The sequence below is a fragment of the Pseudomonas sp. RW3S2 genome, assembly GCF_014268955.1.
Classification (GTDB): Bacteria; Pseudomonadota; Gammaproteobacteria; order Pseudomonadales; family Pseudomonadaceae; genus Aquipseudomonas; species Aquipseudomonas wayambapalatensis.
Genome location: NZ_JABWRM010000014.1, coordinates 115,343 through 173,013, shown reverse-complemented (window position 1 = coordinate 173,013; position 57,671 = coordinate 115,343). Strand labels below are relative to the sequence as shown.

Sequence of the window (57,671 nt, the reverse complement as noted above, 5' to 3'; positions counted from 1 at the left end):
AGGGAATCAGGCAGATCAGGGCCACGGCGATGCAGGCCATCACCAGGTAAAGGTCGGCCGAGGTGAGTACCAGGGCCTGTTCGTGAAGGCGCCTGGCCAGGTTCGCCGCGCCGTCGTCCAGCAGTGGCGCATTGCCCAGGCTGTCGACCAGATGATTGGAATGAAAATGCCGGCGCAGGGTGCCCAGGGCATCGAGCAGGCCGGTAGCGACCACTGCCGCCAGGCCCTTCACGGTGTTGAACCAGGCGGACGCGAACGGGCCTTCCTGCGGGGTCATGCCGTTGGTCGAGAGCATCAGCAGTGGCAGCACCGCCATCGGCTGGCCGAACACCTGCAGCAGGTAGTACGGGTAGAAGTCACCGCGGATCCATTCGCTGGTCAGCAGGCTGCTGCCCACGCACGAGGCCGCCAGCATCGCCAGCCCGCTCGCCAGTACCCAGCGGCAGTCCACCGCGCGTATATTGCACAGCGCTGCGGTGAGCGGCAGCGCGATCAATTGCGGCATGGCCACCAGCATCATCAGCGGGCTGGTCTGCGCTGGGCGATAGCCCTGGATCTGCGCCAGGTACGCCGAGGGGATACTGCCCACCCCCGACAGCACCACCAGCACACCGGCCAGGGTCACCAAGGCGAAGCTCAGGTTGCGCCGCGACAGCATGCGCAACTGGAAGAACGGCAAGGGCTCGGACCATTCGTTGTACATGAACAGCACCAGCAGCAGCAGGCCACCGCCCAGCAGCCAGCAGATCAAGGCCGAATCGAACCAGCCCCAGCGATCGCCCAGCGACAGGCCCAGCACGATGCTGCTGAGGGCCGGCAACCCCAGCAGCACGCCGCGCCAGTCGAACTGCCTGAAGCGCTCCAGGCGCAGCGGATCCTGCGGCAGGCCCCAACCGACGCAGAAGATCGCCAGTGCCGAGGGCAGGATGATCTGCCAGAACGCCCACTGCCAGCCGACATATTCGGTCCACAGGCCCGCCAGGGGCGTGCCGAGGTTCGGCCCGAACGTGGCGGTCAGGGCATAGCAGGCCAGGCCATAGACCTTGATGTTCGGCGGCAGGAAGCGCAGCGCCACGCTCATCAGCATCGGCGGCAATGCTCCCGAGGCGAAACCCTGGAGCACGCGCAGCAGCATCAGGCTGTGCAGGTTGGGGGCGAAAGGCTGGACCAGGCCCAGCACGGCGAACAGGCCAATGGCGGTCATGGTGAAGCGGCGCAGCGAGAAGGTGGTGGCCAGCCAAGGTGCGAAGGCCATGGCCGACACCGACGCAGCCGCATACACCGCCACCAGCCAGGCGCCCTCGTCGGCACCGATGCCCATGGCGCCGCGGATATCGGCCAGCGAAATCTTCGTCACCGCCTCGTTGAGGCCTGCGCAGAGCACCGCCAGCAGCACACCGAACAACCCCACCACCACGCGCAGGCCGAACGGCGTCTGCGCGGGCGCGGCCGCCACGGGGGCGGCGGCGATCGCAGCGGCGGGCGCGGTCAGGGAACTCATTTTCGACATCTCCAGCAACATTTTTCAGCTGTGGGAAGTCTAGGGGTGGGGAATGCTTACGAAAACTGACTTGTCGGCAGGTTTATATTGCGCCAGACGCAATCCGCTTTCGGTGGTGGCCTCAAGGCTCGGTCCCGCAACACGCCTTCAGCGTGCGCCGCAGCCACCGATGCGCCGGGTCATTGTCAAACCGTGGATGCCAGGCCTGCATCACCCGCACCTTCTCCAACTCCACCGGAATCTCGAAGGAGCGCAGCGGCAGCCCGAACTTCAGCACATTGCCGAGGATATTCGCCGGCATCGGCAGGATCAGGTCCGAATTCGGCAGGGAGAACATCGCCGAGTGGAAGCTCGGGGTGATCAGCGAAACCCGCCGCTGCAGTTTGTAGTTGCCCAGCTCCACGTCGATCGGCCCGTTGGCCCGCCCGCGCCGCGACACGCTGATCTGTGGATAGCGGACAAAGCGCTCGGGGGTGATCGGTGCGTCGAAGATCGGATGGTCGTCCCGCGCCAGGCCCACGAAGTGCGTATCGAACAGATGCTGCACCTTGATCTCCGGCCCCAGTTCGATACTCGAGCTCACCACCAGATCGATCTGCCCGTGGCGCAGCACGAGGTCGTCATCGCCATGGGCTTCTGGCACGAAACGCAGCACCGTACGCGGTGCCTGGGCCAGCATCATGTGCAGCAAGCGCGCGCCATACAGGGCGACGAACAGGTCGTTGGTGCGGATGTTGAAAGCGCGCTCCAGGTTCGGCAGGTCGACGTCCTCGCCGCTGTTGAACACCAGCCCGGCCTGCTCCACCAGCGCCCGCACCTGGTCACGCAGGGCCAGCGCGCGGGGTGTCGGCACCAGGCCACGGCCGGCCCGCACCAGGATCGGATCGCCCAGCGCGTCGCGGATTCGCCCCAGTGTGCGGCTCATCGCCGCCGGGCTCAGGTTCATGCGCTGCGCAGCGCCCACCACACTGCCCTCGTCGAGCAGGGCATCGAGGGCGACAAGCAGGTTCATGTCCGGGAGTTGCATGGCCGTTTTCCGTGGCGAGTGTGGGAAACGCGATGGTAGCAGGTCGCACGATTGCGTCTGGTGCAATGACGCCGTGCGTGGGGTGCTATTTATCCGGGTTGGGGGAAGGTTCGAGAATGGTGTCGATCTTTTCGCGGGCAACCCCGCGAAAAGATCGACACCGCTCACCCGCCCTGACACAAGGCCCCGCCAATGCCCATCCTCATCGCCATCGACGCCTCCCCCGCCAGCGCCCCCCTGATCGACCTCGCCCGCCGCTACTGCCGCCCCGGCGAACATCCATTGCAGGTACTACTGGCCATCGACCCGACCTTCGCCGTGCACGAGCGCCCGGCGTCCTATACCGAGCAGGAACTGGAGGAATACCCCGCCGCCTGCGAGGAGCAGCAACTGGCCGAACGCGCCCTGCAGCAAGCGGTGGCCACGCTGCGTGAAGCGGGTTTCCAATGCCAGGGTTGCATGGTCGCCGCGCAACCGGTCGAGGCCATCGTCGACAAGACCCGGGAACTCGGCTGCGAGCTGATCATCATGGGCCACCGGCACCTGTCGCGCCTTGGCAGGCTGCTGGACCCGTCGATCAGCAGCAAGGTGATCGACCGGGTACAGGTGCCGGTGCTGGTCTGCCCGGCAGGCGAGTGACCCTCACGCCCCGCCTGGCTTGACCACCACCGTGCAGGTCGTGCCCGCCGCCAGCAGATACCCTTCGGGCACCTCATCGATATGAATCCGCACCGGCACCCGCTGCGCCAGGCGCACCCAGTTGAAGGTCGGGTTCACATCGGCGATCAGCTCGCGGCTCTGCGGGTTGTCGCGGTCGTAGATACCACGGGCGATGCTCTCGACATGCCCCTTGAGCAACTCGCCGCTCATCATCTGCAGCTCGGCCTGGTCCCCTACCTTCACATGCGGCAGCTTGGTCTCCTCGAAGAAGCCGTACACCCAGAACGAATGCTCGTCCACCACCGCCATCACCGCCTCGCCGGTGCGGGCGTAATCGCCCTTGTGGATATTCAGGTTGGTGACGTAGCCGTCGACCGTGGCGACGATCTCGGTGCGCTTGAGGTTCAGCTCGGCCGCCGCCAACTGTGCCTGGGCCTGCTGATAGTCGGCCAGGGCGGCGTTTGCGATATTGCTGGCGTCGTCACGGTTTTCCTTGGAGATGACCAGGTTGTCCAGGTCGGCACGGCGCCGCGCGTTGACCTTGCGCATCTCCCAGGTGGACTTGCGCGAAGCGACCAGCGCCCGGGCCTGCTCCACTGCCAGGCGATAGTGCTCGGGGTCGATGCGGATCAGCACATCGCCCTTCTTCACCTGCTGGTTGTCACGCACCGGCACGTCCACCACATAGCCCGGCACATCGGCGGCGACGTTGATGATGTCGGCGCGCACACGCCCGTCGCGGGTCCAGGGCGTGGTCATGTAGTGCAGCCACAACTGGCGGCCGATCACCACGGCAGCGGTCAGCACCAGCAGGGTGGCGAGGAGGCTGAAGAACTTTTTCATCGAAGGTTTCTCACCAGTAGACAGACAGCGCCAGTGCGCCGAACAGGCAGACGAACAGGGACAGGCGCAGCAGCGCCGGGTGCCAGAAGAAGCGATAGCCGTCGTGGCTGGCGATGAAGCGGTCCAGGCCCCAGGCCAGGCCCGCAGCGAACAGGAACATCAGGGTCATGGTGGGCATGTACACGCCATGGAAGGCGATCTCACGGGGCATGGTGCAATCCTTTGGCCGGGGCCAGGGGTGACTGGGGGTCGAGCAGCGAGGTGCGGATGAAGTGCAGGTAGCTCTGCGCACGGCGCAGCACCGACGTGTCGAAGTGCCGGGCGAAGGGTTCGTCGGTGGCCTGCACGCGGCTGATGGCGTGGTCGACCGCCACCAGCGCGCGCTCGTGGTTGCTGGCGTTGGGCTGCAGGAACAGCCGCGCCAGGGCTCGCCCCATCACCCGGATCGCCTGGCGCCAGGGCTGCGACTCGGCGTAGGCCGGGTGCACCGGGGCATTGGCCTGCTCCTTGCGCAGTTCGATGACAGCGTGGCCGACTTCCGATACCACGAACATCCAGCCCATCAGCTCGGCCTGCACCTGCGGCTTGCCGGCCGCCAGGCCATAGGCCTGGTGCAGCAGGTCGCGGGTGCGGCTCTCGAACGCCGAGCCCAGGCCACGCAGGCGCCCACCGATGGCGAACAGCACCTGTTCGCGCAGGTCCTGCTCCAGGCGGCTCCATAGCCAGCGGCTGTTCGGCGGCAGGATGATCGCCCCGGCCGCAGCGCAGACCAGCATGCCGATGATCATGCCGATGTAGTCGTTGATGAAGGCGTACGGGTCATAGACCGTAAGGTTGTTGGGCACCGAGCCGATGGCGAAGAACACCAGCAAGCCCACGCCATAACCGGCATAGGCCGGGCGCGACGAGAGAAAAGCACCGAGCAAGAACACCGGCGCCAGCACCATGCACAGCAAGGCGAAACCGTCGATCCAGGGGAACACGAAGAAGATTTCGAAGAAGCCGATGAACGCCCCGAGCAGGGTGCCGCACGCCATCTGGAACGACATGCGCCTGGGGTTGGGCGAAGCTGCCGAAAGGCCGGCGGTGACCGTGGCGATCAAGGTCATCATGGCGCCGCTGGGCCAGTCGCTGAGCAGCCAGTAGCTGCCCAGCAGCAACAGCACCGCTGCACCACGCACCCCGGCGGCCAACGACACCAGCCAACTGGTCTGAGCCACATAGGGCTCGTCCCACTGCTCGCGTTCGTGGTTGTGCACGGCCAGTGATGCGTGGGTCTGGGCGTAGCTGTAGAGGTCGTCGACCAGGCGGTAGAGCAGCTCGTAGGTGGTGTGGAAGTCCAGCAGGTCGGCGTCGCTGGGGTCGGTCTCCAGGTACGTCGCACGCAGCCCGCGCACCTGGGCCTGCAGGCCGTCCTTGTAGGCCGCCAGCTCCAGGGTCAGGCGTAGTGCATCGGCATCGGTCAGGGCTCGCCCGACGTAAGGCTCGAGCAGCTGCGCCAGGGTTTGCAGGCCCGGTTCGATGGCGCCGACGATCTGCGCCGGGCCGCGTGCGCGCAGGCGTTCGAGCAAACGGTGCAGGGCGTTGAAACGGGTGGTGATGGCCATGAACTCGCTGTTCATGCGCACCAGGCGGCCAGAGCGCCTGCGCATGTGCGGGTCTTCGAAGGCGGTGACGTTGCGCAAGCTCTCCAGCCCCACCGCCTCGGCGATGAAACGCACGTTGCTGGACTCGAACAGCGCACGCTGGCTGTTGCCGCGCAGGGCCTCGACCACCACCCCGGCAAACACGCCGAAGCGCTGGTACAAGGCATTGCGCATGGCGGCACTGGCCGATTGCGGCAGGATCGCGGCACTGACCAGGGTCGAGACGAGAATCCCCAGGGAAATCTCCAGCACCCGCCAGACGGCGGCCATGAACGCCTGGTCGGGGTGCTGGAGCACCGGCAGGCCGATCATCGCCGCAGTATAACCGGCCAGCACGAAGCCATAGGCACGGAAGGTGCGGTAGCGCATGGCCCCTGCCGAGCACAGGCCGACCCACAGCGCCAGGCTGGGCAGGAACAGCTCGGTGTTCTGCGGGAAGATCGCGATCAGCGCGACCATCATCGCCGAGCCGGCCAGGGTGCCGAGCATGCGGTAGAAACTCTTGGCGAACACATGCCCGCTCTGCGGCTGCATGACGATGAACACAGTGATCATCGCCGTGCGCGGCTGCGGCAGCTCCAGGCGCATGGCCAGCCAGAGGGTGAGGAACGCCGCAGCGAGCACCTTGAAGATGTAGACCCAGGTCACCCCGTCGGTGCGCGCCCAGGCAAAGAAGCCCCGGCGCCACTCCAGGCTGGACAGCCAGCGCATCATTGCCCGTGCCCCGAGGCAATCAGGGCCGGCGCTTTCGGCGCGGCCTGGTGCGCCTCATCCGGCAGGTCGCTACCCGCGTCGAGGCCACCGCCCAGCGCCGTGACCAGCTCGGCATGCACACTCAAGCGCGCAGCCTGGACCTGCTGCTGGATCCGCTGCTGGCGAAACAGCAGGGTCTGCGCATTGAGCACGTTCAGGTAGTCGGTCAGCCCGCGCTGGAAGGCAACCGTGGCGATGTCGTAGGTCTTCTGCGCAGCGGCGACGGATTCGGCGGCGAAGTGCGCCTGCTGCGCCATCGACTCGCGACGGATCAACTGGTCGGAGATGCCCTTCAACGCCCCGACCACTGTTTCGTTGTAATGCGCAACGGCCATGTCGTAGCCAGCCGAAGCCGCGCCCAACTGCGCGCGCAGCCGCCCGCCATCGAAGATCGGCAAGCTGATGGCAGGCCCGACGTTGTAGTTGAACTTGCGCCCGGTGAGAAACTCCAGCGGCCCGCCACCGGTGGCCATGAAACCAAGGCCGCCGACCAGGTCGACGTTGGGGAAGAAGCCTGCGTGGGCGACCTCGATGCCACGAGCCTGGGCTGCCACCTGCCAGCGGCTGGCGACCACGTCGGGGCGCTGGCCGACCAGCTCGGCAGGCAATGCCGAGGGCAAGGACAGCGGCGCCGCCAGGGTCAGCGTCGGGCGTTGCAGGCTGGCACCCTCGCCCGGTCCCCTGCCGGCCAATGCCGCCAATTGGTTGCGGGTCAGGGCGATTTCTTCGTCGAGGCTGTCGATCTGCCGATGGGTTTCCGGCAACGGCGCTTCGGCCTGGCTGACGTCCAGATGGGTGCCGATCCCGGCCTCGAGACGCCGCCTGGCCAGCGCGAGGATCTGCTCCTGCTGCTCCAGCTCGGCCTTGACGATGTCGCGCTGGGCGAAATGCAGGCTCAGCTGGATGTAGGTGCGCACCACGTTGTTGTGCAATTCGAGCTGGGCCTGGCGGGCTTCGGCGGCACGCATGTGCGCCTGGTCCAGCGCCTGCTCACTGGCGTTGCGTTCACGGCCCCACAGGTCGAGGGCGTAGCTCAGGCCGATGGCGGCGTTGTTATCCCAGGTGTTGGCGCCGGACAGGGCGCCGGGGCCGTAGAACTGATCCTCCGGCCAGTTGTGGCGCTTGAGGGTCGCCTCGCCGTTGGCCTGAAGGTGTTCCGCCGACTCGACCACACCGGCCATGGCCCTGGCCTGGCGCACCCGCGCCGCGGCCATGGCCAGGCTCGGGCTACCGGCAACTGCGAGGTCCATCCAGCGGTCCAGCTGGGGATCACCATAGGCGCGCCACCATTGCTGCGCGGGCCAATGGGCGTCGCGCTCGGCTTCGCGGATGGCAGGGTCGGTGGCGAGTTGGTTGGCTTGCAGCGTCTTGCTTTGCGGGGCAATGCCCCAGGTTCCGATACAGCCGCTCAAGGACAGGCTTAGGGCACAGGCACTGAGCGCTCGAAGCGCTCCGATGTTGCGACGCGGCACAGCTGCGATTTCCCGAGGAAGAGGTGAAGGGGCCGGGCAATTCTAGGGGCGGGTTTCATTGGCGATAAGCGCATATTCCTGCGAATCTTTGTTACCAAAACAGCGATAATCCGGCTTTGGTCGGACGTGCTTTTTCATTACTTCATGTCACAATTTTGTCCTCTAGATCGAGAGTGACCCATGGACACCCTGCAAAACATGCGTGCTTTCAGTTGTGTAGCCCAGCTCGGCAGCTTCACCGCCGCCGCTGCGCAGCTGGATACGACCACCGCCAACGTGTCGCGGGCGGTCTCCAACCTGGAAGCCCATCTGCAAACCCGCCTGCTCAATCGCACCACACGGCGCATCGCCCTGACCGAAGCGGGCAAGCGCTACCTGATGCGCTGCGAACAGATCCTGACCTTCGTCGAGGAAGCCGAAGCCGAGGCCAGCGATGCCCACGCCCGCCCCGCCGGGCAGCTCAAAGTGCATTCGATGACCGGTGTCGGCCAGCATTTCGTGGTCGATGCCATCGCTCGCTACCGCCAGACGCACCCAGACGTCACGTTCGACCTGACCATGGCCAACCGTGTGCCCGACCTGCTCGACGAGGGCTACGATGTGTCCATCGTGCTGGCCAGCGAGCTGCCTGACTCAGGGTTCGTCTCCCAGCGCCTGGGGATCACCTACAGCATCGTCTGCGCCTCCCCCGACTACATTGCTCGCCACGGCATCGCACACAAGCCCGCCGACCTGCTCAAGCACCAGTGCCTGCGCATGGTCAGCCCGGTGATTCCGCTGGAAAAATGGCTGTTCGACGGTCCGGAAGGCCAGGAGATGGTCAACATCACCAGCTCGCCGTTCCAGGTGAACTCCGCCGACGCGATGAAGACCGCGATCCGCAGTGGCATGGGGGTGGGCGTGCTGCCGATCTACTCCGCCATCGACGGCCTGCGCGACGGCAGCCTGGTGCGGGTGATGCCCGACTATCGCCTGCAGGAGCTGAACCTGTACGCGATCTACCCGTCGCGCCAGTACCTGGATGCCAAGATCAAGACCTGGGTCGAATACCTGCGCAACTCGCTGCCGGAGATCCTGGCGGCGCACGAAGCAGACCTGAAGACCCATGAATTGCTGATCGCCACCTGAAAAAGCTGCTGCATTGCAGGTGGCGACAATGGTAGGTTGCTAACCAATCGTTGATTCGCGGCGGCCTTTTCGCAGGCCGCCATCGTCCCACCGCCTTGCAGAGAAGTAGCCCGATGAAAAAGACCGTCCTGGCCTTCAGCCGTATCACCCCGGCCATGGCCGAGCGCCTGCAGCACGACTTCAACGTGATCCTGCCCAATCCCAAACTGGGCGACATCAATGCCCAGTTCAACGAAGCGCTGCCTGAGGCTCACGGCCTGATCGGCGTCGGCCGCAAGCTCGGCCGCGCGCAGCTCGAAGGTGCCGGCAAGCTGGAGGTGGTGTCGAGCGTGTCGGTCGGCTACGACAACTACGACCTGGACTACTTCAACGAGCGCGGCATCGCCCTGACCAACACCCCCGACGTACTCACCGAAAGCACCGCCGACCTGGGCTTTTCGCTGATCATGGGCTGTGCCCGCCGTACCGCCGAGCTGGACGCCTGGACCAAGGCCGGCAATTGGCAGGCGACCGTAGGCCCGGCGCATTTCGGCAGCGATGTACACGGCAAGACCCTGGGCATCGTCGGCATGGGCAACATCGGCGCCGCCGTGGCTCGCCGTGGCCGCCTGGGCTTCAACATGTCGATCCTGTATGCCGGCAACAGCCGCAAGAGCGCGCTGGAGCAGGAACTGGGCGCGCAGTTCCGCAGCCTGGAGCAGTTGCTGGCCGAGTCCGATTTCGTCTGCATCGTGGTGCCGTTGTCCGATGCCACCCGCAAGCTGATCGGCGCCCGTGAGCTGAAGCTGATGAAGCCGAGCGCCTTCCTGATCAACATCGCCCGCGGGCCGGTGGTGGACGAGGCGGCGCTGGTCGAGGCGCTGCAAGCCGGCACCATTCGCGGTGCCGGACTGGATGTGTACGAGAAGGAGCCGCTGGCCGATTCGCCGCTGTTCAAGCTGCCCAACGCCCTGACCCTGCCGCACATCGGCTCGGCGACTGCCGAGACCCGCGAAGCCATGGCCAACCGGGCGATGGAGAACCTGCGCGCAGCGCTGCTGGGCGAGCGACCACGGGACCTGGTGAATCCGCAGGTGTGGAAGGGCTGAACCTGGCCGCTGACTGTACCGGCCTCTTCGCGGGCAAGCCCGCTCCCACAACAGCCCACATAGATTCTGAATACGGTGGTGTTACCTGTGGGAGCGGGCTTGCCCGCGAAGAGGCCAGCACCAATCCAACAGGCTCACCGCGGCTGGCGCCGCCGTCCCAGCACCTTGCGCACCACATACCGCGGCCGGTGCTTGGTCTCCTGGTAGATACGCCCCACATACTCCCCCAGGATCCCGATACCGATCAGTTGCACGCCCCCCAGGAACAGGATCGCCGACAGCAGCGACGGATATCCCGGCAGGTCGATCCCCCACAGCACCTTCTGCACGATCAGGTACACCGCGAACACCAGCGCGAACAGCGACACCCCCGCGCCGATGTAGGTCCACAAGCGCAAAGGCACGGTGCTGAACGAGGTGATGCCATCCAGCGCCAGGTTCCACAACCGCCACAGCCCGAACTTGCTCTCCCCCGCCACCCGCGGCGGGCGGTCGTACTCGATGATCTCGGTGCGAAATCCCACCCACGACAACACGCCCTTCATGAACAACTGTTGCTCCGGCAACTGGCGGATCGCGGCGACCACCTTGCGGTCGAGCAGGCGAAAATCACCGACGTTCTCTTCGATATGGGTGGAGGCGATGCGGTTGTGCAGCCGGTAGTACAGGCGTGCGCTCCAGCGCTTGAGCGGGGTGTCGGCATCACGGCTGCGGCGCTTGGCCAGGACCACGTCGGCGCCTTGCTGCCAGCGCTCGACCATCTGTGCGATCAGCTCGATGGGGTCCTGCAGGTCGACATCGATCGGCACCATGGCATCGCCATCGGCATATTCGAGCCCGGCGAACAGCGCCGACTCCTTGCCGAAATTGCGCGAGAAGTTGATCACCGTGACCCATTCATCACGCAGCGCAAGTTCGGCGCAGATCGCCTCGGTCTCGTCGCTGCTGCCGTCATTGACGAACAGGATCTCCACCGTCATGCCCTGCAGCGACGGCTCGGCGCGCACGGTGCGGTAGAAGTGCTCGAGGGTGTCCTGCTCGTTGTACACCGGCACGATGAGGGTGATGTTCATGGCGTCCTCCGTCTGAAGACCACAGTGCGCGAGTAGCTGTAACCCACTACCAGGCTGACCGTGGAAAAGGTCACGAGGGTCAGCCAGGGTGACAGGCGTGCCCAGTCGGAAAGCGCTCCCAGTGCCACGCTCACTATCCCCATGCCCAGCAGGAACAGCAAGTAGCGCCGTTTGCTGGGCCTGGCCGCGAAGGTGTAGCGGGCATTGACGTAGTACGACAGGCTGGCCGCCACGGCGAACGCCAGCAGGTTGCTTGGCGCCTGGCGCAACCCCAGCAGCAGGTGCAGCAGAAAGAACACCGACCAGTGCGCCAGGGTATTGCCCAACCCGACCAGCACATAGCGCCGCATCTGGCCGAACAGGCCGCCCGCACCGCTGCTCACGGCAACGTCCACGGCCTGGGCTGCGGCTTGGTCACCACATAACCCTGGTCGCCGACGAGGTAGATGCTGTACAGGCGGTTGTCCACCACTGGTGTGTCGCCGCGGGCCAGCAGATCATCGGCGCGCCAGGCCGGCGCCGGGCTCTGGTTGGCGGAGCTGTTGATATAGAACTGGCCGATACCGACGCGCGCCATCATCTCCGGCAAGAGTACGAAGTCCGAACTGCGGATGAACTTGAGCAGCGGCGCCCGGGCCTGCGCGCCAGAGGCTGCAGGCAACCAGCCGTCGGCCTGGTTGCGTTCGAGCAGGTAGAAGGCGCGGGCCTTGTCCAGCGCCGGGTGGCTGAGGATGTCCTGACCGATGTACTGGCCGATCGCAGCGAACTGCGCCTTCTGCGCCTCCAGCAGGCGGCCATGGGCGTAGGCCAGCGACAGCATCGACAGCAGCGGCAGGCAGAGAATCAGCGCACGGTCGGGCGCACGGTTGCCCAGCCCGCGCCTGGCCAGGTAGAGCAGCAGCACCAGTACGCAGGCAAAGCCCATCAGGGTGCGCGCGCCATGAATGAAATAGTCGAATGCCAGCATCACGCCGCTGGTCATCACCAGCAGCACCAGCACCGCCAGCAGCAGGCCGCCGCCGCGCACGAGCAGGCCCGGCAGGCCGTGGTCCCGATGGATACCCCGGGCATCGCGCCACAGGCCAACGCCGGCCAGCAGCGCCAGCCCAACCGCCAGGACCCGATTGCCGGGCGTCAGCAGCAGGGCGACCTGTTCGAACGCAGTGCCCAGGCGCTGTATCACTTCGCCCGGCAGCGCAGCGTCCAACGCCAGCATGCTCAAACGCTGCTCGGACATCCAGGGCATCGCCACCAACAGGTACACCAGCCCGCCCAACAGCATCTGCACCACCCGCAGGGTCACCGCTTTGCCCACCCTGGCCAGCGGATCGCCCCGCAACAGGCCGCGCACCGCGTCGATGCAACACAAGCCGATGAATACATTCAGCGTCACCTGGTAGAAACCCAGGCCGCAGGCAATCAATACGGTGCCAGCGAACAACCGGCGTGAATCGAGGCTTACCGCCAGGATCATCGCCGCCAACCCCAGTGCCATGGCGGGCCCGTCGTACTGGTACGACAGGTTCTGCAGGAAGAACGGGCTGTACCACAGCGGCAACACCACCAGCAGGTCGGTCGGGCGCGGCTGTCCGAAGTAATGAATGGCCAGGCGCGCCAGGGCATAGGCCGCCACCGGCAGGCTCAACAGCAGCGGCAAGGGAAACAGGTTGATCGCCCCACCCGCGAAGCTCAGCCCGGCATGCAGCCACTGGGTGAACAGGCGCCCTTCGGCGATCCAGTTACCCGTGGCGGTCTGCGCGCGCCAGACATCGTCGAGGTACATCGAGTCAGCAAGAATCAGCGGCAGCACATGCAGGCCAAGCGCGAGCAGGCAGAGCATGTGCGCCTGGCGCGGTGTCAGGGGGCGGTTCCACGGCTGGGCTGTCGACATGGCCTACCTTGCAGGATCAAGGGGTTTGGCCAAGTGTAGACAGCGCAGCGCCGGCATCTTCTGCATCGGTGTCGGGTAAAGGCCTCACTTCATGGCCAGCGTTGCCTGCGCAGCCTTGGCAACCCGGGGCTTGCGAAACACCAGCACGTTACCGGCCATCACCGCGACCAGCCCCAGTAATGCCGGTGCGGTCCACTGATAGCCTTCGGCGAATGCCGACACGTTCAGCGCCACCAGCGGGAACAGCACCGTGCAATACGCCGCCCGCTCCGGCCCCATGCGCCCGACGAGGGTGAGGTAGGCGGTGAAGCCGATCACTGAACCTGGGATCACCAGGTACAGCAGCGAACCGATATAGCGTGTGTTCCACTCCATGGCGAAGGGCACGCCTGTGACCAGGCAATACAACCCCAGCAGGCTCGCCCCATACACCATCCCCCAGGCGTTGGTGGTCATCGGCTTGAGGCCCGCCTTCTGTTGCAGGCTGGAAAGCATGTTGCCGGCCGAGAAGCACAGGGTGCCCAGCAACGCCAGGCCCAGGCCGACCAGGGTTTCGCGGCTGGCGGCGTGCCCTGACAGCTCCGGCCAGAACAGCAGGCCCAACCCCAGCAAGCCCAAGGCGCCGCCACCCAGCACGTTGGCGGCGATCTTCTGGCCGAAGAAGATCCGCGCGTTGAGCGCGTTCCACAGGGTTGCGGTGGAGAACACCACGGCGATCAGGCCGCTGGCGATCCACTGGCTGGCGGTGAGGAAGCACATGAAATTGACGCAGAACAGGCACAGCCCCTGGGCCAGGCAGATCAGGTGCCCGCGCCGATTCATCGGTTGCAGGCGACGGGTCAGCAGCAGGACCGCGAACAGGATCAGCCCGGCCAGGGCGAAGCGGTAGACGATCGATACCGGGATCTCGACCACACCCAATTGCAGTTTCAAGGCGATCCAGGTGGTGCCCCAGATCAGGACGGTGAGCAGGTAGAGCGACAGGTTCATGGGCTGGATCCTTGGGGCTTGGCGGTGGTCTGCGGGAGCGGCGGTGGGCTCACGAAGTCTGTCCCCCTCGCCCCGCCTCGCGCTTGCACAAACTTGCGCTTTTCCGTCGGCAACCACTCCCATTGCGCTCGCCTCGCAGTACGATAGCCCTCCAGAGGAATCGCCCATGCCGCCACTTCATCAGCTGCAAGTCTTCAACGCCATGCACAGCTCGCCCAACGCCCGTCTGGAAGCCAGCGCGCAAATGGGTGAGGGCCTGGCAGCAGCCCTGTGGCGCAACCGTGACGATGCGCGTGACTACCTCGCCCCCAGCCACCACACCCTGTCGTGCTACATCGCCGACGGCACCGGCACCTTCCGCCGCCAGCGCCCGGGCGACAAGGGCGCGCCCAACAAACTGTGCATCATGCCGGCCGGCCACGAGTCCAATTGGGTGGTCAACGGTGCTATCCGCCTGGCGCACCTGTACATCAGCGAAGAACAGTTCGCCTTGGGCTGCATTCGCCTGCTCGACCGCGAGCCACGGGAAATGCAGCTACACGAAGCCACCTTCCTCGACGACCCACAGCAGGCCCTGCGCTTTCACCAACTGATCGGGCTTGACTGGAACGAACCTGCCGAGCGCCTGCTGGCCAGCAGCCTGGCGCACGCCATCATCGACCATGCCGTGCTGGGCCAGGCCGGGCTGCGACAGGGCCTGCGGCTCAAAGGCGGCCTGGCACCGCACCAGCGTAGGCACTTGGTGGACTACATCGAGGCCAATCTCGACCAGCCGCTTTCACTGAACGAACTGGCGCTGCGCTGCAATCTGTCCGAATACCACTTCGCCCGGATGTTCCGCGCAAGCTTCGGCCTGCCGCCGCACCAGTACCTGCTGGCGCGCCGACTGCACCAGGCATGCCGGTTGCTGCGCCAGGGCGACCTGCAGCTGGGGCAGGTGGCATTGCTGTGCGGGTTTGCCAGTGCCAGCCATTTCAGCAACCGCTTCAGGCAGGCGATGGGCGCAACGCCCGGGGAATATCGCGCTGCGTTGGGCAGAATAGAACTTGCGAGCCGATAAACCTTCGCCTGGGTGCCTGATAATTCTGCTAGTTGTGGGCTCCTGATCAATTGCTTAGCTTCAGCAGGCACCTATCGTCCTTCACTGAATCTATCGCTCAGGGGTGGAACATGGACAAGATCACAAAACTACCCGACGCCTCTTATGGTTCAACTGCGCCGGATAGATCGGCGGAACCTCACTTTAACCTGAAGTGGTTTGGCTTCGAGAGCGAACATACGTACGAGACCTCGAATGCCAAGATTGATTATGAGTTCAACGAAGGCTTCACTCAGATCATCGCGTATATGGATCCCCCGATTGATCGAGTCGTTCTGAATGTTCCTAATGGAACCAAAGACGGGAATTACCCTTTTGTCACCAGGGATGAACATCAAGGCGGGAAAGTCGGCATCATCCCCGGAATCATCCTGGGAGGAACCAATATCGGTTCAGTAAAAGGTGTTGTCGATCTGAACAACATCAACGAAAGGTGCATCGTCAGCTTCTCTGGAACGGCAGGCGGTTTCAACCTCAAAAAAGGGTATTTCAATTTCCCTTACCCGCGTAAACCACGTTGATGGCTGAATATATTGAAAGCACTCTACTTCGCCATTGAAGTAGAGTGCTGCTGACCTGCCTCAGAACTCCAACGTACTCGACACACTCACCTGCCGTGCATCGCCGATGGCCACGAAGTACCGGTTCACCGCCGAGCTGTAGTACACCTTGTCGAACAGGTTCTTCACGTTCAACTGCAAACGCACCTTGTGCGCATCCAGCTTGGTCTCGTAGCTGGCGAAGGCATCGGCGACGGTGTAGGCCGGCAGGTCGAAATCGTTGGCCGGGTTACCTGCCCGCTCACCGACATAGCGTGCACCCGCTCCCAGGCGCAGACGATCACCGCCGAACAGGCTGCCGTAGTCGTACACCGCTGACAGCGAGCCAGTATGGCGCGCCACGTTCTGCAGACGATTGCCCTTGAGGTCCGGGTCCTTGGTCACTTCGGCGTCGGTGAAGGCATAGCTGCCGATCAGGCTCCAGCGTTCGCTGAGCTGGCCGCTCAGGTCCAGTTCGACGCCACGCGAGCTGACTTCGCCGGCATTGCTGTACAGGGTTTCGCCGGTGCGGGTGTCGAAGTTGGCCACCAGCACATTGCGCTTGGTGATGTCGAACAGAGCCAGGGTGCCGGTGATCTGCCCGGGAATGTCGAGCTTGGCCCCCAGCTCCCAGGCCTTGCCCTCCTCAGGAGCGATGGAAGAGTCGAGCACCAGGCCACCGGTCAGTGGGGCGATGCTGGAGTTGGGCTTGAACGACTCGCTGTAGCTGCCATAGAACGACAACTGCTCATCGACCTTGTAGACCAGCCCGGCATGCGGGGTCCAGGCGCGGTCGCTGGTATCGGTGTTGGTGGTGAACGGCCGGCCGCGACCGGCGAGCTGGTCGTACTGTTGCAGGCGCACACCGGCCACGGCGATCCAGTGCTCGTCCAGGTGCACGGCGTCCTGGAAGAACAGCGAGTCGGTGCGCAGCTTGTCGGTCTGGTCGCTGTCGCTGGCACGCACGGTGCTGCCTTCAGGCTCCTGCCCGTAGACCGGGTTGAGGTAGCTGAAGGTCGAGCGGCTGGCCTGGCGGATCAGGTCTGCGCGGTAGACCTTGCGGTCTTCATGGTCGAAGCCCAGCAACAGGTCATGCTGCATCCCGCCCAGTTGCACATTGCCGTTCAGGCTCAGGGTGGCGAACTGGTCGCGGCTCATGGCGCCGTGGGTGCCGTCGATGCTGCGGGTCAGGGTGCCACGGGCATCGTTGACGCCGGTCACCCGTACTTGGCTGGCGTCGTAGGTTTCACGGTTGAAGCTGTAGCCGAAGTGCAGTTTCCAGTCGTCCGCCAACTGGTGATCGACTTCAAGGCGATACAGGTCCGAACGGCCCTCCATGTCGTTGAACGGCTCGTCGAGGCGGCGAGTGGCCGGGATGTCCAGCGGGTGATTGGTGCGGTTGCTGATCGCCGTACCTCGGTCGAACGGATACAGGAACTCACGGTGCTCGTAGGCCAGCATCACCTGGGTGTCCTCGCCAAACCAGGCCAGCGACGGTGCCACCAGCGACTCGCGGTGCACGCCGTAGTTGCGCCAGTAGTCTTCATCTTCATGATCGACGATCAAACGATAGGCCAGGTTGCTGTCGCCCAGTGCACCAGTGCTGTCAAAACTGCCACCGCTGCCATTCTTGCCGCTGCCGTAGGTCGAGCCGCGCAGGGTCAAGGCGTTGTATTGCTCGAGCTGCGGGCGCTTGCTGACCACGTTGATCACCCCGCCCGGATCCTGGATGCCGTACAGCAGCGACGCGGGCCCCTTGAGCACTTCGACGCGCTCGGTGGTGGCGTTGAGGCTGCGACCCTGCACGATGGGCATGCCGTCGCGCATGATCGAACCGTCGCGATTGTCGCCGAAGCCTCGCTTCATCACCGTGTCGGAGGTGCCGCCGAAGTTGTTGCCCTGGGTGATACCACTGACGTTGGCCAGGGCATCGTCGAGGTTGCGCGGTGCCTGGTCGCGCAGCACCTGGGCCGGAACCACGTTGATGGCGTGCGGCGTTTCCAGGTTCGTCCCCTGGCCGCGCATGATCGAGGGGCTGGCCGGTGGCTGGTAGCTGAAGCTGTCCATCTGCGAGGTCACGGTGGTGGCCTGCAGGTTCAAGGCGCCGGACGTGTCGAGAGGCTCCAGGGTCAGGGTGCGCGCATCGACGCGGCGCCAGGCCAGCCCGGAATGGCCAAGCAATTGCTGCAAGGCCTGCTCGGCGCTGAACGCGCCGTTGAGCGCCGGCGCCTGCTGGCTGGGCAGCTCGAAGGTGTACACCACGCTTTGCCCAGTGGTGCGGCTGAAGGCGTTGAGGGCCTGGGCCAGTGGTTGACCGGGCTGGGCGAAGGTATACACCTGAACCTGCTCGGCGGCGTGAGCCAGGGGTGTCAGCGCCACAGCGGACAGGGTGCAGAGACCGAACCAGAGAGGGACGCAACGCGGGGTAAACTTCATGGACGCTGACCTGTGAGAGAACGGATTGATTGCGAATGAATCGCACTTTCACTCACTACACGAATGCCGCGCCGGGTTACCTCACTGCTTGTGCAAAAAATATTTCCGGAAGCGGCTGCACGCCCCATAACGGCACAAGGCCGCTCCCGGGCAGAGCGCTCATCGGCGCATTACCCGGAAGCGGCCTTGCGCCGCATCCTGCTGGGATCAGTGGTGTTCGCGGGTCGCGCGGAACTGCACGTCAGGCCAGCGCTCTTCCATCAGCGACAGGTTGACCCGGGTCGGCGCCAGGTAGGTCAGGTGACCACCGCCATCGATGGCGAGGTTCTCCATGGCCTTGTTCTGGAATTCCTCGAGTTTCTTCTTGTCGTCGCAGGCGATCCAGCGTGCCGACCAGACGGTGATCGGCTCGTAGGCACACTCGACCTTGTACTCTTCCTTCAGGCGGCTGGCGACCACATCGAACTGCAGCACACCGACCGCACCGAGGATGATGTCGTTGCTGCGCTCGGGGAAGAACACCTGGGTCGCCCCTTCCTCGGCCAACTGCTGCAGGCCCTGGCGCAGTTGCTTGGATTTCAGCGGGTCTTTCAGGCGCACACGGCGGAACAGTTCCGGGGCGAAGTGCGGGATACCGGTGAAGCCCAGCGCTTCGCCTTCGCTGAAGGTGTCGCCGATCTGGATGGTGCCGTGGTTGTGCAGGCCAATGATGTCGCCGGCGTATGCCTCTTCGAGCTGTTCACGCTCGGACGAGAAGAAGGTCAGCGCATCGCCGATGCGCAGATCCTTGCCCAGGCGCACATGGCGCATCTTCATGCCCTTCTCGTACTTGCCCGAGCAGATGCGCATGAAGGCGATACGGTCGCGGTGCTTGGGGTCCATGTTCGCCTGGATCTTGAACACGAAACCGGTGAACTTCTCTTCCACCGGCTCCACGGTGCGCTCGTGCGCCACACGTGCCAGCGGGCGCGGCGCCCAGTCGACAACGGCATCGAGCACATGGTCGACACCGAAGTTGCCCAGGGCGGTCCCGAAGAACACAGGCGTGAGCTGGCCGTTGATGAACTCGTCCTGGTTGAACTCGTGGCAGGCGCCCTGCACCAGTTCCAGTTGCTCGACGAAGCTATCGTACTGGTCGCCCAGATGCGCGCGGGCCTCATCGGAGTCCAGCTTCTGGATGATCTTGGCTTCGGTGCGCTCGTGGCCGTGGCCCGGGGTGTAGACGATGATGTAGTCACCGGTGAGGTGGTACACGCCCTTGAAATCGCGGTAGCAACCGATCGGCCAGGTGATCGGCGCGGCCTTGATCTTCAGTACCGCTTCGATTTCGTCGAGCAGTTCGATCGGGTCGCGGATGTCACGGTCGAGTTTGTTGATGAAGCTGACGATGGGCGTGTCGCGCAGGCGGCACACGTCCATCAGGGCGATGGTACGCGGCTCTACACCCTTACCGCCGTCCAGCACCATCAGCGCCGAGTCCACCGCGGTGAGGGTGCGGTAGGTGTCTTCGGAGAAGTCTTCGTGGCCGGGGGTGTCGAGCAAGTTGATCATGTGCTCGCGATACGGGAACTGCATCACCGAGGTGGTGATGGAGATGCCGCGCTGCTTCTCCATTTCCATCCAGTCGGAGGTGGCATGGCGATCGGACTTGCGCGACTTCACGGTCCCCGCGACGGAGATCGCCTTGCCCATCAGCAGCAGCTTCTCGGTGATGGTGGTCTTACCGGCGTCGGGGTGGGAAATGATTGCGAAAGTGCGGCGCTTCGCGACTTCGGCGGCCTGGTTGGTCATGGGAAATCGCCTGAATGGGGATCGAAAAAGGGGCGATATCATACCTGAACTCGGGCCTGGACCAAAATCGGATGAATGAGTGGTGGAGGCCCGGCCTCTTCGCGGGCAAGCCCGCTCCCACAAGATACCCACCGCCCTCAAGCCCTGTGCAATACCTGTGGGAGCGGGCTTGCCCGCGAAGAGGCCGGCACAGACACATCAAATGCAGCAAACAATCGGCTAGTCACGACAAAAGGCCGCAGGGCAGTTATTTCAACGCCTGCAGCGTATCAATGCGATTTTTATTCTTGTCATATTTCCCTGAAGCCAGTGATTAACACTGGCCAAATGCCGCCTCAGATGGGAACCTTTACGCCCCCGGAGACGTCCACTCCCCTGCAACCCGTTTCGGTTCAGGGCTGGTTTCACCAGCATTCACGAGCCTGACGGGGCTCGACTCATGGCATGAACGCACTGCCTCGCAGGCGTCACGCTGCTACTCGCGAACACACCACCCGCCTCCCGCACGGGCCGGCTACGAAGAAGTGTGTCCGCCGACGACATAAGGAGTCCACCTGTGGCGAAACGCTACGGAAAAGGGCTGATGGGATGGGGCTGCGTGCTCGTCATCCTGGCCCTGCTGATCCACTGGATCGGCACTGACACGATCGCGCGTTACCGCGACGATCTTGGGTTCTACCTGCAAGCGCACCTGGTACTGGTGTTGGCTTCGATGGCGGCGGCGCTGGCCGTGGGCATCCCCGCCGGCATTGCGCTCAGTCGACCGCACCGGGTCGACAAAGCCGAGCGCTTCATGCAGTTCTTCAACGTTGGCAACACCATTCCCCCCCTGGCCGTTCTGGCCATTGCCCTGAGCATTCTGGGCATCGGCGCAGGCCCCGCGATCTTCGCGTTGTTCCTCGCCTCCCTGCTGCCCATCGTGCGCAACACCTACGAGGGCCTGAAAAACGTCCCCGCCTCGCTCAAGGAAGCCGCCACCGGCATCGGCATGACCCCGCGCCAGCAACTCTGGCAGGTGGAGCTGCCCAACGCCGTGCCGATCATCGTCGGCGGCGTGCGCGTGGCCCTGGCGTTGAATGTGGGCACCGCACCACTGGCGTTTCTGATCGGCGCCAACAGCCTTGGCAGCCTGATCTTCCCCGGCATCGCCCTGAACAACCAGCCGCAGCTGCTGCTGGGCGCCGCCTGCACGGCGCTCCTGGCCCTGGTACTGGATGCCCTGGTGAGCTTCTCCAGCAAGCGCTGGCTGGAACGCGGCCTGGCCGGATAACAAGAGGGAACTCATGAAAAAGACAATCGCCTTGCTGCTGGGCGCGGCACTGCTATGCGCAGGTTTTGCCCAAGCTGCAGAAAAACCCCTGGTGCGCATCGGCGCGCGGGTGTTCACCGAGCAGACCGTGCTCGCCGAAATCACTGCCCAGTACCTGCGCGCCAACGGCTTCCAGGTCCGAGTCACCGGCGGATTGGGCAGCAGCCTGGCGCGCCAGGCCCACGAAACCGGGCAGCTCGACCTGATGTGGGAGTACACCGGGGTATCGCTGGTCTCCTACAACCACATCGAGGAACGCATGCCCAGCGCCGAAGCGACCTACAACAAGGTCAAGGCCCTGGATGCGAAGAAAGACCTGATCTGGCTGACCCCTTCCAAGTTCAGCAACACCTATGCCCTGGCCCTGCCACGCAAGGTCGCCGAAGCCTACCCGCAGGTCACCAGCATCAGCCAGCTGAACCAGGTGCTGCAGGACGAACAGGCACGCAAGCACCTGGTGGCGCTGGACACCGAGTTCGCCAATCGCCCCGATGGTCTCGATGGCCTGCAGGCGATGTACGGCATGCAACTGGGGCGCGCCAACATCCGGCAGATGGATGCGGGCCTGGTCTACACCGCCCTGCGCAACAACCAAGTGTTCGCCGGCCTGGTCTACACCACCGACGGCCGCCTCAGCGCCTTCGACCTCAAGCTGCTGGACGACGACAAGCACTACTTCCCCGACTACACCGCCGCGCCAGTGGTGCGCAAGGCCGTGCTCGACGCCCATCCACAACTGGCCGACCTGCTCAAGCCGCTGGCCGAGACGCTCGACGACGAGACCATGCGCCAGCTCAACGCCAAGGTCGATGTCGAGCACCAGAGCCCGTCCAGCGTGGCCGCCGCTTTCCTGCGTGAACATGCCTTCAGCGAGGTCGCGCGATGAACCTGTTCGATACCTTCGCCCATCTCGACTGGGCCCTGGTCCTGCAACTGACCGGGCAACACATCATGCTGGTCGGCATCGCCGTCAGCCTGGCCATCGTCATCGGCGTGCCGCTGGGCATCCTGATGACCCGCTTCCCGGTACTGGCCGGCCCGCTGCAGGCCAGCGCCACGGTGCTGCTGACCATCCCGTCGATCGCCCTGTTCGGCCTGCTGCTGCCGTTCTACAGCAAGTTCGGCCAGGGCCTCGGCCCGCTGCCGGCGATCACCGCGGTGTTCCTTTATTCGCTGCTGCCGATCCTGCGCAACACCTACCTGGCCCTGACCAACGTCGAGCCCGGCATCCGCGAAGCGGCACGCGGCATCGGCATGACCTTCGGCCAGCGCCTGCGCATGGTCGAGCTGCCCATCGCGGTACCGGTGATCCTCGCTGGCGTACGCACCGCCGTGGTGATGAACATCGGCGTGATGACCATTGCCGCGACCATCGGTGCCGGTGGCCTGGGTGTGCTCATTCTCACTTCCATCAGCCGCAGCGACATGTCGATGCTGCTGGTCGGCGCCGTACTGGTCAGCCTGCTGGCGATCATCGCCGACCTGCTCCTGCAAACCCTGCAACGTGCCCTGACTCCAGAAGGACTGCGCTCATGATCGAACTCAAGAACCTCAGCAAGACCTTCAACGTCAACGGCAAGGACGTCAAAGCCGTCGACTCGGTCAGCCTCACCGTCAACGAAGGCGAAATCTGCGTGTTCCTCGGCCCTTCGGGCTGCGGCAAGAGCACCACGCTGAAGATGATCAACCGCCTGATCACCCCGACCTCCGGCCAGGTGTTCATCAACGGCGAAGACACCACCGGACTCGACGAGGTCACCCTGCGCCGCCACATCGGCTACGTGATCCAGCAGATCGGCCTGTTCCCCAACATGACCATCGAGGAGAACATCACCGTGGTGCCGCGCCTGCTCGGCTGGGACAAGCAGCGCTGCCACGATCGTGCCCGCGAGCTGATGAGCATGATCAAGCTCGAGCCCAAGCAGTACCTGCAGCGCTACCCGCGCGAGCTGTCGGGTGGCCAGCAGCAACGCATCGGCGTGATCCGCGCGCTGGCGGCCGAGGCCCCGGTGCTGCTGATGGACGAGCCGTTCGGCGCGGTCGACCCGATCAATCGCGAGATGATCCAGAACGAGTTCTTCGAGATGCAACGGGCGCTGAACAAGACCGTGATCATGGTCAGCCACGACATCGACGAGGCCATCAAGCTGGGCGACAAGATCGCCATCTTCCGCGCGGGCAAGTTGCTGCAACTGGATCACCCGGACACGCTGCTGGCGCACCCGGTGGATGACTTCGTCAGCAACTTCGTCGGCCAGGACAGCACCCTCAAGCGCCTGCTGCTGGTGCGCGCAGAAGATGCCGCGGACAACGCGCCGTCGGTCAGCCCCGAGACCCCGGTGAGCGAGGCGCTGGAGTTGCTCGACGAGCACGACCGTCGCTACGTGGTGGTCACCGATGCGGCGAACAAGGCGATGGGGTATGTGCGCCGGCGCGACATGCACCGCCAGCAAGGCACCTGTGGGGACTTCCTGCGACCGTTCAATGCCACCGCGGCCCATGACGAGCACCTGCGCATCCTGCTGTCGCGCATGTACGAGTTCAATCGGGCCTGGTTGCCGGTGCTGGATGCCGAGCAAGTGTTTCTGGGTGAGGTGACCCAGGAGTCTATTGCGGCTTACTTGAGTTCGGGTAGGTCGCGGGGAGCGAAGACCAGCATCGTGTCGCCTGCGGAGGCGGTGGCCCTTTAGATTGCCAGGGGCGCTTTGCGCCTCGCCAATGTCGAATCAAATCCTGGATATGTAGTGCTGTACGGGCCTATTCGCGGGCAAGCCCGCGAATGGGGCGACTCGGTATCAGAACCCTACACTGGCCTGTACATAGAAGGTGCGCGGCTCACCCACGTACAACCCGGCGTTGTTGTCGCTGGAGCGGGTGTAGTACTGCTTGTCGAAGATGTTCTTCACCCCCGCCGCCAGCTTCAGGTTCGACAGCTGCGGACCGAAGTCATAGCCACCACGAGCATGCCAGGTCACATAGCCCGGAATGTTGCCGTACTGCCCATCGGCGCTCGGCTGGGTGATGTAGTTGCCGGTGAAGCTGCCATCGGCATTGACCCCGGTGCCCGGTGCGCGCTGCTTGGATTGAGCGTAGGCGTCCAGGTTCCAGGTCCAGCGGTTGATCTGGTAACGCAGCCCGGCAGTGGCCACCTGACGCGAGTAGAACGGCAGGTCGCGGCCCTTGAAGCCAGGGATCTCGCCTTCATAGGTGGCACGGGTGTAGGTGAAACCGGCATTGGCCGACAGACCGTCCAGACGCGGATCCAGGCCCGCCAGGTCATAACGCACCGATGCCTCGATACCCTGGTGCTTGGTCGCCCCCAGGTTGGTCCAGCCCACGTCGTTGCTGATGTACTGCAGTTCGTCGTCGAAGTCGATGTAGAACGCCGTCAGCTCGCCCGCGAAGTGGCCGTCGTCATAACGGGTACCGATCTCGTAGGTCTTGGCCTTCTCCGGCTCCAGGCCGTTGGCGGTGTTGTCACCCGAACCACCCTGACCCAACTGGAAGTACTGCAGGCTGCCGAACGAGGTCTCGTAGTTGGCGAACAGCTTCCACGCTTCGGACATGTGGTACATCACGCTCAGGGCCGGCAGCGGCTCGTTGCTGGTGATGCTGCGGTTCTTCTCCGGCACCGGGCGGTTGTTGTTGTCCAGCACCGGACGGTCGCGCCAGTCGGTATTGATGTGCTCGAAGCGGATGCCCGGGGTGATGGTCCAGTTGCCGACGTCGATCTTGTCATCGATGTAGTAGGCACTGGCCTCGGTGCCGCCGGTACGGTCCTGGTAGACATGGCCATCGGCGGTCGGGGTGACGGTCGGCACGTTGTCGATCAGCGCCAGGCGGGAGGCCTGCTCGCGCATGGCTTCCTTGAGGTAGCGATAGCCGACGCTGACTTCCTGGGTCACAGGCCCGGTGAAGAAGACCCGCGACACACGCGGCTCGATACCGAAGGTGGTGTAGTTGCGCGGGAACGACGACAGGGTGCGCTGGTCGCGAGCGGCAATGGCGCTGCCGCGGAAGCTGTCGGTGTAGTAGGTCAGCACTTCGAACTGAGTGGCTTCGTCGAGCTGGCGCTGCCACTTGAACGAGACGTCCTTGCGCCGACCACTGAAGTAGTCGTAGTCACGCACCGACTGGTAAGGGTCGCGGTCGAACTGCGCCTGGGTCAGGCCACCGGGCATGTCGGCGCGGCCGTCATAGTAGTGGAAGTTGAGCCAGAACTCGTCGCTGTCGGTAGGAGCCCAGTGGGTCTTGAGCAACACGTCATCGATGTCGTTGTCGTTGTTGCTGCGGCGGTAGCCGTTACCGTTGACGCCGGAGTACAGCAGTGCGACGCCGATGCCGTTGTCGGCAGTACCGCCGACGAAGGCCGATTCGGTGTGTTTCCAGCCGCCGTACTTGGAGGTTTCCAGGGTAGTACCCAGCTCGGCGGTGGCTTTTTCCGGGATCGCCCGGGTGACGAAGTTGATGACGCCACCGACGTTCTGCGGGCCATAACGCACCGAGCCTGCACCGCGGACCACGTCGATGCTGTCAAGGTTGCCCGAGGAGATCGGCGCCATCGACAACTGCGGCTGGCCATAGGGGGCGAAGGCCGCCGGCACGCCGTCGATCAGCACGGTCGAGCGTGGCGACAGGCGCGAGGTCAGGCCACGCACCCCGACGTTGAGCGACAGGTCGCTGCCGCCGGTGCCGTTGGAGTCCTGTACCTGCACACCCGGGATACCACGCAGTGCGTCGCGCACGTTCATGGTGCCCTGCTCGACCATTTCCTGGCGGCGCACCACGGTACGCGCGCCGGGGTGGTTCTGCACCACGGTCTGGTCGGCATCGCCCAACCAGTCACCCACCACCTTCACATCGGTCGGCGCCAGCTCCAGGCTGCCGGTGGTCAGGGTGCCGGCGCTCTGGGCCGGTTTGACCACCACGGTGTCCTGAGACATTTCGTAGGTCAGCCCGCTGCCCTGCAGCAGCTGCTGCAAGGCCTGCTCGGGGGCCAGGCTGCCAGACACCGCTGGCGCCTGTTTGCCAGCGACCAGCTCGGGGCTGAAGAACAATTGCAGGCTGGTCTGCTGGCCCAGTTGAGTCAGGGCCGAAGCCAATGGCTGGGCCTGGATCTGGATGGCGGCCGGAGCTTGTTCGGCATAGCTGTTCGCAGCGGCGGCGCTGACCGCCAGGGCCAGCGCCAGGCGGCGCAGGCGAAGGAAGGGCTTGTTGTTGTTCACGTCTTCGATAGGTCCTGAAAGTCCGGATAAACGCCAACCATGCGCAAATGGAAATGCTTGGCAGTTGCAGCTGGCGAGGAAGACGAACGAACCGGAAAAAACCTGAATCTATTTCGCGATTATTTCGCTGGAGCCGTCGGAATGGGCTTTCACGGCCACGGGAAGGATGTTCGGCAGGGCCCGCAGCAACGCGTCGGTGTCGTCGGTGCTGAAGGTACTGGACAGACGCAGGTTGGCGACCTTGCCCGGAGCGACACGCAGCGGGTGGGCGCGATAGCGCGACACCTCGCTGACCACTTCGGCGAGGGTCGCGTTGTCGAACACCAGCTTGCCCTGGCGCCAGGCGGTGAGCGAGGCGGCGTTGACCGCATAGGGCGCGGCGACCTTGCCCTGCTGGTCGATATGCGCGCCCTGCCCTGCGCCCAACTGCGCCAGCGAGCCAGCCGCGCCTTCGACCTTCACCGAACCCTGCTCGACGGCAACCCGGGTCAGGCCGCTGTCCTGGCGCACGTCGAAACGGGTACCGGTGACGGTGACGCTGCCCTGGGCCGTATCAACCACGAAGGGCCGACTGCTATCGTGGGCGACACTGAACATCGCCTCGCCCGTCTCCAGGCGCAGTTGCCGGCGCCCGGCGCTGAAGGCGACCTCGACGCGCGTCGCGCTGTTCAGCTCCAGGCGCGAGCCGTCCGGCAGCTCGAACAGGCGGCGCTCGCCCAATTGCGTGGCGAGCACGTCATGGTGGTTCAACTGCTGATACTGCCACCCCGCCCAGCCCAGCCCCAGCGCGGCGACCGCAACGCCTGCGGCCAGGGCCTGACGCAGCAGACGCCGACGCGGCAACTGACGCACCGGCTCTGTTTCACACAGTGCCTCAAGGCGTTCGGAGGGGATGAAATCGGCTGCACACCACAACCTGCCAAGCAGTTCGTATTCCTGCCGGTGCTCGGGGCGCTCGTCCAGCCAACGCTGCAGGCGCTCGCGCAGGCCGCTGTCATCCGGCGCATCCTGAACGCGGACAAACCAGTCGGCGGCCTGTTCGCGCGGGTTGTCGGCGCCTTGCTGATTCATCGAAAGGGTCTCCTGACTCATCTGGTGGTCACGTCCAGGTGCTCACGCAGATGTCGGAGCGTGCGAATCATATACTTTTCGACCATATTCTTGGTCAAACCCATGCGCTCGGCGATCTCGGCCTGGGTCAGGCCTTCGAGTTTCTGCCAGATGAACACCCGCCGGCAATTGACCGGCAGTTGCGCCAGCGCCCGCTCGACGGTGTCTGCCAGCTCCAGTGCGTGCATGTAGGCTTCCGGGTCACCGCCCTGGGCACCGCCCTCATCGAACAGCTCCAGTTCCAGTGCCTGGCGCCGGTCTGCGCGACGGAAACCATCCACCGCGATGTTGCGTGCGGTCTGGTGCAGATAGGCACGCGGCTGCTCGACCTGCTCGCGCGGATTTTCCAGCACGCGTACGAAAGCATCGTGGGCGAGGTCCTCGGCCTGCTGACGACTGCGCAACTTGCGCGTCCAGGTGCCGATCAGCTCGTGATAGTGGTCGAGAAAGCCTTTGTGTCCGGACACGGTCTGGCTCGTCAGGGAGGCGGGGACAAGAGGTCGCAAATAATAATACTTCTTATTAAAAGCGGCAAATCGGCGTGCAACTGTCCTCACGGGAGCATTTTTTTGCCTCGGTAACAAAAAATTTATCGAGGGATTCCGGCACGGAGGTGCCAGCCAGGCGTGGCCATAAATATGAACACCCAGGCGCTTTTCGCGAGCGAGCACGGCACGGCGCAAACACCCTGATGCCTATGGAAACGGGTTCACCCAGCAACGGGCCGACATGCTCCATTCCACAATTCTTTACGCTGGAATTGACCAGGGGAACATCTGCCGGTCACACGAGTCGGTTATTCAAATGGCTACTCGTCGATTGCACGGGAACACGCTGGGATTGCGGGTTGATTCTGCATTCCTCACGTCCTAAAGTGCGCGCCGAACGTCCATGCTGGAAACGATCCATCCGGCTCAAGTACTGACGACGAGACAGCAAGGCCGCCGCTTTTACAGCGACCTTTTTGCTTTCGGCGACATGCCTTGGGAAGTAGGCGAACCAAAGTGGGGATACGGAGGACGTTCAGTTTGCAGCCACTTATCTTTTCAGTTTGCCCATGGAGTCCCTAAGCATGTCGATCCAGGTCGAAGACTATTTCGCGCGCGACACCTTCCAGAAAATGAAGGCGTTCGCCGACAAGCAGGAAACCCCGTTCGTACTCATCGACACCCAGATGATCAGCCAGGCCTACGACGACCTGCGCGCGGGCTTCGAATTCGCCAAGGTCTACTACGCAGTCAAGGCCAACCCGGCGGTCGAGATCATCGACCTGCTCAAGGAAAAAGGCTCGAGCTTCGACATCGCCTCGATCTACGAGCTGGACAAAGTGCTGGGCCGTGGTGTCAGCGCCGACCGCATCAGCTATGGCAACACCATCAAGAAGTCCAAGGACATTCGCTACTTCTACGAGAAGGGCGTGCGTCTCTACGCCACCGACTCCGAAGCCGACCTGCGCAACATCGCCAAGGCCGCACCGGGCTCGAAAGTGTACGTGCGCATCCTCACCGAAGGCTCCACCACCGCCGACTGGCCGCTGTCGCGTAAATTCGGTTGCCAGACCGACATGGCCATGGACCTGCTGATCCTGGCCCGTGACCTGGGCCTGGTGCCTTATGGCATCTCGTTCCACGTCGGTTCCCAGCAGCGCGACATCAGCGTCTGGGACGCGGCCATCGCCAAGGTCAAGGTGATCTTCGAGCGCCTGAAAGAAGAAGACGGCATCGAGCTGAAGCTGATCAACATGGGCGGCGGCTTCCCGGCCAACTACATCACACGTACCAACAGCCTGGAAACCTACGCTGAAGAGATCATCCGCTTCCTCAAGGAAGACTTCGGTGACGACCTCCCGGAAATCATCCTGGAGCCGGGCCGTTCGCTGATCGCCAACGCCGGTATCCTGGTCAGCGAAGTGGTGTTGGTGGCGCGCAAGTCGCGCACCGCGGTCGAGCGCTGGATCTACACCGACGTGGGCAAGTTCTCCGGCCTGATCGAAACCATGGACGAAGCCATCAAGTTCCCGATCTGGACCGAGAAGAAAGGTGAAGCCGAAGAAGTGGTGATCGCCGGCCCGACCTGCGACAGCGCCGATATCATGTATGAGAACTACAAGTACGGCCTGCCGCTGAACCTGGCCATCGGCGACCGCCTGTACTGGCTGTCGACCGGCGCCTACACCACCAGCTACAGCGCGGTGGAGTTCAACGGCTTCCCGCCGCTGAAGGCGTTCTACCTGTAACACCTGAAAAGGCGCTTCGCCACGAAGCGCCTTTTCAGCCAGACGATGGGTGTCAGGGCTGTGCTACCCAAGTCTCTTGAATCTGAATCCAGAGCCCAGCCTGCTCGCCACTGCCTGTGCGCATCTTGTTATGCCATCCCGTCCGAACGCTGGTCGGCGCTTCATGGCGCAAGCCTCCAGCAGTGACATGCGACATTGCAAAGCCATAGGCTGGCCCGCCCATTTCGTTGACATGACCAAGCCGCAATGGCTTGCCATCCCAGCTTAGAAGCCAGTCGCAGGAAATACCGACAGCGGGAACCATCCTCAGACTGCCATCACTGGCTACAGCCAAGCGCTGCCCATGATGAGGCTTGCCTGGAGCCCAACTACGAACGTCATAGCGCTCCGGCTCACCGCGGTTGAAACAACCAAACCAGAAACGCTCTTGATTTTGTAAGTTGACGCTGCTGCAGAGGTAAACATCACCACGGCGGTCTACATCAACGTTGCCATAGTAGCCACCCCCGCTCTTTGCTCCCTTGAGTTTACCGGCGGTCAGCGTGCCCGAGCCCTTGCTGGTTTCACAGGATAAAACGGCGATAAACGAAGCAGCTTGGTTATAAGTACTCATGTTTGACCTCAGATCGCTGAAATGAGCCCTATCGTCACAAGTACGACCTAGCTGGATAATCGTGAAATCTTTCTCGGGTCTGACGCCATGCTTCACGAGCGGCTGCGACGCTCCAGTTCCTCCTGGTAGTCCGCTGCAACGCAAGCCAACAAAGGCCCACCGGCACGCAAAGTCAACACGCTGCTGCGCAGGAAGCTTTCGTTGCCCTCCTGCCTGGCTCGTCGTAGCCAGGGAAACGCCGCTTCGATTTGCCCTCGTTCGACAAGCACCAGCGCCAGGCTGAACATTCCGCGAAAATCCCCCGCCTCGGCCGAACGCCGATACCAGCGTACCGCCCGCGCAGGGCTCGCGGTGGTGGCAATACCCTGCTCCAGGTAACGCCCGTACAGGTTCATCGACTTGGCATGCCCCATGTGCGCCGCCTTCTCGTAACAGATCAGCGCCTGCGCCTGATTTACTGGCACCCCGCGACCGGTAGCCAACAGGTTGCCTAGGTTGTAGAGGCCCCAATCGGAGTCGGCATCGGCGGCCTTTGCGTAATGGATGGCCGCCTGGGTCAGATCGATTTCACCACCCCAACCGTGCTCCAGGCATCGCCCCAGCATGTTGTACGCCATGGCGTTGCCGGCCTGGGCGGCAATGGCGAACCAATGCCGTGCCAGGCGCTCATCCTGTTCGATCCCATGCCCGTCGAGCAGAATCTGCCCAAGCAATGCCTGCGCCTCGACCACCCCCTGCCCCGCGGCTGCAAGAATCGCCTGGGCGGCCTTGCCGGGGCTGTGCTCGAGCATCGACTTGAGCTCGGCAACATCGATCACATCCTCGCGTCGCAACTGATACGACATGCTCAAACCTCCGCCCAGCGACGCAACAGGTTGTGGTAGGTGCCGGTCAGTTGCAACAGCGACGGATGATCGGGCACATCGGCACCGAGCTGGCGTATGGCGTTGTCCATCTCGAACAGCAGCGTGCGCTGGCCATCGTCACGCACCAGGCTCTGGGTCCAGAAGAACGCTGCGAAGCGCTCGCCGCGCGTCACAGGGTTGACCTTGTGCAGGCTGGTGCCCGGATACAGCACCATATCGCCTGCCGCCAGCTTGACCTGCTGCACACCGTAGGTGTCCTGGATCACCAACTCGCCACCGTCGTAGCTGTCTGGCTCGCTGAGAAACAGCGTGGACGAAAGGTCGGTGCGTACCCGCTCGGGGCTGCCCTTGGGTTGGCGCAGCGCGTTGTCGATGTGAAAACCGAAGTTGCCACCTTCGCGGTAGCAATTGACCAGCGGCGGGAACACCTTGTGCGGCAACGCCGCCGACATGAACAACGGATTGCGCCACAGCCGGTCGATCAGCGCGCTGCCGATCTCCTTGGCCAGCGCATGGCCTTCGGGCAACTGCAGGTTGTGCTTGGCCTTGGCCGACTGGTAGCCGGCCGTCGCCTTGCCATCGGCCCAGTCGGCCTGCTCCAGGGCCTGGCGGATGCGGGAAATCTCGTCGGCGTCGAACAGGCCGGGGATGTGCAGAAGCATGGCGCGAGGTACCTGGCAGAGGGCAAAGGCCCAATGATATTGATTCCCTTTTGCGACAGGCAAGTGCCGTTGGCGCAATCCCCTGCCTTGCGGCCACGACCGCAGACGCACGAACCCGGAAAACCGTAAGGGTAAAATGTAAAGATTGTAAGTTTCTTGCGAATGGTAACGAGTCTCAATTGTTACTTACAATTGCTTACATTAACATCCGCGGCCTTCACACCTTGGGGAAGGTCAAAAACAAAATGCGCCACGTACCATCCGCTGTCAGCTCACCACGCCTGCTCACCTGCGCCATCGGCGTCGCCCTCAGCGCGACCTCGGCCTATGCCGCCGATCCCGCAGCCGCCCAGCCGGTCACCCTCGACGCCACCAGCGTCAACGGCAAGGCCGAACAGGCGAGCACCGAGTACAAGGTCGAAAAAGCCTCCTCGCAGAAATACACCGCACCACTGGTGGACACCCCGCGTTCGGTCACGGTGATCCCGCAGCAGGTGATCAAGGACACCAACGCCCTGAGCCTGCAGGATGCGCTGCGTACCGTGCCGGGCATCACCTTCGGTGCCGGCGAAGGCGGCAACCCGCAAGGCGATCGCCCGTTCATCCGCGGCTTCGACGCCCAAGGCGATACCTACCTGGACGGCGTGCGCGACACGGGCGCACAGACCCGCGAGATCTTCGCCATCGAATCGGTGGAAGTGGCCAAGGGCCCGAACTCCGCCATTGGCGGCCGTGGTGCTGCAGGTGGCACCATCAACCTGGTGAGCAAGCGCGCCCACCTCGGCAACTCGCTCGACGGCGCCTGGACCTGGGGCAGCGACCAGACCCAGCGCTATACCTTCGATGGCAACTATCAGTTCAGCGACACCGTGGCCGGGCGCCTGAACCTGATGACCCACGAGAGCAACGTCGCCGGGCGCGACAAGGTCAATTACGACCGCTGGGGCATCGCCCCGTCGCTGGCCTTCGGCCTGGGCACCCCGACCCGCGTCAACCTCGACTACTACCACCTGGAAAGCGACGACCTGCCGGATTCGGGCATCCCCTACACCGTGCCGGCCGGCGGCACCGGCGCCCGTACCTCGGCCAATCCGAGCAAGCCTTACGCGGGTGGCGATCACGACAACTTCTACGGCCTGACCGGTCGCGACTTCCGCAAATCGCGGGTGGACATCGCCACCATCGCCGTCGAGCACGACCTGTCCGACTCGCTGACCGTCAAGAACACCCTGCGCCACGGCAACAGCATGCAGGACTACATCCTCACTCAGCCAGACGACAGCAAGGGCAACGTCAACAACGGCAGTGTCTGGCGCCGCGCCAACACCCGCGTGGGCAACACCGCCACCACCACCAACCAGACCGACCTGTTCGGCGAGTTCTACCTGGGCGGCCTGAAGAACAGCTTCTCCACCGGCATCGAACTGAGCCGCGAAGAGAGCGAGCGCTCCTCGTACAACGTCAACACCGACACCACGCCCGCCTCGCCCGGCAACGCGAGCACCAACTGCACCCCGGGCATGATTGTCTCCAGCGGCTACAACTGCACCTCGCTGAGCAATCCCAACCCGGACGATCCGTGGAACGGCGCGATCTCGCGCAACTACGCCGGCACCACCACCAACAGCAAGACCCGTGCGCTGTACGTCTTCGATACCCTCGAACTGACCCCGCAGTGGCTGCTGAACATGGGCCTGCGCTACGACCACTTCGACACCGACTACAAGACCTACACCGCAGCCGGCGCCACCACTGCCAAGGGCCGCGACAGGAGCGAGTTCATCACCGGCCAGTTGGGCCTGGTGTGGAAGCCGGCCGACAACGGCAGCATCTACGTGTCCTACGCCACCTCCGCCACGCCACCGGGCGCGATGCTCGGGGAAGGCCAGGAAGGCAACCCGCTGCCGGGTACGCCGGACCGCTCGGGCAACCTGCTGTCCAGCGACCTGGAACCTGAAGAAACGACCAACTACGAGATCGGTACCAAGTGGGACCTGCTTGACCAGCGCCTGTCCCTGGCCGCTGCGCTGTTCCGCACCGAAAAGGAAAACGCTCGCGTCCAGGTGAATACCACCACCTACGAGAACGTCGGCGAAACTCGCGTGCAGGGCATCGAGCTGTCGGCCAGCGGCAAGCTCACCGACAAGTGGCAGGTGTTCGCCGGCTACACCTACATGCAGGCACGCCAGATCGACGGTGGCCCGCTGGGCAAGGCCAACGACGGCAACCAGCTGCCGAACACGCCGAACAACAGCGCCAGCCTCTGGACCACCTACGCCATCACACCGAAGCTGACCGTTGGCGGCGGCGCCTTCTATGTGGATGACGTGTATGGCAGCGTGGCCAACACCACCATGGTCGACAGTTACGTGCGCTACGACGCCATGGCAGCGTACAAGCTGACCAAGAACGTCGATCTGCAACTGAACGTGCAGAACCTGACCAACGAGGTGTACTACGACAAGGCCTTCTCCACCCACTTCGCCAACCAGGCGGCCGGGCGCACGGCGCTGCTGACCACCAGCGTCCACTTCTGATGAGGGGACTGGGCTAGTCTGCACCGGCCTCTTCGCGGGCAAGCCCGCTCCCATAGGGACACCACAATCCTCAAATCCTGTGGAACACCTGTGGGAGCGGGCTTGCCCGCGAAGAGGCCGGTGCAGTCGAGCACTAAACAGAACGCCCCCCGCCCCGATCATTCCTGTGGGCGGGGCTTTTGCGTATCAAGGCATAATGCACGCCGCGCGGTCTGTGGCTGCAACACAAGGTGATCGATGTGGTGAAGAAGTCGCTGTTCCAATTGCACTGGTTCTTTGGCATCACCGCCGGCCTGGTGCTGGCGCTGATGGGCATCACCGGTGCGATCTGGTCGTTCCAGGAAGAACTGCTGCGCCTGTTCAACGCCGATGTGCTCAAGGTCGAGGTGCGCCAGAAGGGCGTGCTGCCGCTGCCGGAACTGGTGCGCCGCGCCGAACTGGCCCAGGGCGACAAGGTGGCGATGCTCTGGGTCGATACCCACGCCGACAATGCCGCCCGCCTCTTCTTCACGCCGCCGCCCGGCGAACGCCGCGGCGAGCTGCGTTATGCCGACCCTTACACAGGCGAGCTCAAGGGTGAGGTCGCGGGGATAGGCTTCTTCAACCTCATGCTGCAGCTGCACCGTTTCCTGGCCATGGGCGATAGCGGCCGGCAGATCACCGGTGCCTGCACCCTGATGCTGATCTTCTTCTGCCTCTCCGGCCTTTACCTGCGCTGGCCGCGCCGGGCCCTGAACTGGCGGGTCTGGCTGAGCTTCGACTGGGCCAAGAAAGGCCGCGCCTTCAACTGGGACCTGCACGCCGTCGCCGGGACCTGGTGCCTGCTGTTCTACCTGCTGTTTGCCCTGACCGGCCTGTTCTGGTCGTACGACTGGTACCGCGAGGGCCTGAACAAACTGCTCGCCGACAAACCCGCAGCCGGCGAACAGCAGCAGCGCGGCGCAGGTCGTGGCCGCCCCGGACCGCAAGCAGCGGATGCCAAGGCGGCGCCGCTGGTGGTCGATTACGACGCCATCTGGAACAACCTCAAGAATGCCGCCGGCCCAAGCCTTGCCAGCTACAACCTGCGCCTGCCACCTGGCGGCGGGCAGCCAGCGACGCTGTTCTACCTGCTCGATGACTCAGCCCACGAGCGCGCCTTCAACACCCTGACACTTGACCCCGCCAACGGCCAGATCAAGCGTTACGAGCGCTACACCGACAAGTCGTTCAAAGCCCAACTGCTGCAGAGCGTCTACGCCCTGCACGTGGGCAGCTATTTCGGTTTGCCGGGCAGGATCATCCTCACCATCGCCAGCCTGACCATGCCGCTGTTCTTCGTCACCGGCTGGCTGCTGTATCTCGATCGCCGCCGCAAGAAGCGCCAGGTCCGTGCCGCCCGTGGCTCGGTCGACACCGCCCAGGCCAGCGGCGACAGCTGGCTGATCGGCTTCGCCAGCCAGAGTGGCCTGGCCGAGCAACTGGCCTGGCGGAGCGCAGGGCAGTTGCAGGCGGCGGGCTTGCCGGTGCAGGTGCGCTCGCTTGCCGAGCTGGGCGCGGACGAGCTGCGCCAGGCCCGTCGTGCACTGTTCGTGGTCAGCACCTTCGGTGATGGCGAAGCGCCTGACAGCGCCCGCGGCTTCGAGCGCAAGGTGCTGGGCCAACCCTGGGCGCTGCGACACCTGAACTACGCCCTGCTCGCCCTGGGCGATCGACAGTATCCGCATTTCTGCGGCTTCGCCCGACGCCTGCAGGCCTGGCTGGCCGAACGCGGCGCGACCACGGCGTTCAGCCCGATCGAAGTCGACAGTGCCGACCAGAATGCCCTGCAACAATGGCAGCAGGCCCTGGCGCAACTGACCGGCGCACGTCCGCTCGCCGCCTGGCAGCCGCCCAGCTACGGCAACTGGCGCCTGGTCCGACGCGAACGGCTCAACCCCGGCAGCCAGGGCGCACCGGTGTACTTGCTGGGCCTGAGTGCCGAACACCTAAGCCATTGGGAAGCTGGCGACCTGGTCGAGGTGCTGCCCCGCCACAGCCAGGCGCGGATCGATGCCTTCCTGCAAGGGCTGGGGCTCGATGCGAATCTACCGGTGCAACTTGATGGTCTTGTCGAACCGCTTGGCCAAGCGCTGGCCAGTCGCCAGTTGCCGACCAGCCGCGAGCATCTGGTCGGCCTGCACGCCCAGGCGCTGGTCGATTCGCTGATCCCACTCGGTGCCCGCGAATACTCCATCGCGTCGATCGCCAGCGACGGCGTGCTGGAGCTGATCGTGCGCCAGGAGCGTCATGCCGATGGCAGCCTCGGGCTGGGCTCCGGCTGGCTGACCGAATACCTGCCCATGGACGGCCATGCCAGCCTGCGTCTGCGCCGCAACAGCAGCTTCCACCTGCCGACAACCTCGGCACCGATGGTGCTGATCGGCAACGGTACTGGCCTGGCAGGCCTGCGCAGCCTGCTCAAGGCCCGGATCGCGGGGGGTGAGCAGCGCAACTGGCTGCTGTTCGGCGAACGCAACCGCGCCCACGACCTGCTCTGCGGCCGTGAGCTGCAAGGCTGGCTGGACAGCGGCGATCTGGCGCGACTGGACCTGGCGTTCTCGCGGGACCAGGCGGAAAAGGTCTATGTGCAGGATGTGCTGTTGCAGCAAGGCGAACAATTGCGCCGCTGGGTGGACGACGGCGCCTGCGTGTACGTCTGCGGGAGCCTGCAAGGGATGGCAGGCGGCGTGGATGCGGCGCTGAAGGGGATGCTGGGTGAAGAGGTCGTTGAGCAACTGATCGAGGATGGGCGCTACCGGCGGGATGTGTACTGATCAGTGCCTATGTGTCGCTCTTTTCGCGGGCTTGCCCGCGAAAAGGCCACCACGATCTCAATGCAGCTCGAAGGTATCGGCATCCAGGTTCGCCGGGAACTTGGTCCGATACGCCGCCAGCTCCGCCGCGCTCAACACCGCGCTGAACACCCCGTCGGCCTCCCCCGCACTCAGCAGGCTCTCGCCCTGGAAGTCCAGCACCTGGCTGTCACCCGAATAGGCAAAGCCCTTGCCGTCGGTCCCCACCCGATTCACCGCAGCCACGTAGCACAGGTTCTCGATCCCCCGCGCCGGCAGCAGCCGGTTCCAGTGCTGGCGCCGCGCGGCCGGCCAGTTCGCCGTGTACAGCAGCAGGTCGGTGTCCTGGGCGTCGCGGCTCCACACTGGGAAGCGCAGGTCGTAGCAGATCAGCGGGCGAACTCGCCAGCCCTTGAGCTCGAACTGTACCTGGCGTTCGCCAGGCGTGTAGTGCTTGTGCTCGCCCGCCATGCGGAACAGGTGGCGCTTGTCGTAATGCAGCACCTCGCCGTCCGGTCGTGCCCACAGCAGGCGATTGCGGTGGCTGCCATCGGCGGCCTGGATGATCACACTGCCGGTGATCACCGCATCTATCTTCTTTGCCTGTGCCTTGAGCCACTTGTAGGTCGGACCCTGCTCGGGCTCGGCAAGGCGTTCGGACTCCATCGAGAAACCGGTGGTGAACATTTCCGGCAGGATCACCAGGTCAGCGCCACGGGCCTGCTCCAGCAGTACCTCGAAATGCGCGTGATTGCCCTCGCGGTCATGCCAGGCCAGGGTGGTCTGCACCAGGGCGAGCTTCAGGTTCGGCAGTTGACTCAGATCGCGCATAGTTTTTCCGCTGCCTGACGCAGCGTCTCCTCACGTTTGGCAAAGCACAGGCGCACCAGGCGTTGCTCGGGGATAGGGCGCTGGTAGAACACCGACACCGGGATGGTCGCCACGCCATGTTCGCGGGTCAGCCACAGTGCCATCTCCACATCATTGAGGTCGGGACGGATCGCCGAGTAATCCACCAACTGGAAATAGGTACCCGCGGTGCGGGTGAAGGCAAAGCGCGATGTCTGCAGCAGGTCGCAGAACAGGTCGCGCTTGGCCTGGTAGAAGCCTGGCAGTTCGTCGATATGCTCCGGGTGTTCGGCCATGAAGTCAGCCAGCGCCCATTGCAGCGGCGTCACGCCGCAGAAGTTGACGTACTGGTGGACCTTGCGCAGCTCGGCACTCAGCGCAGGCGGTGCAATCACATAGCCGGTCTTCCAGCCGGTGACGTGGTACGTCTTGCCGAACGAACTGACCACGAAGGCCCTGGCATAGAGCGGCTCGTGAGCCAGCACGCTGGCATGGCGCACGCCGTCGTAGACCAGGTGCTCGTAGACCTCATCGCTCACCAGGTAGATGTCGCGCTCGGCAATCAAGGCGGCAAGCTCGTCGAGGTCGTCGCGAGTGATCAACGCACCGCTGGGGTTGTGTGGCGAGTTGAGGATGACCATGCGCGTGCGCGGGGTCAGGGCATCGCTGAACTTCTGCCAATCGATGCGAAAATCGCCATCACTCAGTTGCACATGCACGCAGCGACCACCGGCCAGCTCTACCGACGGCTCGTAGCTGTCGTACGACGGGTCGAAGACGATCACCTCGTCGCCAGTCTGGATCACTGCCTGGATCGCACAGAAGATCGCCTCGGTGGCGCCAGGCGTGATGGTCACTTCCTGATCGGCATCCACCTGAGCGCCATAAAGACGGGCGATCTTCGCCGCGACCTGCTGGCGCAACACCGGCAAGCCGGTCATCGGCGCGTACTGGTTGTTGCCAGCGGCCACGTGTCGGCCGACCGCATCGAGCAGCGGCTGCGGGCCATTGAAATCGGGGAAACCCTGGGACAGGTTGAGCGCGCCGGTTTGCGCGGCGAGCTGGGACATGGTGGTGAAGATGGTCGTGCCGACGTTCGGCAGTTTGCTGCGGATCATGGAGCCCTCTTTCCTGCGGGGTGGTCCGGCACGGGGTGGAGTCCGAGCATAGCGGATCGGGCAGGCAGGAAAAAGGTTGAAACATTTAAAGGCTCATTCGTGGCCAAGCCCGCTCCACAGGTCGTTCACAGATCTCAATGCCTGTGCCTTGCAGTGGGAGCGGGCTTGCCCGCGAAGAAGCAGACGCGAGAATCAGCGCTTGTCTTTGCGCTTCTTCTCAGCCTTCTTGTGGTGCGACATCAAGCGGCGTTTCTTGTTGACCTGGCGATCAGTGAGGGTGTTCTTGTTGCCCTCGTACGGGTTCTCGCCGCCCTTGTACTCGATGCGGATCGGCGTACCGACCAGCTTCAGCACACGGCGGTAGGTGTTTTCCAGGTAGCGCGAGTAGGAACGCGGGATCTTGTCGGTCTGGTTGCCGTGGATCACGATCAGGGGTGGGTTGGCACCTCCGAGGTGAGCGTAGCGCAGCTTGATCCGTCGACCGTTAACCAGCGGCGGCTGGTGCTCGCTGATGGCGTCTTCGAGGATTTGCGTCAGGCGGCTGGTCGGCCAGCGGGTGACCGCCGACTTGAACGCGGCCTGCACCGACTTGTACAGATGGCCGACGCCAGTGCCGTGCAAGGCGGAGATGAAGTGGATGTCGGCAAAGTCGACGAAGAACAGCCGACGCTCCAGCTCGGTCTTCACGTAGTCGCGCTCGCCCGGCTCCATGCCATCCCACTTGTTCAGGGCGATGACGATGGCACGGCCGGCTTCCAGGGCGAAGCCCAGCAGGTTCAGGTCATGGTCGACCACCCCCTCGCGCGCGTCCATGACGAAGATCACCACGTTGGCGTCCTTGATCGCCTGCAGCGTCTTGACCACCGAGAACTTCTCGACTTCCTCGTGGATCTTGCCGCGTTTGCGCACCCCGGCAGTGTCGATGAAGGTGTACTTCTCGCCATCACGCTCGAACGGGATGTAGATACTGTCACGGGTGGTGCCCGGCTGATCGTAGACCACCACACGCTCTTCACCGAGCATGCGGTTGACCAGCGTCGACTTGCCGACGTTCGGGCGACCGATGATGGCGATCTTGATGCCATCCTTCTCGCTCGGCCCCGGAACACGCACCGCTTCCTCGCCTTCGGCGACTTCGGCATCCAGCGCTTCCTCGACCTGGTCGCGCGGGATGTGGCCAAGCACGGCTTCCATCAGCGCGTTGATACCACGGCCTTGCGAACCGGCGACCGGAATGGCGTTGCCCATACCCAGCGGCGAGAACTCGGCGCGGGCGACATCGGCATCGATGTTGTCGATCTTGTTGGCGACCAGGATCGCCTCTTTGTTTCGCTTGCGCAGGTGCTCGGCGATCATCTGGTCAGCGGCGGTCATGCCAGCGCGGGCATCGACCAGGAACAGCACATAGTCCGCTTCTTCGATGGCCATCAGCGACTGCTCGGCCATCTTCTCGTCCATGCCCACTTCGTCACCGGTGATACCGCCGGTGTCGATGAGAATGAACGAACGACCCTGCCAGGTGGCGTCGCCGTACTGGCGATCACGGGTCAGGCCCGACAGGTCGCCGACGATGGCATCGCGGGTCTTGGTCAGGCGGTTGAACATGGTGGATTTGCCGACGTTCGGCCGTCCCACCAGGGCGATTACGGGAACCATGCGGCTCTCCACTCGTGAATTCTTGAAAATGCAAAGGCCGCTGCAAGGCAGCGGCCGGAGTTCGGGCGGCGCTTCCTGCGCCGCAGCCTGAAACCGATGACGGTCTCAAGCATAGCTTCAGCGGATGGTCAGTGCCTCGAGCTTGCCGCTGTTGCCATAGACATAAATGGTGTCGCCGACCACCAGGGGGCGGGCGCGCAGGCCATCGCTGTCGATACGCTCACGGCCGACGAAGCGACCATCGACCTGGCTGAGCAGGTGCAGGTAACCCTCGAAGTCACCTACCGCGACATAGCTGGAAAACACTTCCGGCGCCGACAGTTGGCGACGGGCCATGGAGTCGTTGGTCCACAGCGCCGAAGACGAACGCTCATCGATGCTCTCGACAGTGCCCGAAGCCTCGCTCACGTAGACGTTGCCAAAGCCCTGGGCGACACCCACATAGCTGGAGGCATCGCGCTGCCACAGCACGCGACCGCTTTCCAGGTCCAGGCCCGCGACGCGACCCTGGTAGCTGGTGACGTAAAGGGTACCACCGGACAGCAGCAAGCCACCGTCGATGTCCACTACACGGTCCAGCTCGGAACGGCCCTGCGGAACGGCCACGCGGGCCTCCCACACCGGCACGCCGTTCTGCGTGTCGACCGCGATCACCTTGCCGGTGGACAGACCAGCCACCGCCAGGCGGTTGGTCACGATCGGCGCGCCGGTACCACGCAGCGTGAGCACTGCTGGCGAACTCTCGTAGATCCAGCGGCGATCACCGGTGTTGAAGTCCAGGCCGATCAGACGGTCGTCCTGGGTCTGCACCACCACCACGTCACCGTTGGTCGCTGGCGGAGCCAGCACTTCGCTGGTGACGCGCGAGCGCCAGCGCTCTTCACCGGTGCTGGAGTCCAGTGCGATGACTTCACCCTTGAGGGTGCCCATCATCACCAGGCCGTAACCCACGCCGACAGCGCCGGAAACCGGTACGTCCAGGTCCTTCTTCCACACCACGTCACCGTTGCTGCGGTTCAGGGCGAAGACCTTGCCGTTGACGTCGGCAGCGTAGATGCGGTCGTTCTCGATGGCCGGCACCAGGGTGTTGTACTTGTCACCCTGGCCGTCACCGATCGAACGGCTCCACTGTTTCTTGAGCACCACCTCTTCGGTGAACTTGGTCAGTTCGGCCGGGGGCAGTTCCTTCTTGCTGTTGCTGCTGCAACCCGCGGCCAGCACGGCCAGGGCGAGCACTGCTGCTTGTTTCCAACCGGTCACTTCACGCGTCCCCTTTGGCCAGGTCATCCAGCTTCAGTTGCAGGCCACCGATCGCGGCGTCGTCGGACAGCGCGGCCTTGGCTTTTTCATACGCACCGTGGGCATCGTCGGCACGGCCCAACTGGACCAGCAAGTCACCCTTGAGCTCCTCACGACTGGCCAGGAACGCCTTGTCGGCGTCACCGTCGAGCAGCTTGAGGGCCTCCTCGGCCTTGTCCTGGGCAGCGAGCACACGGGCCAGACGCTGGCGCGCGATCTCACCGAGGGTGGCATCGGCCGGCTTGTCCATCACGCTCTTGAGCTCGGCGGCGGCGTCGTCCAGCTTGCCGCTGTCGACCGCGACCTTGGCCACGAACAGGCTGCCGTACTGGGCATAGGCCGAACCGCCAAATTCGCTCTTGAGCTTGCCGGACAGCTCGGCGACCTTGGTCGCATCCGGCTTGCCGTCAGGCGTCAGGGTAGTTTCCAGCAACGCCTGGTACAGCGCCGAAGCGCCTTGCGACTGGTTGCTCTGGTACTTGTGCCAGGCCTGCCAGCCCATCACCACCGCAGCGGCGAGCAGGGCACCGGTCAGCAGCGGCTTGCCGTTGCGGTTCCACCAGTCCTTGGCTGCGGCCAGGCCATCATCATCGGTACTCGACACCCCAATACTCCTTTTCAGCAATTCGGCTGTTTGACCGCTTCACGCCTGCGCGAGAGCAGCTTGCAGGTGCTCGGCCAGAGCATCCCAGGCAATGTTCTGTTGTTCGCCCTGGCCACGCAGGGGCTTGAAACCTACCACTTGTTGCGCCAGTTCGTCGTCCCCCAGGATCAGGGCAAACAGCGCCCCGCTCTTGTCGGCCTTCTTGAACTGGTTCTTGAAGTTGCCGCCACCGGCGTTGACCGCCAGGCGCAGGCCCGGCAGACGATCGCGCAGTTGCTCGCTGATCTTCAGGCCCGCCAGCTCCGCCTGCTCGCCGAAGGCGCACAGGTAGACATCCAGCGTACGGCTGATCGACTCGGGCACCTGGCCCAGCGTCTCGATCAGCAGCAGCAGTCGCTCGATACCCATGGCGAAGCCCACGCCAGCCGTCGGCTTGCCGCCCATCTGCTCGACCAGGCCATCGTAGCGGCCACCAGCACAGACAGTGCCCTGGGCACCGAGCTTGTCGGTCACCCACTCGAACACGGTCTTGCTGTAGTAGTCCAGGCCACGCACCAGCTTGGTGTTGATCACGAACGGGATACCGGCAGCGTCGAGGCGGGCCTTCACGCCCTCGAAGTGCACGCGGGACTCTTCGTCCAGGTACTCTTCGAGCTTCGGTGCGCCCACTAGAGCGGCCTGGGTGCCTTCGTTCTTGCTGTCGAGGATGCGCAGCGGGTTGCTCTTCAGGCGACGCTTGCTGTCGTCGTCCAGTTGATCGATACGCTCGCTGAGGAACTCGACCAGCGCGTCGCGATAGCGCGCACGGGCTTCGCTGGTGCCCAGGCTGTTGAGTTCGAGCGTGACCGCGTCCTGGATACCCAGGCGCGCCCAGAGGCGCCAGGTGAGCATGATCAGCTCGGCGTCGATGTCCGGACCGGCCAGGTTGAACACCTCGACGCCGATCTGGTGGAACTGGCGATAACGCCCCAGTTGTGGGCGTTCGTGGCGGAACATCGGGCCGACATACCAGAGCTTCTGTACCTGGCCATTGCCGATGATGCCGTGCTCGAGCACAGCACGCACACACGCGGCAGTGCCTTCCGGGCGCAAGGTCAGCGAGTCCTTGTTGTCCTGGAAGGTGTACATCTCTTTTTCGACGATATCGGTGACTTCACCGATCGAGCGCTTGAACAGCTCGGTGAACTCGACGATCGGCGTGCGGATCTGGCTGTAGCCGTAGCCGTCCAGCAGGCCGGCCACGGTGCCTTCGAAGTAGCGCCACAGGGGCGACTGCTCGGGCAGGATGTCGTTCATGCCACGGATGGCTTGCAGCGATTTGCTCACGAAAAGTCCTTACGAATCTGTGTATCAGCCGCGGGCGATCAGCGCCGCGTCGGCCTCGACCTTCTCGGCCGCTTTCTGGCGGATGAGCTTTTCCAGCTCATCGACCAAGTTGTCATTGGTCAGCTTCTGCGCCGGCTTGCCATCGATGTACACCAGGTTGGGGGTACCACCGGTCAGGCCGACGTGGGATTCCTTGGCTTCGCCCGGGCCGTTGACCACGCAGCCGATCACCGCGACGTCCAGCGGCACCAGCAGGTCTTCCAGACGCCCTTCCAGCTCGTTCATGGTCTTGACCACATCGAAGTTCTGCCGCGAACAGCTCGGGCAGGCGATGAAGTTGATGCCACGGGAACGCAGGTGCAGCGACTTGAGAATGTCGTAGCCGACTTTCACTTCCTCGACCGGATCGGCAGCGAGGGAGATGCGAATGGTATCGCCAATGCCTTCGGCAAGCAGCATACCGAGGCCGACAGCGGATTTCACCGTCCCCGAACGCAGGCCACCGGCTTCGGTGATGCCCAGGTGCAGCGGCTGCACGATCTGCCTGGCCAGCAGGCGGTAGGCTTCGACGGCCATGAACACGTCGGAGGCCTTGACGCTGACCTTGAAGTCCTGGAAGTCGAGGCGGTCAAGGTGCTCGACATGGCGCAGCGCCGACTCCACCAGCGCTGCCGGGGTCGGCTCGCCGTACTTCTTCTGCAGGTCCTTTTCCAGCGAACCCGCGTTGACGCCGATGCGAATCGGGATACCACGGTCGCGAGCGGCATCGACCACCGCGCGCACACGGTCTTCGCGACCGATGTTGCCCGGGTTGATGCGCAGGCAGTCAACACCAAGCTCGGCGACGCGCAGGGCGATCTTGTAGTCGAAATGGATGTCGGCGACCAATGGCACGCTGACCAATTGCTTGATCTTGCCGAAGGCTTCGGCCGCGTCCATGTCCGGCACCGAGACGCGGACGATGTCGACGCCAGCATCGACCAGGCGCTGGATCTGCCCAACGGTGGCGGCGACATCATTGGTGTCGGTGTTGGTCATGCTCTGTACCGCGATGGGTGCATCACCACCCACCGGCACATTGCCGACCCAGATTTTGCGGGATTCGCGACGTTTGATCGGAGATTCGCCGTGCATGACTTACTGTCCCAACTTCAGGCGAGCGGTCTCGCCACTGGTGAACGGGGCGACATCGACGGCCTGACCGTTGTAGCTGACCTGAGCGCCGCGGGCAAAGCCCAGGCGGACCGCGAACGGCGGCTTGCCGGTCAGTTCCAGGCTGTCACCCTTGCGCTTGATCGCGCTGAACAGCACCTTGCCGTTGCCATCGGTGACCTGGGTCCAGCAATCGGCGGTGAATTGAATGGCGATCTTGCCATCGCCCGCAGCAACCACGGCAGGCTCGCTGGCAACTGGCGCAGTCGGTACGGCGTGGGTGGCCGGTGCGGTTGGTGCGGGCGTGGTGGCGGGCGCGTGCGTCTGGGCAGGAGCCTGGGCAACCGGAGCGGCTGGAGCGGCGGCGGATGCTGCGGTGCCCGGGGTGCCCTGTTCAGCAGCCTCGGCGGCAGCTTCGGTCGTAGCCTGCTCAAGCGGCAGTGGCGCGCTCTCTGGCTGCTGGCCCGCAGTCACGGCCTGATCTTCCGGCTCATCGAGCGGGTGGATCTGCGTGGTGCCGTCGGCGCTTTCGACCTCGACATGCTCCAGGGCGATCTTGGCCAGGTCCTTGCCACGCAGGCTGCTCTGGTCCTGCCACCAGAAGAACCCGCCACCGACCACGGCCACCAGCAGCAACAGGCTGACGACACGCAGGATATTGTGCGAAAGGCGCACCGGCTCCTCGATACGACCAAGGGCATGTACTTCGCTGCCCTTGGCGTGAGTCCCGGTGATCTGGTCGAAAGCCTCGACGAGCGGCGCCTGGTCCATGTCCATGAGCTTGGCGTAAGCACGGATATAGCCGCGCGCGAAGGTGTGTCCGGGAAGCTTGTCGAAGGCGCCGGTTTCCAGGTTGTTCAGCGAAGTGACCGTGAGATTCAGCTTACGGGCGACCTCGGCCTGCGACCAGTTCCGGTTCTCGCGGGCCTGGCGCAAGATATCACCTGGATTCTGCTGAATCGCTGCTGCTGCTTCGGGGTGCGCGGCTTTCATCGTTGCTCCGACAGGTATTGCTGATATTCCGGCGTACCGGGATAAAGTCGTTGTAATTTCTGGCCCAGCTCGGCTGCGGTGCCGTGCTCTTCGAAGACTCGGGCGAGGCGGCTGCCCAACAGCAGGCTGCGAGCGTCGTGATCGCCATGCTGGCTGAAGCGCTCGAAATAGTCCCGGGCCGGCACATAATGCCTGTTTTCGTAGGACAACTCAGCCATTTCCAGCAGCGCTCGTGGTTGCCGCTGATCGAGCTGCAGGGCCTTGTCCAGGTATTCGTGAGCCTGCTCGCGACGCCCTTGCCTGAGGGCGGTCAGGCCAAGGTTCTCGTATACCCGGGAACGTTCAGGATACAGGGTATCGGCAGCAGCTTGGCGAAACATCTGTTCTGCTTGGCGAAAATGCCCCTGAGCATATAGGAAACTGCCGAAGTTGTTGCGAATCCGCGTGTCATTCGGGCGTTGCGACAAAGCTTCGCGGAAATGGCCATCGGCCAGATCGGGCTCGCCCTGGGCCTGGAAGACCAGGGCCAGGGCGGCGTGTGCATCGGCATCGTGGCTGTTCAACGCAAGCGCCCTGGCCAGCGGGGCCTTGGCTTGCTCAGTCATGCCTTGTTGCAAATACCCCAGCCCCAACTGCACGTAGGCACGCCCTGCCTCCGCCCTGCCCTGTCGGCTGGACAGCGGATCACCTGCACCGCCGGACACGCAGCCGGCCAGCAGCAAAAGCGACAGGATCGACAGCGCGGCGCGCAGGGTCATCGGCGGCTTCCGTCAGTGGCGCGCAGCGCTGTCTTGCAGCTCGCTGCCATCGGCGTTGATCTGGCGCACGGCGATGTAGCGCTCGCTACGGCGGGTGCGGTCCATGACCTGCCCCACCAGCTGACCACAGGCCGCGTCGATATCTTCGCCGCGGGTGGTGCGGGTGGTGACGTTGAAGCCGCCGTGGTGCAGCAGATCCTGGAAACGACGGATCGCATTGTTGCTGGGACGCTCGTAGCCGGAGTGCGGGAACGGGTTGAACGGAATCAGGTTGATCTTGCACGGCACGTCACGCAGCAATTCGATCATCTGCGCGGCATGCTCAGGCTGATCGTTGACGTCCTTGAGCAGGGTGTACTCGATGGTGAGCACCCGCTTGCCGCCGAGCGTGGACATATAGCCCATGCAGGACTCGAGCAGCATCTTGAGCGGGTACTTCTTGTTGATCGGGACCAACTGGTTGCGCAGCGCGTCGTTGGGCGCATGCAGCGACAGCGCCAGCGACACGTCGATGTGCTTGGCCAACTCATTGATCATCGGCACGACACCCGAAGTGGACAGGGTGACGCGACGCTTGGAGATGCCATATCCCAGATCGTCCATCATGATCTTCATCGCGGCGATGACATTGTCGAAGTTCAGCAAGGGCTCGCCCATGCCCATCATGACCACGTTGGTGATAGCGCGGTCGATCTTGGCCGGGACGGTCCCGAAGGATTTGTTGGCAAGCCACACCTGGCCAATCACTTCGGCGGCGGTGAGGTTGCTGTTGAAGCCTTGCTTGCCGGTGGAGCAGAAACTGCAGTCCAGGGCACAGCCGGCTTGCGACGAAACGCAGAGGGTACCGCGGTCGTCGGTGGGAATGTAGACGGTCTCGACGCAGCTGCCGGAGGCAACGCGGACTACCCATTTACGGGTACCGTCGGCGGAAATGTCCTCGCTGACCACTTCCGGGGGGCGAATCTCGGCAACGGCCTCGAGCTTCTCGCGCAAGACCTTGCCGACGTTGGTCATGTCCGCAAAGTCGGACACGCCAAAATGGTGAATCCATTTCATCACCTGACCGGCACGGAAGCGCTTCTCCCCGATCGAGTCGAAGAACTGTTCCATTTCCGGCAGGGTCAGCCCCAACAGGTTGATTTTGCCAGTAGATGTCGTCATGGATTCACCCTCACTCGTAAGCTTTCGCTTAGCGAGTGGTTACCTCGGTAGCAGCGAAGAAGTAAGCGATTTCGCGAGCTGCAGCGGCTTCGGAGTCCGAACCGTGAACGGCGTTGGCGTCGATCGACTCGGCGAAGTCGGCACGGATGGTGCCTGGAGCGGCTTCTTTAGGGTTGGTGGCGCCCATCAGCTCACGGTTCAGAGCGATGGCGTTCTCGCCTTCCAGCACCTGAACGACGACCGGACCGGAAGTCATGAAGGCAACCAGATCACCGAAGAAGCCACGAGCGCTGTGCTCGGCGTAGAAGCCTTCGGCTTCGGCCTTGGACAGCTGCTTGATTTTCGAAGCGACGATTTTCAGGCCGGCTTCTTCGAAGCGAGTGGTGATCTTGCCGATGACGTTCTTGGCAACTGCGTCAGGCTTGATGATGGAGAAAGTACGTTGAACAGCCATGGAAAACTCCAGAATTTGAGTGTTGCGAAAAATTAAACCCGCGAATTATACGCGGGTTCCAGGGGATTGCCTAACCTGCAGAGACGCTCAGTCGGCTTCTTCGATCCAGGCCGCCTGGATGGCCTCGAGCACTTTCTCACCGCCGCGTGACGGATCGTCGCTGAACTCTGGCAAAGCCAGCACCCAACGGTGCAGATCGACGAAATTCACATATTTAGGATCGACGTCTGGCTTGCTTTCCGCAAGCTGGATGGCGATCTCAAGTACATCAATCCATTTCAGGCTCATGCTGAAAACCTCAGTGCGGCGCTTCGGCAGCGTGGTTGAGCGAGTATTTCGGAATCTCGATGGTGATGTCTTCATCACCCACGATCACCTGGCACGCCAGGCGAGACTGCGCTTCCAGGCCCCAGGCCTTGTCCAGCATGTCTTCTTCCAGCTCGTCGGCTTCTTCCAGCGAGTCGAAACCTTCACGCACGATGCAGTGGCAGGTGGTGCAGGCACACACGCCGCCGCACGCGCTTTCCATCTCGATATGGTGTTCGTGGGCCAGCTCCAGAATGTTGGTGCCTGGCTCCACTTCGACCACCAGCCCATCCGGGCAGAACTTCTCATGCGGCAGGAAAATCACCTGGGGCATCGGTTACTCCTCGATCTCATTCAGGTTGCGCCCGGCCAGTGCGGCTTTGACCGTCGAATCAAGGCGACGGGCGGCAAAGGCATCGGTCACCTGCGACAGACGCTTGGTCTGTTGCTCGATGGCCGCGCCATCGGTGCCGGTGAGCAAATCACGCAATTCTTGCATCTGGAAGGCAATGGCCTCGCGCTCGTCAGCGCTGAGCAGACGCTCGCCGTCGGCATCCAGGGCGCCCTGCACCGCTTCGAGCAAGCGCTCGGCATCGACCTGGTGCTCGCGCAACTGGCGCGCCTGCTTGTCGGAGCCTGCGTGCTCGAAGGAGTCCTTGAGCATACGGGCGATCTCGCCATCGGTCAGGCCGTAGGACGGCTTGACCTGGATGCTCGACTCCACGCCCGAGCCCAGTTCGCGGGCCGCGACGCTGAGCAGGCCGTCGGCATCGACCTGGAAGGTCACGCGGATCTTCGCTGCACCGGCCACCATCGCCGGGATGCCACGCAGCTCGAAGCGGGCCAGCGAACGACAGTCGCTGATCAGCTCGCGCTCGCCCTGCAGGACGTGAATCATCATGGCCGACTGGCCATCCTTGTAGGTGGTGAACTCCTGGGCACGAGCCACGGGAATCGTGGTGTTGCGCGGAATCACCTTTTCCATCAGCCCGCCCATGGTCTCAAGACCCAGCGACAGCGGGATGACGTCCAGAAGTAACAATTCGCCACCTTCGCGGCGATTACCGGCCAGGGTGTCGGCCTGGATCGCGGCGCCAATGGCCACGACCTGATCAGGATCGATCGAGGTCAGCGGAGTGCGGCCGAACAGCGTGCCAACGGCTTCGCGTACACGCGGCACGCGGGTCGAGCCACCGACCATCACCACGGCACCGACCTCTTCCAGCTCGACACCGCTGTCGCGCACGGCGCGGCGGCAGGCCTTGAGGCTGCGGGCGATCAGTGGCTCGATCATGGCTTCGAAGGCGGCACGGCTGAGCTCACCCTGCCAGGCGCCGTGGGCGACGCTGACGGTGTCGGCATCGGTCAAGGCTTCCTTGGCGGCACAGGCCGTCTGCAGCAGTTGGCGCTGGGTAGCCGGGTCGAGATCGGCGGACAGACCGGCCTGCTCGATGATCCAGCCAGCGATGGCGTGATCGAAGTCATCGCCACCCAGGGCAGTGTCCCCCCCCGTGGCCAGCACTTCGAAGACGCCCGCGGTCAGGCGCAGGATCGAGATATCGAAGGTGCCGCCCCCCAGGTCGAAGATCGCCACCACGCCTTCGGCGTTCTGGTCCAGGCCATAGGCCACGGCGGCAGCGGTCGGCTCATTGAGCAGGCGCAGCACGCTCAGGCCGGCCAGGCGCGCCGCGTCCTTGGTGGCCTGGCGCTGGGCGTCGTCGAAATAGGCCGGCACGGTGATGACCGCGCCCACCAGCTCGCCACCGAGGGTTTGCTCGGCGCGCAGGCGCAGGACCTTGAGAATGTCGGCCGACACCTCCACCGGGCTCTTCGGCCCCTGGACAGTGTCGATGAATGGCATGTGCGATTCACCGCCAACGAAGCGGTAAGGCAGTTGCTCGCCCAGTTGCTTGACGTCGGCAAGACCGCGCCCCATCAGGCGCTTGACCGAAAGAACGGTGTTCAGCGGGTCGCTGGAGGCTGCGTCACGAGCGTCCTGGCCGACGTCGCAGTGCCCTGGCAAATAGCGCACGGCGGACGGCAGGATGACATTGCCCTGGGCGTCGGGCAGGGGCTCGCTGCGACCGCTGCGCACTGCAGCGACGAGAGAGTTGGTGGTACCCAGGTCGATACCCACCGCCAGGCGACGCTGGTGCGGCTGGGGGCTCTGACCGGGTTCGGCGATCTGCAGTAGGGCCATGCTTATCTGAATACCTTAGGCGTCATCACGGGCAACGCCGGGGTTAATCGTCGAGGCGCTCTTCGAGTTGGCGCACTTCTTGGGCGAGCTTGTCGAGGAACTGCATGCGGCGCATCAGGCGCTCGGCCTTGTCGCGCTCGGCAGCTTGATCCCAGCAGGCGGCGAAATCCTCATTGAGCGTGTCCTGGGCGACCTTCAGGCGCTTCTTGAACACGGCAACACCGTCGAGGTCGGCTTCGTCCTGCAGCTCTTCGAGTTCTTCACGCCACTGCATCTGCTGCAGCAGGAAGTCGGGGTCGTGGACCGTGACTTCCTGGGGCACTTCGTGGCCGCTGACGGCCAGCAGGTAACGCGCACGACGCGGCGCGCTGCGCAGCGTCTGGTAGGCGTCGTTGAGTGCTGCGGACTTTTCCAGGGCAACACGCTGCTCACGCTCGGAGGCGTCGGCAAAGCGGTCTGGATGGACCTCGCGGGCCAGCTCACGATAACGGGTGGCCAGCTTGTCGAGGTCCAGGCGAAAGCCCGGCTGCAGGTCGAACAGGGCGAAATGGCAAGGAGTACCCACGTCAAGCCTCAGACATTGAAGCTTTCGCCGCAGCCACACTCACCGCGCACGTTGGGGTTGTTGAACTTGAAGCCTTCGTTCAACCCTTCCTTGACGAAATCCAGCTCGGTGCCATCGAGATACACCAGGCTTTTCGGGTCGATGATGACCTTCACGCCATGGTTCTCGAACACTTGGTCCTCGTCGGCCAGCTCGTCGACGAACTCCAGCACGTAGGCCAGGCCCGAGCAGCCGGTGGTGCGCACGCCCAGGCGGATGCCTTCACCCTTGCCGCGCCCATCGAGGGAGCGGCGAATGTGGTTGGCGGCGGCTTCTGTCATGCTGATAGCCATCGGAACTCCTTACCTCGCGGCGACTTAGATCAAGCCTTTCTTCTGCTTGTAATCGCGAACGGCTGCCTTGATGGCATCTTCGGCGAGTACCGAGCAGTGGATCTTGACCGGCGGCAACGCCAGTTCTTCGGCCAGCTGGGTGTTCTTGATGGTTTCGGCTTCGTCCAGGGTCTTGCCCTTCATCCACTCGGTGGCCAGGGAGCTGGAGGCGATGGCCGAACCGCAGCCGTAGGTCTTGAACTTGGCATCTTCGATGATGCCTTGCTCGTTGACCTTGATCTGCAGACGCATCACGTCACCGCACGCCGGGGCGCCGACCATGCCGGTACCGACGTCCGGGTCTTCGGCGTCCATCTTGCCGACGTTGCGCGGGTTTTCGTAGTGGTCGATGACCTTTTCACTGTATGCCATGGTGCAATTCCTTCCTCATCAGGGAGCCGCTCTTGCTGGCGACTGCTTAGTGGGCGGCCCACTCGATCTTGGAGATGTCGACGCCGTCTTTGTACATGTCCCACAGCGGCGACAGTTCGCGCAGTTTGTTCACGGCCTTGCAGACTTCCTGCGCGGCGTAGTCAACTTCTTCCTCGGTGGTGAAGCGACCGAAGGAGAAGCGGATCGAGCTGTGCGCCAGCTCGTCGTTGCGGCCCAGGGCGCGCAGTACATAAGAAGGCTCGAGCGACGCGGAGGTGCAGGCCGAACCGGACGATACGGCGATGTCCTTGAGCGACATCAGCAGCGACTCGCCTTCGACGTAGTTGAAGCTCAGGTTCAGGTTGTGCGGAACGCGCTGGGTCTGGCTGCCGTTGACGTACAGCTCTTCAAGGTCGGAGACCTGCTTGAAGAAGCGATCGCTCAACGCCTTGATGCGCACGTTTTCAGTGGCCATTTCCTGCTTGGCGATGGCGAAGGCCTCGCCCATGCCCACGATCTGGTGGGTCGGCAGGGTGCCCGAACGCATGCCGCGCTCATGGCCACCGCCGTGAATGATGGCTTCCAGGCGCACACGCGGCTTGCGGCTGACGTACAGCGCACCGATGCCCTTCGGGCCGTAGACCTTGTGCGCCGAGAACGACATCAGGTCGACCTTGGTCTTCTGCACGTCGATTTCGACCTTGCCGGCCGACTGCGCGGCATCGACGTGGAACAGCACGCCGCGCGAGCGGGTCAGTTCACCGATGGCGGCGATATCGTTGATCGAGCCGACTTCGTTGTTCACGTGCATCAGCGAGACGAGGATGGTGTCGTCGCGCAGCACGGCCTCGACCATCGCCGGGGTGACGATGCCGTCTTCACCGGGTTCGAGGTAGGTGACTTCGAAACCTTCGCGCTCGAGCTGGCGAGCGGTGTCGAGGACCGCCTTGTGCTCGATCTTGGAGGTGATGATGTGCTTGCCCTTGGTCTGATAGAAGTGCGCGACACCCTTGAGCGCGAGGTTGTCGGACTCGGTGGCACCGCTGGTCCAGACGATTTCGCGCGGGTCGGCATTGATCAGCTCGGCGACCTGGCGGCGGCCATTCTCGACCGCCTCTTCAGCGCGCCAGCCGAACACGTGGGAACGCGAGGCCGGGTTACCGAAGTTTCCGTCGACCAGCAGGCAGTCGGCCATCTTCTGGGCGACGCGGGGATCGACCGGGGTGGTCGCGGAGTAATCGAGGTAGATCGGCAACTTCATTGAGTATCTCCTATCAGGCGTTGGCGTCGCTCGTCGCTGCATCAGTCGACGGCGGACGTCTCAATCTTGTCCAGCTGGGCAACGCGACCGGCGACTCGGCGCAGGTCCTGGCGCTGGGCGACTTCCTGCACCTCGCGGCGCATGACGAGGTCGGACAGGCTGATGCCGCTGAGGAATTCGTGGATCTGCTGGCTGAGGTCGCACCACAGGTGGTGGGTCAGGCAGGTATCACCGGCGTGGCAATCCCCGAGGCCTTGGCAGCGAGTGGCATCTACCGACTCGTTGACCGCGTCGATTACCTGCGCCACCTGGATGGTTTCCATGCCCCGCGACAGCTGGTAGCCGCCACCCGGACCGCGCACGCTGGAAACCAGGCTGCTGCGGCGCAGCTTGGCGAACAGCTGTTCCAGATAGGAGAGGGAGATGCCCTGGCGCTCGGAAATGTCGGCCAAGGATACCGGCCCATGCTGCGCGTGCAACGCCAGGTCGAGCATGGCGGTGACGGCGTAACGGCCTTTGGTAGTCAATCGCATGGCTATGGGTACCACGGGAGTTACAGGATGTGTGCGAGTATGCGATTCCCGAGCATTTAAGTCAACTATAAGACCTAGTGCTTTAGTCGGGTTTGCACGCGGGAAGCGGGCGCGATGATAGCAGACAAGGGGCGCGAGCACACGCCCCGTGTATCAGCCCGGCGTAATCAATGCGACGGAGTGTCGCTCTGCGCAGCCTGCTTGACCTCGGCGAAGTCCTCTTCCGGCAGGGCCGGCAAGGCCTTGGCACAGTAGTCACTGCCCAGGTTGGTCAGCGCCCCGCACATGCCCTCCAGGCGCTCGTCGACCGCCTGCAGGTGGTCGAGCATCTGGCCGATGGCGCGCGCCACCGGGTCGGGCATGTCGCCACTGACGCCGTAGGCATCGAAGCCGATCTTCTCGGCCATGGCCTTGCGCTTGGCCTCGACCTCGCTGTCTTCGGTCTTGACGATGATCCGCCCCGGGATCCCGACTGCCGTGGCACCGGCCGGCACGGCCTTGGTCACCACCGCATTGGAGCCGATCTTGGCCCCGGCGCCCACCGTGAACGGGCCGAGCACCTTGGCGCCCGCCCCCACCACTACGCCGTTTTCCAGGGTCGGGTGTCGCTTGCCCTTGTTCCAGCTGGTGCCGCCGAGGGTCACGCCCTGATAGAGCGTCACATCATCGCCGATCTCGGCGGTCTCGCCGATGACGATGCCCATGCCATGATCGATGAAGAAACGCCGGCCGATGGTGGCGCCGGGGTGGATCTCGATGCCGGTCATCCAGCGCCCGAAGTTCGACACCAGGCGCGCCAGCCACTTGAAGTCGCGCTTCCACAGGGCATTGCCCAGGCGATGCAGCCAGATGGCATGCATCCCGGGGTAGCAGGTCAGCACCTCGAAGGCATTGCGTGCCGCGGGGTCACGATGAAACACACTCTGGATATCTTCACGCAGACGCTCGAACATTGTTTCTAGTCCTTCCGCTTGTGCGCATCACCCCGGGCGACTTTCTGAGTCTCGGTGAGGATGCCGCGCAAAATGCTCATTTCCGAACGATTGACCGAGCTGCGCCCATACAACCGGCGCAGGCGCGCCATCAGGTGCTTGGGCTTTTCAGGGTCGAGGAAGCTGATGTCCACCAGGGTCTTTTCCAGGTGTTCGTAGAACAGCTCCATTTCGTCCAGGGTGGCCAGCTCGTCGCTGGCATCGACCTTCTCGACCTTCGCCGGCGCACCTTGCGCCGCCAGCCATGCGGTGCGCACCTCGTAGGCGAGCACCTGGACTGCGGCAGCAAGATTCAGCGAGCTGAAGTCGGGGTTCGATGGAATGTGCACGTGGAAGTGACATCGCTGCAGTTCGTCATTGGTCAGGCCTGCATGTTCGCGACCGAACACCAGGGCGATCTCCTCGCCGGCGGCCGCACGCGCGACGCTCTGCACCCCGCATTCGCGCGGGTCGAGCATCGGCCACGGCATGCTGCGGTCACGGGCGCTGGTACCAATCGCCAGGCTGCAGCCAGCCAGCGCCTGCTCGAGCGTATCGACCACAACGGCACCGTCCAGCACATCGTCGGCGCCGGAGGCACGAGCGCTGGCGTCCGCAGCGGGGAAATCCAGTGGCTGAACCAGCACCAGGCGCGACAAGCCCATGTTTTTCATGGCACGAGCAGCGCCGCCGATGTTGCCGGGGTGGCTGGTATTGACCAGAACAACACGAATATTCTGCAGCAAGGTGTCGAGCTCACGGATGCCTATAAAGGGGGGAACGATCTTACCTAAGCGACGGGCGTAACGCCACGAATGCGAATGTCACCCTTCTGCCGGAACAGTTTTCTGATAGACTATGCGGCTTTCTTCTTTAACATCTCCAGGTGAAACGCCCATGCAGCCTATGCTGAATATCGCCCTGCGCGCCGCTCGCAGCGCCAGTGAACTGATTTTCCGCTCCATCGAACGCCTGGACAGCATCAAGGTCGACGAGAAAGAGGCCAAGGACTACGTCTCCGAGGTCGATCGCGCCGCCGAGCAGACCATCGTCAACGCCCTGCGCAAGGCTTACCCGAACCACTCGATCCAGGGTGAAGAGACTGGCCTGCACGCCGGCTCCGGCGAGGAAGGCAAGGACTACCTGTGGATCATCGATCCGCTGGACGGCACCACCAACTTCCTGCGTGGCGTTCCGCACTTCGCGGTCAGCATCGCCTGCAAATACCGCGGCCGTCTCGAGCACGCGGTCATCGTCGACCCGGTCCGCCAGGAAGAATTCACCGCCAGCCGCGGTCGTGGCGCCCAGCTCAACGGTCGTCGCCTGCGCGTCAGCTCGCGCACCAGCCTGGAAGGTGCCCTGCTGGGTACCGGCTTCCCGTTCCGCGACAACCAGATGGCTGACCTGGACAACTACCTCGGCATGTTCCGCGCCCTCACCGGCCAGACCGCCGGCATCCGCCGCGCCGGCTCCGCCGCCCTGGACCTGGCCTACGTTGCTGCAGGCCGCTTCGACGCCTTCTGGGAGTCGGGCCTGTCCGAGTGGGACATGGCTGCAGGCGTACTGCTGATCCAGGAAGCAGGCGGCCTGGTGAGCGACTTCAACGGTGGCCATGACTTCCTCGACAAGGGCCACATCGTTGCCGGCAACATCAAGTGCTTCAAGGCGGTGCTGACTGCGATCCAGCCGCACCTGCCAGAGAACCTGAAGCGCTGAGCCAAGGCTCCAGATGCAAAAAAAGCACCCCTCGGGGTGCTTTTTTATGCCTGTTTTCCACAACCCTGCCGACCCGCAATGGGGCCGGCACGCAGGTCACTGCCCTGGCTGTGCCTGGCTCAGTATCAGCTTGCCATTCTTGTCCAGCGGGATGGTCGAGCCTGGCTCGTGATCCATCTTCACCACACCCGCCTGATCACCGATGGTGTACTTCACGGTGTAACCCACCACCTTGTCGCTGACGTCGTTGACCGTGTTGCAGCGCGTTTGCGTGGTGGTGTAGGTATCACGCTCCTGCATGCCCTCCTGCACCTTGTTGCCGGCATAACCGCCACCGACCGCACCGGCCACCGTTGCGATCTTCTTGCCGGTGCCGCCACCGATCTGGTTACCCAGCAGCCCACCGGCCAGGGCGCCCACCACGGTACCTGCGATCTGGTGCTGGTCCTGCACCGGACGCTGGCGCGTCACGGTCACGTCCTTGCACACTTCGCGCGGTGTCTTCACCTGTTGCTTGATCGGCTGTACGTCAGTGACCTGGGCATATTCCGGCCCTTTGTTCACCAAGCTGTAGGTCGCCACAGCACCTCCGGCTGTAACACCGACAGCACCCAAAACCGCACCCACCAGCATTGATTTGTTCACGTGGAATCTCCTGATCATACCCGCGGGACATTGCCCGCCTTCTCCCTGCCTTG

At 63.8% G+C, this 57,671-nt stretch carries 53 protein-coding genes (1 of these 53 cut by a window edge); 13 read left to right on the top strand and 40 right to left on the bottom strand.

Annotated features, from left to right (window positions below):
* Positions 1–1,501, bottom strand: the 5' portion of a protein-coding gene (locus tag HU748_RS19810; protein WP_186721583.1) for an MFS transporter. The gene continues 41 nt to the left of window position 1, outside the view; only the first 1,501 of its 1,542 coding nucleotides appear in the window; its start codon is at positions 1,499–1,501; its stop codon lies beyond the left edge, outside the window.
* A 121-nt stretch (positions 1,502–1,622) separates the two neighbouring features.
* Complete coding sequence (locus HU748_RS19805) at positions 1,623–2,528, bottom strand: LysR family transcriptional regulator (RefSeq protein WP_186668152.1); 906 nt, start codon at positions 2,526–2,528, stop codon at positions 1,623–1,625.
* A gap of 192 nt (positions 2,529–2,720) precedes the next feature.
* Between HU748_RS19805 and HU748_RS19800 the strand changes: the two genes are divergently transcribed.
* Positions 2,721–3,167, top strand: coding sequence for a universal stress protein (locus tag HU748_RS19800; RefSeq protein WP_054894901.1), 447 nt, complete (start codon positions 2,721–2,723; stop codon positions 3,165–3,167).
* A gap of 3 nt (positions 3,168–3,170) precedes the next feature.
* Here the strand turns inward: HU748_RS19800 and HU748_RS19795 are convergent, their stop codons facing one another.
* The 4 genes from HU748_RS19795 to HU748_RS19780 are packed head-to-tail and all read right to left on the bottom strand — an operon-like array spanning position 3,171 to position 7,902.
* On the bottom strand, positions 3,171–4,031 hold the full coding sequence (locus HU748_RS19795) for an HlyD family secretion protein (protein WP_186710987.1): 861 nt from the start codon (positions 4,029–4,031) through the stop codon (positions 3,171–3,173).
* 10 nt (positions 4,032–4,041) lie between these two features.
* Positions 4,042–4,242: a DUF1656 domain-containing protein gene (locus HU748_RS19790; protein WP_054894899.1), complete on the bottom strand. Its 201-nt coding sequence runs from the start codon at positions 4,240–4,242 to the stop codon at positions 4,042–4,044.
* On the bottom strand, positions 4,232–6,388 hold the full coding sequence (locus HU748_RS19785; protein WP_186721589.1) for an FUSC family protein: 2,157 nt from the start codon (positions 6,386–6,388) through the stop codon (positions 4,232–4,234). Before HU748_RS19785 ends, HU748_RS19790 begins: the two co-directional genes overlap by 11 nt.
* The gene (locus HU748_RS19780; protein WP_186710988.1) at positions 6,388–7,902 is read right to left on the bottom strand and encodes an efflux transporter outer membrane subunit; all 1,515 of its coding nucleotides are present in this window, start codon (positions 7,900–7,902) and stop codon (positions 6,388–6,390) included. The genes HU748_RS19785 and HU748_RS19780 overlap by 1 nt, the downstream gene beginning before the upstream one ends.
* A 180-nt stretch (positions 7,903–8,082) precedes the next feature.
* Here HU748_RS19780 and HU748_RS19775 point away from each other — a divergent pair, with 180 nt between their 5' ends.
* Together HU748_RS19775 and HU748_RS19770 are read left to right on the top strand one after the other, a co-directional pair.
* A complete protein-coding gene (locus HU748_RS19775) occupies positions 8,083–9,030 on the top strand; it encodes a LysR family transcriptional regulator (protein ID WP_186668158.1) in 948 nt (315 codons plus the stop codon).
* A gap of 113 nt (positions 9,031–9,143) precedes the next feature.
* Complete coding sequence (locus HU748_RS19770; RefSeq protein WP_186668160.1) at positions 9,144–10,118, top strand: D-glycerate dehydrogenase; 975 nt, start codon at positions 9,144–9,146, stop codon at positions 10,116–10,118.
* A gap of 134 nt (positions 10,119–10,252) precedes the next feature.
* On the opposite strand, the gene HU748_RS19765 is transcribed toward HU748_RS19770, so the two are convergent.
* From HU748_RS19765 to HU748_RS19750, 4 genes are all read right to left on the bottom strand, one after another.
* Positions 10,253–11,191, bottom strand: coding sequence for a glycosyltransferase family 2 protein (locus HU748_RS19765; RefSeq protein ID WP_063546050.1), 939 nt, complete (start codon positions 11,189–11,191; stop codon positions 10,253–10,255).
* Positions 11,188–11,574: a GtrA family protein gene (locus HU748_RS19760; protein ID WP_346655305.1), complete on the bottom strand. Its 387-nt coding sequence runs from the start codon at positions 11,572–11,574 to the stop codon at positions 11,188–11,190. The genes HU748_RS19765 and HU748_RS19760 overlap by 4 nt, the downstream gene beginning before the upstream one ends.
* Entirely contained in the window at positions 11,571–13,082 is a 1,512-nt protein-coding gene (locus HU748_RS19755) for a glucosyltransferase domain-containing protein (RefSeq protein ID WP_186721581.1), read from the bottom strand. The genes HU748_RS19760 and HU748_RS19755 overlap by 4 nt, the downstream gene beginning before the upstream one ends.
* 84 nt (positions 13,083–13,166) lie before the next feature.
* Positions 13,167–14,072 carry a DMT family transporter gene (locus HU748_RS19750; protein WP_186668165.1) on the bottom strand — a complete coding sequence of 302 codons (906 nt, stop codon included), beginning with the start codon at positions 14,070–14,072 and terminating at the stop codon, positions 13,167–13,169.
* Between the two features lie 166 nt (positions 14,073–14,238).
* On the opposite strand from HU748_RS19750, the gene HU748_RS19745 reads away from it, so the two are divergent.
* Together HU748_RS19745 and HU748_RS19740 are read left to right on the top strand one after the other, a co-directional pair.
* Entirely contained in the window at positions 14,239–15,132 is an 894-nt protein-coding gene (locus HU748_RS19745; RefSeq protein WP_186721579.1) for an AraC family transcriptional regulator, read from the top strand.
* 110 nt (positions 15,133–15,242) lie between these two features.
* Entirely contained in the window at positions 15,243–15,692 is a 450-nt protein-coding gene (locus HU748_RS19740) for a hypothetical protein (protein WP_186721577.1), read from the top strand.
* A gap of 60 nt (positions 15,693–15,752) precedes the next feature.
* On the opposite strand, the gene HU748_RS19735 is transcribed toward HU748_RS19740, so the two are convergent.
* Both HU748_RS19735 and HU748_RS19730 read right to left on the bottom strand, forming a co-directional pair.
* Positions 15,753–18,146: a TonB-dependent receptor gene (locus HU748_RS19735; RefSeq protein WP_186721574.1), complete on the bottom strand. Its 2,394-nt coding sequence runs from the start codon at positions 18,144–18,146 to the stop codon at positions 15,753–15,755.
* A 207-nt stretch (positions 18,147–18,353) separates the two neighbouring features.
* Positions 18,354–19,937 carry a peptide chain release factor 3 gene (locus tag HU748_RS19730; RefSeq protein WP_186710992.1) on the bottom strand — a complete coding sequence of 528 codons (1,584 nt, stop codon included), beginning with the start codon at positions 19,935–19,937 and terminating at the stop codon, positions 18,354–18,356.
* Positions 19,938–20,520: 583 nt separating this feature from the next.
* On the opposite strand from HU748_RS19730, the gene HU748_RS19725 reads away from it, so the two are divergent.
* Genes HU748_RS19725 through HU748_RS19710 form a run of 4 tightly spaced genes read left to right on the top strand, consistent with a single transcriptional unit; the run spans position 20,521 to position 23,936 of the window.
* Entirely contained in the window at positions 20,521–21,207 is a 687-nt protein-coding gene (locus tag HU748_RS19725; protein ID WP_186721587.1) for an ABC transporter permease, read from the top strand.
* A gap of 13 nt (positions 21,208–21,220) precedes the next feature.
* On the top strand, positions 21,221–22,132 hold the full coding sequence (locus tag HU748_RS19720; protein ID WP_186710993.1) for a glycine betaine ABC transporter substrate-binding protein: 912 nt from the start codon (positions 21,221–21,223) through the stop codon (positions 22,130–22,132).
* Positions 22,129–22,782: an ABC transporter permease gene (locus HU748_RS19715; protein WP_186668177.1), complete on the top strand. Its 654-nt coding sequence runs from the start codon at positions 22,129–22,131 to the stop codon at positions 22,780–22,782. Before HU748_RS19720 ends, HU748_RS19715 begins: the two co-directional genes overlap by 4 nt.
* Positions 22,779–23,936, top strand: coding sequence for an ABC transporter ATP-binding protein (locus HU748_RS19710; RefSeq protein ID WP_186668179.1), 1,158 nt, complete (start codon positions 22,779–22,781; stop codon positions 23,934–23,936). The genes HU748_RS19715 and HU748_RS19710 overlap by 4 nt, the downstream gene beginning before the upstream one ends.
* Before the next feature lie 105 nt (positions 23,937–24,041).
* On the opposite strand, the gene HU748_RS19705 is transcribed toward HU748_RS19710, so the two are convergent.
* The 3 genes from HU748_RS19705 to HU748_RS19695 all read right to left on the bottom strand — a co-directional run bounded on the left by HU748_RS19705 (position 24,042) and on the right by HU748_RS19695 (position 28,048).
* The gene (locus HU748_RS19705; RefSeq protein ID WP_186721572.1) at positions 24,042–26,471 is read right to left on the bottom strand and encodes a TonB-dependent siderophore receptor; all 2,430 of its coding nucleotides are present in this window, start codon (positions 26,469–26,471) and stop codon (positions 24,042–24,044) included.
* Positions 26,472–26,579: 108 nt separating this feature from the next.
* Positions 26,580–27,542: a FecR family protein gene (locus HU748_RS19700; RefSeq protein ID WP_186668183.1), complete on the bottom strand. Its 963-nt coding sequence runs from the start codon at positions 27,540–27,542 to the stop codon at positions 26,580–26,582.
* A gap of 17 nt (positions 27,543–27,559) precedes the next feature.
* Positions 27,560–28,048, bottom strand: a complete 489-nt coding sequence (locus HU748_RS19695; protein ID WP_186711483.1) for a sigma-70 family RNA polymerase sigma factor — start codon at positions 28,046–28,048, stop codon at positions 27,560–27,562.
* 605 nt (positions 28,049–28,653) lie between these two features.
* Between HU748_RS19695 and HU748_RS19690 the strand changes: the two genes are divergently transcribed.
* Positions 28,654–29,817 carry a type III PLP-dependent enzyme gene (locus HU748_RS19690; RefSeq protein WP_186668187.1) on the top strand — a complete coding sequence of 388 codons (1,164 nt, stop codon included), beginning with the start codon at positions 28,654–28,656 and terminating at the stop codon, positions 29,815–29,817.
* Positions 29,818–29,869: 52 nt separating this feature from the next.
* On the opposite strand, the gene HU748_RS19685 is transcribed toward HU748_RS19690, so the two are convergent.
* From HU748_RS19685 to HU748_RS19675, 3 genes are all read right to left on the bottom strand, one after another.
* Entirely contained in the window at positions 29,870–30,430 is a 561-nt protein-coding gene (locus HU748_RS19685; RefSeq protein WP_186668189.1) for a hypothetical protein, read from the bottom strand.
* Between the two features lie 92 nt (positions 30,431–30,522).
* Positions 30,523–31,275: a tetratricopeptide repeat protein gene (locus HU748_RS19680; RefSeq protein ID WP_186668197.1), complete on the bottom strand. Its 753-nt coding sequence runs from the start codon at positions 31,273–31,275 to the stop codon at positions 30,523–30,525.
* Between the two features lie 2 nt (positions 31,276–31,277).
* Entirely contained in the window at positions 31,278–31,958 is a 681-nt protein-coding gene (locus tag HU748_RS19675; RefSeq protein ID WP_186668199.1) for a Fe2+-dependent dioxygenase, read from the bottom strand.
* A 245-nt stretch (positions 31,959–32,203) separates the two neighbouring features.
* On the opposite strand from HU748_RS19675, the gene HU748_RS19670 reads away from it, so the two are divergent.
* Positions 32,204–34,495, top strand: coding sequence for a TonB-dependent siderophore receptor (locus tag HU748_RS19670; RefSeq protein WP_186721570.1), 2,292 nt, complete (start codon positions 32,204–32,206; stop codon positions 34,493–34,495).
* A gap of 239 nt (positions 34,496–34,734) precedes the next feature.
* The gene (locus tag HU748_RS19665; protein WP_186721568.1) at positions 34,735–37,290 is read left to right on the top strand and encodes a PepSY domain-containing protein; all 2,556 of its coding nucleotides are present in this window, start codon (positions 34,735–34,737) and stop codon (positions 37,288–37,290) included.
* Between the two features lie 57 nt (positions 37,291–37,347).
* Here the strand turns inward: HU748_RS19665 and HU748_RS19660 are convergent, their stop codons facing one another.
* From HU748_RS19660 to trmJ, 21 genes are all read right to left on the bottom strand, one after another.
* Entirely contained in the window at positions 37,348–38,139 is a 792-nt protein-coding gene (locus HU748_RS19660; RefSeq protein ID WP_186668205.1) for an amidohydrolase, read from the bottom strand.
* On the bottom strand, positions 38,127–39,275 hold the full coding sequence (locus tag HU748_RS19655; RefSeq protein WP_186721566.1) for a pyridoxal phosphate-dependent aminotransferase: 1,149 nt from the start codon (positions 39,273–39,275) through the stop codon (positions 38,127–38,129). Before HU748_RS19655 ends, HU748_RS19660 begins: the two co-directional genes overlap by 13 nt.
* Positions 39,276–39,467: 192 nt before the next feature.
* Entirely contained in the window at positions 39,468–40,931 is a 1,464-nt protein-coding gene (gene der / locus HU748_RS19650) for a ribosome biogenesis GTPase Der (RefSeq protein WP_186711488.1), read from the bottom strand.
* A 117-nt stretch (positions 40,932–41,048) separates the two neighbouring features.
* Complete coding sequence (bamB, locus tag HU748_RS19645; protein ID WP_288377005.1) at positions 41,049–42,191, bottom strand: outer membrane protein assembly factor BamB; 1,143 nt, start codon at positions 42,189–42,191, stop codon at positions 41,049–41,051.
* 1 nt (position 42,192) lies between these two features.
* Entirely contained in the window at positions 42,193–42,834 is a 642-nt protein-coding gene (locus HU748_RS19640; protein WP_054892558.1) for a tetratricopeptide repeat protein, read from the bottom strand.
* Between the two features lie 39 nt (positions 42,835–42,873).
* Positions 42,874–44,160: a histidine--tRNA ligase gene (gene hisS / locus HU748_RS19635; RefSeq protein ID WP_186721564.1), complete on the bottom strand. Its 1,287-nt coding sequence runs from the start codon at positions 44,158–44,160 to the stop codon at positions 42,874–42,876.
* 24 nt (positions 44,161–44,184) lie between these two features.
* Positions 44,185–45,294 (bottom strand): flavodoxin-dependent (E)-4-hydroxy-3-methylbut-2-enyl-diphosphate synthase, encoded by a 1,110-nt coding sequence (gene ispG / locus HU748_RS19630; RefSeq protein WP_054892556.1) that lies wholly within the window; start codon positions 45,292–45,294, stop codon positions 44,185–44,187.
* Positions 45,295–45,297: 3 nt separating this feature from the next.
* Entirely contained in the window at positions 45,298–46,305 is a 1,008-nt protein-coding gene (locus tag HU748_RS19625) for a RodZ family helix-turn-helix domain-containing protein (RefSeq protein ID WP_186721562.1), read from the bottom strand.
* The gene (gene pilW / locus HU748_RS19620; protein WP_186668229.1) at positions 46,302–47,063 is read right to left on the bottom strand and encodes a type IV pilus biogenesis/stability protein PilW; all 762 of its coding nucleotides are present in this window, start codon (positions 47,061–47,063) and stop codon (positions 46,302–46,304) included. The genes HU748_RS19625 and pilW overlap by 4 nt, the downstream gene beginning before the upstream one ends.
* A gap of 12 nt (positions 47,064–47,075) precedes the next feature.
* Positions 47,076–48,224: a 23S rRNA (adenine(2503)-C(2))-methyltransferase RlmN gene (gene rlmN, locus HU748_RS19615; RefSeq protein ID WP_054892553.1), complete on the bottom strand. Its 1,149-nt coding sequence runs from the start codon at positions 48,222–48,224 to the stop codon at positions 47,076–47,078.
* 28 nt (positions 48,225–48,252) lie between these two features.
* A complete protein-coding gene (ndk, locus tag HU748_RS19610; RefSeq protein WP_011532343.1) occupies positions 48,253–48,678 on the bottom strand; it encodes a nucleoside-diphosphate kinase in 426 nt (141 codons plus the stop codon).
* A gap of 87 nt (positions 48,679–48,765) precedes the next feature.
* Complete coding sequence (gene iscX / locus HU748_RS19605) at positions 48,766–48,966, bottom strand: Fe-S cluster assembly protein IscX (RefSeq protein ID WP_027920277.1); 201 nt, start codon at positions 48,964–48,966, stop codon at positions 48,766–48,768.
* Between the two features lie 10 nt (positions 48,967–48,976).
* Positions 48,977–49,318: an ISC system 2Fe-2S type ferredoxin gene (gene fdx, locus HU748_RS19600; protein ID WP_063546067.1), complete on the bottom strand. Its 342-nt coding sequence runs from the start codon at positions 49,316–49,318 to the stop codon at positions 48,977–48,979.
* A 3-nt stretch (positions 49,319–49,321) separates the two neighbouring features.
* Positions 49,322–51,184, bottom strand: coding sequence for a Fe-S protein assembly chaperone HscA (hscA, locus tag HU748_RS19595; protein WP_186668234.1), 1,863 nt, complete (start codon positions 51,182–51,184; stop codon positions 49,322–49,324).
* Between the two features lie 43 nt (positions 51,185–51,227).
* Complete coding sequence (gene hscB / locus HU748_RS19590; protein WP_186668236.1) at positions 51,228–51,749, bottom strand: co-chaperone HscB; 522 nt, start codon at positions 51,747–51,749, stop codon at positions 51,228–51,230.
* 8 nt (positions 51,750–51,757) lie between these two features.
* Positions 51,758–52,081 carry an iron-sulfur cluster assembly protein IscA gene (gene iscA / locus HU748_RS19585; RefSeq protein WP_003248536.1) on the bottom strand — a complete coding sequence of 108 codons (324 nt, stop codon included), beginning with the start codon at positions 52,079–52,081 and terminating at the stop codon, positions 51,758–51,760.
* A gap of 24 nt (positions 52,082–52,105) precedes the next feature.
* Positions 52,106–52,492: a Fe-S cluster assembly scaffold IscU gene (iscU, locus tag HU748_RS19580; protein WP_003443374.1), complete on the bottom strand. Its 387-nt coding sequence runs from the start codon at positions 52,490–52,492 to the stop codon at positions 52,106–52,108.
* 46 nt (positions 52,493–52,538) lie between these two features.
* Positions 52,539–53,753, bottom strand: a complete 1,215-nt coding sequence (locus HU748_RS19575) for an IscS subfamily cysteine desulfurase (protein ID WP_186721560.1) — start codon at positions 53,751–53,753, stop codon at positions 52,539–52,541.
* A 41-nt stretch (positions 53,754–53,794) separates the two neighbouring features.
* On the bottom strand, positions 53,795–54,286 hold the full coding sequence (gene iscR, locus HU748_RS19570) for a Fe-S cluster assembly transcriptional regulator IscR (protein WP_054892549.1): 492 nt from the start codon (positions 54,284–54,286) through the stop codon (positions 53,795–53,797).
* Between the two features lie 167 nt (positions 54,287–54,453).
* Positions 54,454–55,239: a serine O-acetyltransferase gene (gene cysE / locus HU748_RS19565; RefSeq protein ID WP_054892548.1), complete on the bottom strand. Its 786-nt coding sequence runs from the start codon at positions 55,237–55,239 to the stop codon at positions 54,454–54,456.
* 5 nt (positions 55,240–55,244) lie between these two features.
* Positions 55,245–56,003, bottom strand: a complete 759-nt coding sequence (gene trmJ / locus HU748_RS19560; protein WP_186668238.1) for a tRNA (cytosine(32)/uridine(32)-2'-O)-methyltransferase TrmJ — start codon at positions 56,001–56,003, stop codon at positions 55,245–55,247.
* Positions 56,004–56,154: 151 nt separating this feature from the next.
* Between trmJ and suhB the strand changes: the two genes are divergently transcribed.
* Positions 56,155–56,973 (top strand): inositol-phosphate phosphatase, encoded by an 819-nt coding sequence (gene suhB / locus HU748_RS19555; protein ID WP_186668239.1) that lies wholly within the window; start codon positions 56,155–56,157, stop codon positions 56,971–56,973.
* Positions 56,974–57,069: 96 nt separating this feature from the next.
* Here the strand turns inward: suhB and HU748_RS19550 are convergent, their stop codons facing one another.
* Entirely contained in the window at positions 57,070–57,618 is a 549-nt protein-coding gene (locus HU748_RS19550; RefSeq protein WP_186668241.1) for a glycine zipper 2TM domain-containing protein, read from the bottom strand.
* Positions 57,619–57,671: the final 53 nt, after the last annotated feature.

Coding starts and splice junctions, on each gene's coding strand:
- HU748_RS19805 (WP_186668152.1), bottom strand. CDS start 2,528: ATGCAACTCCCGGACATGAACCTGCTTGTCGCCCTCGATGCCCTGCTC.
- HU748_RS19800 (WP_054894901.1), top strand. CDS start 2,721: ATGCCCATCCTCATCGCCATCGACGCCTCCCCCGCCAGCGCCCCCCTG.
- HU748_RS19795 (WP_186710987.1), bottom strand. CDS start 4,031: ATGAAAAAGTTCTTCAGCCTCCTCGCCACCCTGCTGGTGCTGACCGCT.
- HU748_RS19790 (WP_054894899.1), bottom strand. CDS start 4,242: ATGCCCCGTGAGATCGCCTTCCATGGCGTGTACATGCCCACCATGACC.
- HU748_RS19785 (WP_186721589.1), bottom strand. CDS start 6,388: ATGCGCTGGCTGTCCAGCCTGGAGTGGCGCCGGGGCTTCTTTGCCTGG.
- HU748_RS19775 (WP_186668158.1), top strand. CDS start 8,083: ATGGACACCCTGCAAAACATGCGTGCTTTCAGTTGTGTAGCCCAGCTC.
- HU748_RS19770 (WP_186668160.1), top strand. CDS start 9,144: ATGAAAAAGACCGTCCTGGCCTTCAGCCGTATCACCCCGGCCATGGCC.
- HU748_RS19765 (WP_063546050.1), bottom strand. CDS start 11,191: ATGAACATCACCCTCATCGTGCCGGTGTACAACGAGCAGGACACCCTC.
- HU748_RS19755 (WP_186721581.1), bottom strand. CDS start 13,082: ATGTCGACAGCCCAGCCGTGGAACCGCCCCCTGACACCGCGCCAGGCG.
- HU748_RS19750 (WP_186668165.1), bottom strand. CDS start 14,072: ATGAACCTGTCGCTCTACCTGCTCACCGTCCTGATCTGGGGCACCACC.
- HU748_RS19745 (WP_186721579.1), top strand. CDS start 14,239: ATGCCGCCACTTCATCAGCTGCAAGTCTTCAACGCCATGCACAGCTCG.
- HU748_RS19740 (WP_186721577.1), top strand. CDS start 15,243: ATGGACAAGATCACAAAACTACCCGACGCCTCTTATGGTTCAACTGCG.
- HU748_RS19735 (WP_186721574.1), bottom strand. CDS start 18,146: ATGAAGTTTACCCCGCGTTGCGTCCCTCTCTGGTTCGGTCTCTGCACC.
- HU748_RS19730 (WP_186710992.1), bottom strand. CDS start 19,937: ATGACCAACCAGGCCGCCGAAGTCGCGAAGCGCCGCACTTTCGCAATC.
- HU748_RS19725 (WP_186721587.1), top strand. CDS start 20,521: ATGGGATGGGGCTGCGTGCTCGTCATCCTGGCCCTGCTGATCCACTGG.
- HU748_RS19720 (WP_186710993.1), top strand. CDS start 21,221: ATGAAAAAGACAATCGCCTTGCTGCTGGGCGCGGCACTGCTATGCGCA.
- HU748_RS19715 (WP_186668177.1), top strand. CDS start 22,129: ATGAACCTGTTCGATACCTTCGCCCATCTCGACTGGGCCCTGGTCCTG.
- HU748_RS19710 (WP_186668179.1), top strand. CDS start 22,779: ATGATCGAACTCAAGAACCTCAGCAAGACCTTCAACGTCAACGGCAAG.
- HU748_RS19700 (WP_186668183.1), bottom strand. CDS start 27,542: ATGAATCAGCAAGGCGCCGACAACCCGCGCGAACAGGCCGCCGACTGG.
- HU748_RS19690 (WP_186668187.1), top strand. CDS start 28,654: ATGTCGATCCAGGTCGAAGACTATTTCGCGCGCGACACCTTCCAGAAA.
- HU748_RS19685 (WP_186668189.1), bottom strand. CDS start 30,430: ATGAGTACTTATAACCAAGCTGCTTCGTTTATCGCCGTTTTATCCTGT.
- HU748_RS19680 (WP_186668197.1), bottom strand. CDS start 31,275: ATGTCGTATCAGTTGCGACGCGAGGATGTGATCGATGTTGCCGAGCTC.
- HU748_RS19675 (WP_186668199.1), bottom strand. CDS start 31,958: ATGCTTCTGCACATCCCCGGCCTGTTCGACGCCGACGAGATTTCCCGC.
- HU748_RS19670 (WP_186721570.1), top strand. CDS start 32,204: ATGCGCCACGTACCATCCGCTGTCAGCTCACCACGCCTGCTCACCTGC.
- HU748_RS19660 (WP_186668205.1), bottom strand. CDS start 38,139: ATGCGCGATCTGAGTCAACTGCCGAACCTGAAGCTCGCCCTGGTGCAG.
- HU748_RS19655 (WP_186721566.1), bottom strand. CDS start 39,275: ATGATCCGCAGCAAACTGCCGAACGTCGGCACGACCATCTTCACCACC.
- der (WP_186711488.1), bottom strand. CDS start 40,931: ATGGTTCCCGTAATCGCCCTGGTGGGACGGCCGAACGTCGGCAAATCC.
- ispG (WP_054892556.1), bottom strand. CDS start 45,294: ATGCACGGCGAATCTCCGATCAAACGTCGCGAATCCCGCAAAATCTGG.
- HU748_RS19625 (WP_186721562.1), bottom strand. CDS start 46,305: ATGAAAGCCGCGCACCCCGAAGCAGCAGCAGCGATTCAGCAGAATCCA.
- pilW (WP_186668229.1), bottom strand. CDS start 47,063: ATGACCCTGCGCGCCGCGCTGTCGATCCTGTCGCTTTTGCTGCTGGCC.
- rlmN (WP_054892553.1), bottom strand. CDS start 48,224: ATGACGACATCTACTGGCAAAATCAACCTGTTGGGGCTGACCCTGCCG.
- ndk (WP_011532343.1), bottom strand. CDS start 48,678: ATGGCTGTTCAACGTACTTTCTCCATCATCAAGCCTGACGCAGTTGCC.
- iscX (WP_027920277.1), bottom strand. CDS start 48,966: ATGAGCCTGAAATGGATTGATGTACTTGAGATCGCCATCCAGCTTGCG.
- fdx (WP_063546067.1), bottom strand. CDS start 49,318: ATGCCCCAGGTGATTTTCCTGCCGCATGAGAAGTTCTGCCCGGATGGG.
- hscA (WP_186668234.1), bottom strand. CDS start 51,184: ATGGCCCTACTGCAGATCGCCGAACCCGGTCAGAGCCCCCAGCCGCAC.
- iscA (WP_003248536.1), bottom strand. CDS start 52,081: ATGGCTATCAGCATGACAGAAGCCGCCGCCAACCACATTCGCCGCTCC.
- iscU (WP_003443374.1), bottom strand. CDS start 52,492: ATGGCATACAGTGAAAAGGTCATCGACCACTACGAAAACCCGCGCAAC.
- HU748_RS19575 (WP_186721560.1), bottom strand. CDS start 53,753: ATGAAGTTGCCGATCTACCTCGATTACTCCGCGACCACCCCGGTCGAT.
- iscR (WP_054892549.1), bottom strand. CDS start 54,286: ATGCGATTGACTACCAAAGGCCGTTACGCCGTCACCGCCATGCTCGAC.
- cysE (WP_054892548.1), bottom strand. CDS start 55,239: ATGTTCGAGCGTCTGCGTGAAGATATCCAGAGTGTGTTTCATCGTGAC.
- suhB (WP_186668239.1), top strand. CDS start 56,155: ATGCAGCCTATGCTGAATATCGCCCTGCGCGCCGCTCGCAGCGCCAGT.